Raw genomic sequence first — 47,097 nt, 5'->3', positions numbered from 1 at the left:
TTGGTGGAGCTAGACGGGATCGAACCGTCGACCTCTTGCATGCCATGCAAGCGCTCTCCCAGCTGAGCTATAGCCCCGGATTTTTCGCCTCGCGGCGGAGCGACATCTTGCAACATCGCTTCTGTAAAACTGGCGTCCCCTAGGGGACTCGAACCCCTGTTACCGCCGTGAAAGGGCGGTGTCCTAGGCCACTAGACGAAGGGGACGCAAACCCTTCTATACAACTGATCAACGCTGAGTGTTGATCGCTTCAAGGCCGGTGTGGCCAGACCTTGAAGGTGTAAATTGGTGGAGCTAGACGGGATCGAACCGTCGACCTCTTGCATGCCATGCAAGCGCTCTCCCAGCTGAGCTATAGCCCCTCATCGCTGAGGACGGGGCGAATCTTAATGGCGCATCGGAAAGCTGTCAAACTTATTTTTCAAAAAATTTAAAATTTTTTGCCGACATAACAATCACTTACCGCCCTCCCCCCGTAAATTCGGGGGAAGCGCCGAAGATCAGGATCAAAAGATCGCGGCCTCCGGCAGTTCCTACAGAGTCAAACGCCGTCAGGCAATTGCGCCCAGAAGCTTTTCCCACTCTTTGTTTTCTTTCTTCGACACGCCGCCCAGCAGGTCAATGGCCTGGCGCAGACGGAAACGGGTCAGGTCCGGACCGAGGATTTCCATCGCATCGAGTACCGATACCGAACTGGCCTGCCCGGTGATCGCGGCAAACATCAGCGGCATGGCGTCACGCAGCTTCAGCTCCAGGGATTCAACCACCGCCTGAATCGTTGCGGTGATGCTGTCCTTCTCCCACTGACGCAGGCTTTCCAGCTTCCACAGGATCAATTGCATCAACTGACGAACCTGATCGCCCGAGAGCTTCTTGGATTCGAACAGTTTAGCGTCCGGATTCACGCCACCAGCGAAGAAGAAGCCGGCCAGCGGTGCGACCTGGCTGAAGGTTTCAACCCGGCCCTGCACGTGCGGCGCGATCTTCATCATGTATTCAGGGTTCAGCGCCCACTTCTGCACGCGAGCGGCGAACTCTTCCACCGGCAGGTCGCGCAGCCACTGGCCGTTGAGCCACGACAGTTTCTCGATGTCGAAAATCGGCCCGCCAAGCGAGACGCGGCTCAAGTCGAAGTTGTCGACCATTTCCTGCAGGGAGAACTTCTCGCGCTCGTCCGGCATCGACCAGCCCATGCGGCCTAGGTAGTTGAGCATCGCTTCCGGCATGAAGCCCATGCGCTCGTAGAACGTCACCGAGGTCGGGTTCTTGCGCTTGGACAGCTTGCTCTTGTCCGGGTTACGCAGCAGCGGCATGTAGCACAGCTGCGGCTGCTCCCAGCCGAAGTACTCGTACAGCAGGATCAGTTTCGGTGCCGAAGGCAGCCATTCTTCACCGCGCAGCACGTGGGTGATGCCCATCAGGTGGTCGTCGACCACGTTGGCCAGGAAGTACGTCGGCAGGCCGTCTGTCTTCATCAGCACTTGCATGTCCATGCGATCCCACGGGATCTCGACATCGCCACGCAGCATGTCCGGCACCACGCACACGCCTTCGGTCGGCACTTTCATGCGGATCACGTGGGGTTCGCCAGCGGCCAGGCGGCGCGCGACTTCTTCCTTGGACAGCAACAGCGCACGGCCGTCGTAACGCGGGGTCTCACCGCGGGCCATTTGCTCGGCGCGCATCTGGTCCAGTTCTTCGGCGGTGCAGAAGCACGGGAAGGCATGGCCGAGCTCCACAAGCTGCTGGCAGTACTTCTGGTAGATATCGCCGCGCTCACTCTGACGGTAAGGACCGTGCGGGCCGCCGACATCCGGGCCTTCGCTCCAGTCGATACCCAACCAGCGCAGGGCGTCGAAAATCTGCTGTTCGGACTCGCGGGTCGAACGCAGTTGGTCGGTGTCTTCGATCCGCAGGATGAACTCACCGCCATGCTGCTTGGCAAAGCAGTAGTTGAACAAAGCGATATAGGCGGTACCTACGTGGGGGTCCCCGGTAGGCGATGGCGCGATGCGAGTGCGGACGGTGGTCATGGCATGTCTCAAAAAGAATGAAAAGCAAAGATCAAACAAGGGGCGAATGGTAACAGGCGATAGCCGCCCGGCTCCAGTGAGTGCGGGATTTAAGCGCTGCAGGAGCTGCCAAGGCTGCGATCTTTTGACTTTGCCTGTAAAAACAAGATCAAAAGGTCGCAGCCTTCGGCAGCGTCTACAGAGGGAGCGTCAAACCGCGATCAACCGCTCCCGCAGCTTGCCGATTTCGTCGCGCAGCTGCGCCGCGGCTTCGAATTCCAGGTCGCGGGCGAGCTGGTACATCTTCTCTTCCAGCTGACGAATGCGCTTGGTGATCTCGCTCGGCGAACGCAATTCGGCTTCGTATTTGGCGCTTTCCTCGGCGGCCTTGGCCATGCCTTTGCGCTTCTTGCTGCGCGAACCCGGCACAGTCGCGCCTTCCATAATGTCGGCAACGTCCTTGAACACCCCTTTGGGCGTAATGCCATTGGCCAGGTTGAAGGCGATCTGCTTGTCGCGACGACGCTCGGTTTCGCCAATCGCCCGCTCCATGGAACCAGTAATCCGATCCGCATACAGAATCGCCCGGCCATTAAGGTTGCGTGCCGCCCGGCCAATGGTCTGGATCAGCGAGCGTTCGGAGCGCAGGAAGCCCTCCTTGTCCGCATCAAGAATCGCCACCAGCGAGACTTCCGGCATGTCCAGGCCTTCACGCAGCAGGTTGATCCCCACCAGCACATCGAAGGTGCCGAGGCGCAAGTCACGGATGATCTCGACCCGCTCCACGGTGTCGATGTCCGAGTGCAGATAACGCACGCGCACGCCGTGATCGGCCAGGTAATCGGTCAAATCCTCGGACATGCGCTTGGTCAGCGTGGTCACCAGCACCCGCTCTTCCAGCGCCACACGCTTGGTGATTTCCGAAAGCAAGTCGTCGACCTGAGTCAGCGCCGGACGGATTTCGATCTGCGGGTCCACCAGGCCAGTCGGGCGCACCACTTGCTCGACCACGCGCCCTGCGTGCTCCGCCTCGTAATTGCCCGGCGTGGCCGAGACAAATATTGTCTGCGGGCTGATGCCTTCGAACTCGTCGAAACGCATCGGCCGGTTATCCAGCGCCGATGGCAGGCGGAAGCCGTATTCCACCAGCGTTTCCTTACGGGACCGGTCGCCCTTATACATGGCACCGACCTGCGGCACGCTGACGTGGGATTCGTCGATCACCAGCAAGGCGTCGGCTGGCAGGTAGTCAAACAAGGTGGGCGGCGCCTCGCCGGATGCACGGCCCGACAGGTAGCGCGAGTAGTTTTCGATGCCGTTGCAGTAACCCAGCTCCAAAATCATCTCCAGGTCGAAACGGGTGCGCTGCTCCAGGCGCTGGGCTTCCACCAGTTTGTTGTTGGAGCGCAGGTATTCCAGGCGCTCCTGCAACTCGACCTTGATCCCCTCGACGGCGTCGAGCAGGGTTTCCCGAGGCGTCACGTAGTGGCTCTTCGGATAGAAGGTGAAGCGCGGCAGCTTGCGGATGACCTCACCGGTCAGCGGATCGAAGGCGGACAGGCTTTCCACCTCGTCATCGAACAGCTCGATGCGGATCGCCTCAAAATCGGATTCCGCCGGGTGGATATCAATCACATCGCCGCGCACCCGGAACGTCGCCCGGGCGAAGTCCACATCGTTGCGGGTGTATTGCAGGTCGGCCAGGCGACGCAACAGCGCACGCTGGTCGAGCTTGTCGCCGCGATCCACGTGCAACACCATCTTCAAATAGGTTTCCGGGCTGCCCAGACCGTAGATGCACGACACCGTGGTGACGATGATTGCGTCTTTGCGTTCCAGCAGCGCTTTGGTCGCGGACAGGCGCATCTGCTCGATATGGTCGTTGATCGAGGCGTCCTTCTCAATGAAGGTGTCGGACGACGGCACATAGGCTTCGGGCTGGTAGTAGTCGTAATAGGAGACGAAGTATTCAACGGCGTTGTTCGGGAAGAACGCCTTGAACTCGCCATATAACTGCGCAGCCAGAGTCTTGTTCGGCGCCAGCACCAGCGTCGGGCGCTGCACTTGGGCGATCACGTTGGCGATGCTGAAGGTCTTGCCCGAGCCGGTCACACCGAGCAACGTCTGGTGCGCCAGCCCGGCCTCGATGCCCTCGACCATCAGACGGATGGCTTCCGGCTGATCGCCGGCGGGCTCGAAGCGGGTGACTAGCTGGAATTCAGACATACATACCTCTGGTTCACTCTTGCCCGGTTACACCGGACAGGAACGAGAAAGACCGCAAACGACCGATGTCGCCCGAGGAAAAAACTGGATTGTGCTCAATGTGGAGCCGATTGCCATCCCTTTCAAGGCAAACGTCCTACATCGGGTAAAACCTTTGACGATGTCACTCGACCAACGATCGAAAAATAATTGGAAAAACTTACCGTAAAAGCCGAATCGCCTGTCGCCATCAATCGCTGATGGCCTCTATACTAGCTCCCCGTTTGTGCACCGCTCTAGTGCATTCGGCTGGAGCGCGACACGTCCCTCCACACTCCATTCAGAGCCGCCGTAATAATGAGCCTGTTCTCCGCTGTCGAAATGGCACCACGCGATCCAATCCTGGGCCTCAACGAAGCATTCAATGCCGATACCCGTACCAACAAGGTCAACCTGGGGGTCGGTGTTTACTGCGACGAGCAAGGACGAATTCCTCTCCTGCGCGCCGTTGTCGAAGCCGAGACGATTCGCGCCGCTCAACACGTTTCCCGTGGCTACTTGCCGATCGACGGCATCGCCGCCTACGACCAGGCCGTGCAGAAACTGCTGTTCGGCAATGATTCGCCGCTGATCGCCGCTGGCCGGGTCATCACCACTCAGGCCGTCGGCGGTACCGGCGCACTGAAAATCGGTGCCGACTTCCTCAAGCAACTGCTGCCGAACGCCGTCGTCGCGATCAGCGACCCAAGCTGGGAAAACCACCGCGCACTGTTCGAAACCGCCGGTTTCCCGGTGCAGAACTATCGCTACTACGACGCCGCCACCCACGACGTTAACCGCGCTGGCCTGCTGGAAGACCTGAACGCCCTGCCGTCCGGTTCCATCGTTGTGCTGCACGCCTGCTGCCACAACCCGACCGGCGTTGACCTGAGCCCGGCGGACTGGAAGAACGTGCTGGACGTGGTGAAAGCCAAAGGTCACGTGCCGTTCCTCGACATGGCCTACCAGGGCTTTGGCGACGGTATCGATGAAGACGCTGCCGCTGTGCGCCTGTTCGCCGAATCGAACCTGACCTTCTTCGTTTCCAGTTCGTTCTCCAAATCCTTCTCGCTGTACGGCGAGCGCGTTGGCGCGTTGTCGATCGTCAGCGAATCGAAAGAAGAAAGCGCTCGCGTGCTGTCGCAAGTCAAACGCGTGATCCGCACCAACTACTCCAACCCGCCGACCCACGGTGCAAGCATCGTCGCCGCTGTGCTGAACAGCCCGGTATTGCGTGCCCAGTGGGAAGAAGAACTGGCAGAAATGCGTCTGCGGATTCGCGGCATGCGCACCCAGATGGTCGACCTGCTGGCGAAAAACGCTCCGCAGCGCGATTTCAGCTTCGTCGGTCGCCAGCGCGGCATGTTCTCCTACTCCGGCCTGACGGTTGAGCAAGTGACCCGTCTGCGCACCGAGTTCGGCATCTACGCCCTGGACACCGGCCGCATCTGCGTTGCCGCGCTGAACCAGAGCAACATCGACGCCGTGACCAAGGCCATCGTTCAGGTGATCTGAGTCGTCGCGTGACATGAAAACGGGAAGCCAAAATGGCTTCCCGTTTTTTATTGGCCTCAGATAAATCTCAAAGCAGCCGCTGCGCCCTTTAAACTCCCACAAGCTTTATGTACACCCGAGAATTCTTGCGAGAACCCCACATGAAAAACGACGACCTACGCGCCGACCGCGACGAGCTGGACCACTTCGTGCCCCGCACCTCGGCCAAACGCGGTAAAAACCTGGTGCTGCAAGTGGCCGCGGGTGTGTTCCTTGGCGGCCTGGCGTTGTGGCTGGTGCAACTGGCCGCCACGATGCTGTATGCCAAGCTGATGCTCGGCACCATCACTTTTGGCGGTTAGGCCAATTCGCTCGCACGCTGGCTGGCCGCGTCGTCATAGGCGACATAAAGCGACTCGGCCACCTGGCTTTTGATCGCCTTGGTGCTTTCCAGACCCAGGACAAAACCTTCGGCCTTGCCGCCTGCGCGGTTCAGCTCGTCAGCGGTGCTGGCCTGAGTGATTGCGTCGAACAGTTTCTCGGCGTGTGGGCCGACACCTTTGGGCAGGCTGATCTGAGCGATGCTCATGCGAACACCCCACTGTTTCGGGGTGTGAAGGCTGGGTGATTCATGGCGCGTACCTTTTCGGCTGAGGGCCGGCAGCGCGTGTCACCACTTCCGGGCGGCCATGGTAGACCTCTACCGCGCTTCTGGTAACCGCCAATGGCCGATAAACCTCCCTCTGATCCGATGAAAACATCAAATTTCCAACAGAGGCTTGACTTCTCTTTTTGAATCAGTAACATACACGCCATTCCGCGATAGCTCAGTTGGTAGAGCAAGTGACTGTTAATCACTGGGTCCCTGGTTCGAGTCCAGGTCGTGGAGCCAGACAGCAAAATCGAAAAGCCCCTGAATCGAAAGATTCAGGGGCTTTTTTGTGCTTGACGAAAAGACACGATCCTATGAATTCCCTACCCCGACAGAGTAGGAAGCTTCCTGATTTTCTGTAGCCGTGTTTCAGGCTTTCGCCTGAGCCCCCGTAAACCCTGGACTAGAGCATCAATAGCCACTTTCATAGTGGCCGGATGCTGACTGTAAAGCAGCGAACTTGTGCGTTATGAATAGCGCCTCTCGCCTGCCAACATCCCCGGATCGTTCACGTGTCAGAGTTACTCAAACTCAAGGAGAACGTCCTTGTCCCTCACCCTGGCGGCTCACTGAGCTTTGGCACCCTTCCCGAGATGCCCAGGTTCAATTTACGGGGTGGCGAAATATTCCTGCGGGTCGGAATTCACAAAGGCATCAACAAAGGATTTGGCGTTCGACATGTCTGGGAAGCCCACAAGACCGACCTGGCAATATTTGGCTGCCACACCATTGATGACGTGGCAGCCCACATCGCCAAAATGATCGTACCCGGCGCCCCCATCTACTGTGAGTTCAAGGAAATGAGAGGTGATCACAGAGTCGCCGTGCTTAAAAATCCTACCGGCTCGCTCATTCTGGAGCCTCGAAATGAGCGTCGCGGCTTCGGATACTACGTCGTAACCTGGTATCCCAAGAGACGTGCAGAAGGCACCCTGGTCGGCACAATCGCCAAACCAGATCCCAAGCAATAAAAAAGGCGTCCTGATGGACGCCTTTTGAATTTTCGAGGAGTAGTCGCAGCGATTCTTTAGCTCCTGGCCACAAATGACCTTGGGTTCAGAATCCGACCGGCATGCCAGTCGTCACTACTTCAGAGGGAGCCAGCTTCTCTGCTGCCAACAAGATGGGGGGCCAATGCTGGAGGCCAAGCCCAAGGATGCGCAATTGCAGACCTCGAATTCGATTCTCAACCATGCGTGGAGCGAGTGTCAACCTGACCGACAACTGAATCGGTCGCCCGCCGCCCCCGATCGCCAGTCAGACATGCTCACTGCTTTTCGCATGCACCGCACGCAGCTCGGCATGCCCATGATCCGTCTCCACCACCGGAATTTCATTCCCGTCGCAGTCGCGCAGTTTACCTTCGCTGAAGTAGTCCCCTTCCCGCAGCGCCGCCAGGTCTTGATAACGCAGGACTCGTTCAGTACCGGCGGCAAATACCGATTGCTGGTCCGAGTTGCCGGCCGTGAGGTGATTGAAGGTCAGGTTTAGCACGATGGCCATGATCGCCGAGGAGCTGATGCCCGAGTGGAAGATCGTCGAGAACCAGCTGGGGAAGTGGTCGTAGAAGTTCGGGGCGGCGATGGGGATCATGCCGAAACCGATGGAAGTGGCGACGATGATCAGGTTGACGTTGTTGCGGTAGTCGACCTTGGACAGCGTCCGAATGCCGCTGGCGGCGACAGTGCCAAACAGCACGATCCCGGCGCCGCCGAGTACAGAGGTCGGCACGGCGGCGATGACCCGGCCCATGAACGGCAGCAATCCAAGCACCACCAGAAACACACCACCTGTGGCCACCACGAAGCGGCTCTTGATCCCGGTCACCGCCACCAGCCCGACGTTCTGGGCGAAGGCGCTCTGAGTGAAGGAGCCGAAGATCGGCGCGATCATGCTCGACAGCATGTCAGCGCGCAGGCCGTTACCCAGACGTTTGGAGTCGACCTTGGTGCCAATGATTTCACCGACAGCGAGGATGTCGGCCGAGGTTTCCACCAGGGTCACCATGACCACGATGCACATCGACAGGATCGCGGCAAAGTGGAAGGTCGGCATGCCGAAATGGAACGGTGCCGGGAAGCCGAACATCGGGCCCTGGGTGACGGATGAGAAATCCGCCATGCCGAGGAATACAGCGATGACCGTGCCGATAACCATCGCCAGCAGGATCGACAAACGGGAGATGGTCGCGCTGCCGATCTTGCTCAATAGCAACACCAGCACCAGCGTCACCGCCGCCAGCCCGATGTTCGCCATGCTGCCGAAATCCGGCGCATGGCTGTTACCACCCATGGCCCAACGCGCGGCCACCGGCATCAGCGTCAAGCCGATAGTGGTGATCACAATGCCGGTCACCAGCGGTGGAAAGAACTTGGTAATCCTTGAGAACACCGGCGTGATCAGCAAGCCAATCAGCGACGCGGCAATCACCGCCCCGAGAATCGACTGAAAGCCGCCCTCCCCGCCACTGCTGACAATCGCGACCATGGTCGCAACGCCGGAGAACGACACGCCCTGCACCAGCGGCAACTGACAGCCGAAAAACGGCAAACCGAGGGTTTGCAGCAATGTCGCCAGCCCCCCTGCAAACAATGAAGCAGCAATCAACAAACCGATGTCCGCCGGTGAGAGCCCGGCCGCCTGGCCGATGATCAAAGGCACCGCGACGATACCGCCGTACATGGTCAGAACGTGTTGCAGGCCATAAGCCATATTCGCGCCGATCCCGAGGTTTTCGTCCTCAGGCCGTTGGTGTGAAACATGGGGCGTTTTCATGGTTGGGAGGTTCCCTGGTTTTTGTTGTGCGCACACTGTATTCAATACTCAGGACAAATGTCTATAGAGTTGTATACAACTGCCAAGTCAGATTATGGACACTTGTCCACGCCACCCTCTGGCCATAGCGCCTCCAGCCCCAAACGTCTTGAAATACATCCCTGCGCCCCTATCCCTCCTCACCGCTAATCTTTTGCTTTCCAAGCGACCGCCGGCACGGACGCCTCCTCGCTTATACATATAAAGTATGCATAATGAAGTCATTCGAGATTCAGTATCACAGGGCAAAGAACGCGGCCAACAAACTAAAACATCAAGGCATCAGCCTCGCAGAGACAGAACCAGTGTTTTATGACGAACGAGCCCTGACTTTTCAGGACGACCATCATGATGAGCAGCGGTGGATCATCATGGGGCTGGATGCCAAAGGTCGCTTGCTGGTCGTTGCGTACACCTGGCGCGACCCGAATTTCGTGCGAATCATTTCCGCACGCATCGCCACCAAAGGTGAGCGTCGCCACTATTTGGAAACTTGAACGATGAAAGACGAATACGACTTCAGCAACGCCAAGCGCGGAGCAATTGCCACAAGCAAAGGCAAGACCCGAATCACCATCATGCTCGACGATGTCGTCATAGAGGCTGCACGCGCTCTGGCAGAAAACGAGGGGTATGGCTACCAGACAGTGATCAACAATACTTTGCGCCAGGTGTTGCTCAGCGATAAAGGCAAAGCGGCGAAGCCCGATGAGAACACCGCGGGTGCAAACATCGGGCATTTCAAAAAAGGCATAACCGCCTCGGAGCTGAAAAGCCTGGAGAAAAAACTGTCAGAGGCCCTCAGCGAAATCCATCACGTGATGGAGCTAGAAGTTCGTTCCTAGGCACAAACCTCGCACTTGAGTCGACCCAATGAAAAGGGGCGGATTGATCAAATCCGCCCCTTCGCGTGGTGCTCAGTTTGCCTGCGGCACCGGCTCGATCAACCGCTCCAACACCGGCTTCAACGCCTCCTTCTCCGGCACCCGAATGTCGAATTCACGTTCCAGCAACCCGATCAACTCATCCACATCCGTCACCTGCCGCCGCTCGCTCTCGCTGCCCATGCGGTGAATGGCGAAACTGCCGTTGTTCAGCGTGCGTCGCCATCCCTCCCCCGTCCGCGCCACCATCAATTGTTTGACGAAGGACGATTCGGGATGAGTCGAGACATACCAGTTGCCGAGGGTGTAATCGATGTCTTCCTGACGCTGCAAATCGAAGATGTACATCGCCCGCCATTCACCGCCGACGTTGGCACGCAAGGTGTAGCCGTCCGCATGCTGTTCGATGCGATAGGGTTCATGAGGGGTGAGTTGCTCAACATCAGTGTCGAGCATCAACGGCGCGGTGGGCACCATGCCGCCGAAGCCGACGTCGGTGATGTAGCGCACGCCGTCGAGGATCACCAGGCTCAAGCGGTGAGTGCGTGCGGTCCATGCGCCTTCGGGCTGGTTCATGACTACGCGACCGGTGATGCCGCGCGCCTCGAACCCCAGCGTCTGCAGCAAGGCCAGGAACAGGTTGTTGAGTTCGTAGCAGTAACCGCCACGGCCGTCGTGCAGGACTTTCTGCTCGATGGACGGCAGGTCGATGAGTACCGGTTGCCCTAACAGCGTGGTGAGGTTTTCGAACGGAAAAGCACCGGTGTGGCGCAACTGCAATTGACGCAAGGTTTCCAGGGTCGGCACCGGGGGTGCGTCGAAACCCAGGCGTTGCAGGTACAGCGCAAGATTTGTCAGTCGTGGTTCGCTCATCGCTCAATCCTTATGCATGGAGCCTGCGGATCGCTCCGCCGATGGCCGCCATGTATAAGGGAAAAAGCGCCCGGGCCGATAATTGATTTCGCCAATCGCCGCACACGCTATAACTATCGCCGTTTGCGTGAACCCAATCGAATCCACGTCGGCGCGTGATCGCTGGCATGAGGCTCGTTGCGAACCCAGGCGTCGACGCCGGCATCGTGCAAACAAGGAAACAAGCGACTAAAGGTGCGCGCCCTGCTGCGCAAAGTCTTCCTGCGAGACCTTGAGCAACGGCAGCAGTGCATACCTGTCCACCGGACGACTGAGGTAAAAACCCTGCACTTCATGACACTGATCCGAGATCAGGAAGTCCAGTTGCTCCAGCGTCTCGACACCTTCTGCAGTTACGGTCAGGCCCATCGCCTTGCCCAGGTTGATGATCGCCTGCACCACGGCGCGATCATTGCTGCCGCTGCTCATGGACGAAATAAAGCGTTTGTCGATCTTGATCCCGTCGAACGGATACGTGCGCAAGTAACCCAGCGAAGAATAACCGGTGCCGAAGTCGTCCATGTTCAGGCGCACGCCCAACTCCTTGAGTGCATTCATGGTCGCCAAGGCGCCATCGACGTCGATGAGCATCACGTTTTCAGTGATCTCCAGCTCCAGCCGACTGGCAGGCAAGCGGGTCTGGATCAACGCTTCGCGCACGTCCTCGATCACATCGCTACGGGCGAATTGAACCGGCGACAGGTTGACCGACACCATCATCGCACCGGGCCAGGTCAGGGCCGTCTCGCACGCCTCGCGTAGCACCCAGCGGCCCAAGGGCACGATCAGATCGGTCTGCTCGGCCAGCGGGATAAACGCGTCGGGGCTCAACAAGCCTTGCACTGGATGCTGCCAGCGCAGCAGCGCTTCGACCGAGACGATGCGCTTGCCATCGACGTGATAACGCGGCTGGTAATGCATCACGAATTCGTTGTTCTTGATCGCTCGACGCAGGTCGGTTTCCAGTTGCCGGCGATGCTGGATCTGATCGTTCATGTGTGCGGCAAAATAGCACCAGGTCTTCTTGCCATCGGATTTGGCCTGATACAACGCGATATCGGCACACCGAATCAGCTCCTGCGGAATGTGCCCCTGGCGCCGACTCAAGGCGATACCGATGCTCGCGCCAATGTGCAGCGAGTGATGGTCGTAGTGAATCGGCTGATGCAGGCTATCGAGCAAGTGCTCGCAAAACCGGTCGATTTCCGCGTGGCTGTCCATGCCATGGAGCACCAGCACGAACTCGTCGCCGCCCAATCGGGCGACCAGGTCAATGTCTCGTGTGCACTCGCGCAAACGGGTGGCGACTTCCAGCAATACCGCATCGCCGGCCGGGTGGCCGAGGGAGTCGTTGATCGGCTTGAAGTTATCCAGGTCGATCATCAACAACGTCAGCGCCGTCGACTGCTCTTTCAGTGCCAGCGCCTCATCGAGAAAACGCGCCAGTTTGTTGCGGTTCGGCAGGCCAGTCAGGGCGTCGTGCAATGACAGATGCTGGATCTGCGCATGGGCGGCAACTTCGTCGGTGATGTCGCTGGCCGTTCCGCGATAGCCCAGCACCGCGCCCTTGCGCTGGATCGGCCGCGCCGACACCCGGCAGACCCGCTGTTGCCCCGATTGATCGCGGTAGGAACAGCGCAAATGGCTGACGGCTTGCTCTTCATCGAGTTTGTTCAGCCACAGCGACAACGGTGTCGTATCGCAATGGAGCAATTGCCCGATGTTCTGTCCCAGCCACTGCTGATCGGAGAACCCGGTGACGGTGCTGAAGCGTCCCGACAGATAAGTGATGCAATGCTGATCGTCGATTTCCCAGATCCAGTCGGACGCGGCCTCGGCTACCGCACGAAAACGCTCTTCACTGGCCTCCAACGCCTGGTTCGACAAATCGAGGCTGGTGTAACTGGCATCCACATGCCCGGACGTGCGCAGGACATAGCGAAAGAAGTAAGCGGTCAACAACGCCAGAACCAACAGCGCCCCGCCCAGTGGCGGCAGCAGCGACCAGAGCAATTGATGACCCGGCCGCTCGAGCCGGGAGACCAGACTGTAACCGGTGCCAGCAAGGGCAATAGCGGGCTGACCGGGAGCGATGACGTTGTCGGGCGTCAGGCTCAAGTCGTGCAAACCGTAATCGACGCTCAAGGTGCCGAGCTTTTCAGGGTTCAGTTGGTCGACGTATATAAGCACCGAAGTGCTTTTGGGATCGACCGCCGGGCGTTCGTCATTGGGCACAATCGCGGCGGCCGACAGCAGCGCGGGTTTGCCCTCGAACAAGGTGTAGTGGCTGACGGGTTTGATGAGGTTCTCCTGACCCTGAACCTCGTCAATGAGCGTCGCCATCGATGTCGACAGATAGGCCGCCGCCTCGTCCTGCACCTGAAGCCCACGCACCACGGCGTATTTTGTTCGCTGAACATCGACCACGAAAACACCCTCGTAGTGGTCCATGGTGAACAGGGTTTTACCCATGTTTTGCTCGACGTAGGCCCACTGCACATCGACCTCGCCGTTCAGGTGATCGTAGGCCGACGTCCAGTCGGCATAACTGGCGATGTAGTTTTTCGTGGCGGTAATGCGGTTTTCCAGCGCGCGCTGGGTATAAAACGTGGTTTTGGCCAGGTCCTCGGCATCGAGCCGCCCGGCAATACTGAACAGGGCGATCAGCGCGATCAGCACCCCAACCACAAACAGCAGACCAACCACCAACATCAGGTTGCGGGTAATCGGGGTATGGCGTGCAGGTGCAGCGGTGGTAACGGCAGACAAATCCATGCACTTGATCCTGTCAATCGATTGCCCGATCGGAATGAGACCGGTGGGCCCGGTCGGTCAGGTGTGACAGCCAGGCTCTCTGCACTGACCATAGCAGGCATGCCTGATCATCGCTCCTGGACTGTAGCAGTGTGCATCGTTTTACCCCCCAGCCTGGTGGAAAGCGTCATCGATCCGAGCGCATCAGCGCCTCGACGCCCCCTTCCATCGACAACACCGCCGAGCGATTTCGCCCTGAGTGCTTGGCCTGGTACAGCGCCGCATCCGCGCGTTTGATCAACATTTCGGTGCTGTCGTGCGCCGTCGGCACAAACGAATAACAGCCAAGACTGACCGTCAGATAGCCCGTGGGCGAACCGCTGTGGGTGATGTTTTTGTCCATGACGCTGCGGCGGATTTGCTCGGCGATCGTCAGCGCGCCATGAATGTCGGTGTCCGGCAGCAACACCGCGAACTCTTCACCGCCGTAGCGCACCGCCAGATCGGCTTTGCGGTGGCAGCAACTCTTCAGGGCCCGCGCCACTTCGGCCAGGCAATGGTCCCCGGCCACATGACCGTAAGTGTCGTTGTAGCGCTTGAAGTAATCGATATCGAGCATAATCAGGCCCAGCGAGCTCGACCGCCGGGCACCGCGCCCGAACTCTTTCTCCAGCGCCCGTTCGAACAAGCGGCGGTTGGCCAACCCGGTCAGGCTGTCGTGGGTGGCGATCAGCTCCAGGGTTTTCTGCGCCTCGCGCAAATCCGCCTCGATGCGCTCGCCCGCGCGAACCTGATGAATAAACACCCAACCGAACAACCCCACGCCGAGGACAACCAGAGCGACGATCACACCGGATTGAATCGCCGTGTCGTACCAGTCCTTGAGGACGGCGTCTTTGGAGGATGCCGCCGCGACCACCACCGGATAGGCATCGAGCTGACGGTAGCCATACAGCCGAGGGATGCCATCGACCACCGAGTCGATCATGGCGTTGCCGGACGTGGCGTTGGGCAAGAGTTTCTGAAAAATCTCGCCCTTAGCCAATGACGTACCGATCTGCGATTCCACAAACGGCCGCCGCGCCAGCAGTGTTCCATCGGTCAATGCCAAAAACATCGCGCCGTTGTCGTCGAGGCTGAAGCTTTTGAAGAACTGATCGAAGTACGACATCTTGATCCCGGCCAGCAACACACCCTGGAAATGACCGCTCTGATCGTTTATCCGCCTGGAAACCGGAATGATCCACTCGCCATTTTCCCGACTACGAATTGCCGGGCCGATGTGCGCCAGGGTTGAGATGTTTTGCTGGTGAAACCTGAAATACTCGCGATCCGCCACACCAGCCCCGCGGGGTAGATCCTCGAACGACGTCACGGCCCATTGCCCCTGCCTGTCGAACAGAAATATCCCGTGCAACTGATGCAGCGCCTGCACCCGCCGGGCGAAGGTTTTCTGCAGGCGTGGCGTCTGGGCAGCGTCGAAACCTTCAGCCTGAATCCAGTCCACCAGACTGGTCAGTACCAGATCGGCCTTCATGAACGTGTCTTCGGCCTGCTGCGCCATGGCCCGGGTCAGGTTCGACGACGACACCTCGGCCAACGCGAGGTCGTGCCGACGCGACTGCTCCAGTTGCAGGTAAAGCAGCCCACAGAGACAAAGGCATACCGCCGCAATGAACAGCACCGCGGCCTTGAGCAAAGGCAGTCGCTTCAAGGCACCGCCGGACGCGTGCTGCGGATCGTGAATGGGGATAGGCAAAAGTGAGTCCTGGAAGGGTAAGACATGGGCAACGGCCCAAAGCCCCTATTTTTTTGAGCGTAGTCTACGGGGTTGTGCGGGATAAACAGAGGATTGAGGGATAAATGGTTGTGTTTTAATTCCATGACGCAAGGCAAAACCACATGACCTTGAAGGAGCTACGATTAACTGACATCACGACAGGAAATCGAAATGAGTAAGGTAGACGAGCTCGCCGCGAAGCTTAAACAATCCCGGCAAACCAGTGCCGACGCGACCATCGCCGATCAAGCCATCGACAGCTGGCCCGCCCAGGTCTACGAGCTGTATCACCAGATCGAAGCCTGGCTGCAACCACTGATCGAGGTGGGCCTGAAGCTGCGACGCAATTCCACCCATGTGTTCGAGAGTGCGCCGGACGGTGCGACTTACGATTACGCCATCGACCAACTGCTGATCGAAGGCAACCACCACGGCATCACCTTCGACCCCGTCGCGCGCTTCACCGTCGACGGTGCCGGGCGGATCGAAATCCACTCGACAGGCAAGGAACTCGCCTTGTTACGAACCGTGAACGAACACGGCGAGACGCAGTGGTGGCTCCAGGCGAGCGAACAATCCGGACAACAACCGGATGCGATCGCGCTGACGGAACACAATTTGCTGCTGGCCGTGCAGGAAGGCTTGGGGCTTTAAGGCCTACAAATTGCTCTGCTCCGCCGCTACCGAGGGAGGCGCCGCTCGCCTCCCGTCCAGCGCCGGCGGCTCCGAAGTCCGATTCAACGCCCGCAATACCGGGGAATCGTATCCATATACATCGGGCTTGAATGTCACGCGCCCATCAAGACTCAGGTCCACCGTCCAGTAGGCCAACAGCACCGGCACTTTCACCGGGAGCCTGATGTTCTCTGTCTTGCCGTTGGCTAACTGTTTTTGAATCCCTTCGCTGTTCCAGTGAACCGGATCGTTGAACAACAGCTCCACCAATTGCAGCGGGTTTTCTACCCGAATACAGCCAGAGCTGGTCGCGCGATTGGATTTCGCGAACAACTCTCGATGCGGCGTGTCGTGCAGATAAATCGAATACTCATTGGGAAAACGAATCACCACCTGCCCCAGCGAGTTATCCGACCCCGCATCCTGCCGTAAGGTAAGGCCGCGCGGGTTGTCCCAATCGACAGTGGACGGATCAAGCACATTGCCATCTCGATCGATCACCCGAATCCGGCTTGCCTCAAGGTAACCAGGATTGTCGCGAATCTTCGGTAGCATGTCCTTGAGCAGAATCGTCGGTGGCACGGTCCAGGTGGGGTTGAACGTGACGTAGGTGATCGCGGATTGAAAAATCGGCGTGCTGCGAAACGGCTTACCGACCTGCACCCGTGAGCGCCAGATCGGTTTGCCATCGCGATAGAACGCGACTTTATACCCGGCGATATCGACCACGACGAAGGTGCCCTGAAGCTTGTACAGCAGCCATCGCGCCCGCTCCATGTTCACCCGCACCTGATCGATTCGCGCCTCGACCGGTACATTCAGCTCCGCGAGTGTCGCCGGCCCCGCTACACCGTCCGCCCCAAGGTATTGCTCGGTCTGAAACTTCTTCACCGCCGCAGTGACGGCGTCGTCGTAGTCGGTGCGAGCAGTCCCTTGCGCGGCGAGATAACCGCCCGCCGCCAAACGCGTACGCAATAGAGCGACCGAGGCGTCGTCCATGCCGGGCCTGAGCGTCTGCCCTTCCGGGATCTTTGGCCAGCCACCCCGATCACGAACCTTGCGCAATTGCGCCAGGCCATGGCGCAACGTGCCGTAAACCGCTTCTTGGGGCGGCGCCTGGGCGAAGGCGCGCGCAATGTCATGGCTATCGAGGGCGGCAAAAAACTTATTGACGTCCTCCCGAGGATCGACGCCAGCGGGGTCGAAGTTCCAGTGGATGTCCAACCGCGAAGGGTCGACCTTGCCGCGCCGCAACTGCAGCAGCGCCGTGATGAACGTTCGGGTGGCGGAGATATCAAAGGCTGCCCGTTGCCCGGGGGTTGGGGTGGTTGTCTGCATCAACGTGCGGGCCTCGGCCAACTCGGCGATCCGGAAATCCGCGGGGTTCAGGCCATCGGCCTGAGTATCGCCCAGGCTTTTCAACAACAGGGCGACATCGTCATCGTCCGTCCAGGCAGCGCGATAGCCACGATGGCTATAAAAATCCAGCACGACTCGGTTCACATCGACCCGTTGATGACGCGGCGAGGTGAGCAGCGGCGGAAACGCCGAACTCAATGGCGCCAACTCCGCCTGAATCGCTTGGCCAACATAATCACCGGGGGCAGCTTCAGCCACACTGCTAACGGGAGATACCGGCTCAATCGGCGAAGTTTGCGCGATCGCCGTGCCGCTTATCAGAAAGCCCATAAAAAATATGCGGCTTATGACGAATAACCTTGTTAACTGCGCCATGGATAATCCTTAATCTCCCGTTTTCAACCGGCTAGCGTCGTGCGCGCTGCTAGACTCGAAATATTCAGATGAGACTTGCATATGGCCCCACACCGCTTTGGCTGCTTAATGACGGCCCTGCTGCTGACTGCTTTTTTTACATTACCGGCAGCCTACGCCGATTCACTTGAAGCTGCCTTGGTCAAAGCGGCCCCCGATGCCAACGCCAAAGTCATTGCCCTGGCCGTTCGCGCCTCCCAATGCAGCCGGGCCCAAGGCACGTCCCCGGCGCAGAGACTCGCAGTGATCGATTATTCCCTGCCCTCGACCGTACAACGTCTTTGGGTTTTCGACCTTAAACAACGCAAATTGTTGTTCCATGAACTGGTCGCCCACGGTCGCAACAGTGGCGAGAACATGGCCAGCCAATTCTCCAATCAGAATGCCAGCTACGCCACCAGTCTGGGTTTGTACCGCACCCAATCCAGCTATGTCGGGCAGAACGGTTATTCCTTGCGCATGGAAGGTCTGGAACCGGGTTTTAACGACAACGCCTTCGAACGGGCGATCGTCATTCATGGCGCGCCTTACGTCAGCCCTGCCCTGGCGCGGGCCAATGGCCGGATCGGCAGAAGTCTCGGCTGCCCGGCGGTGAGGCCTGCGATTGCACATCGGCTGATCGACTCGATGAAGGATGGGCAGTTGTTATTTTCTTACTACCCGGATCAGCGTTGGTTGAAGTCTTCTTCGTATATCAATTGCGGTAACGCCACCGTGGCGGATTCGTCCAGGTCCAATAGCAGCCCTTGAACACCGCGTGAAACTGTCAAAACTGTAATCTTGGCCTCAGCCTGCTGAAAGGCACCGCCCGTTAGCCTCCTCCCCATTGAGTTCTCTTCCTTCCGCTCAGGATGGACCTGAGGGCTTCATCAGGCTGACGGACGGGATAAAACGGCATGCATTCCAACACCTCAAGACGCACCTTTGTGAAGGGCCTGGCCGCTGGCGGGGTGCTCGCTGGCCTCGGGCTGTGGCGCACGCCAGTCTGGGCGGTCACCAGCCCCGGCCAACCGAATGTGCTGGCCGGTACCGACTTCGACCTGTTCATTGGCGAATCCCCGGTCAACATCACCGGCAACCCTCGAACCGCGATGACCATCAACGGCGGCATTCCCGGCCCCCTGCTGCGCTGGCGTGAAGGCGACACCGTCACGCTGCGGGTGAAAAACAAACTCAAGGACAGCACGTCGATTCACTGGCACGGCATTTTGCTGCCGGCCAACATGGATGGCGTGCCGGGCCTGAGTTTTCACGGGATCGAACCGGACGGCATGTACGTCTACCAGTTCAAGGTCCGGCAGAACGGCACTTACTGGTACCACAGCCATTCGGGCTTTCAGGAACAGTCCGGGGTTTACGGGCCGTTGGTGATCGACGCCAAGGAGCCGGAGCCGTTCCAGTACGACCGCGACTACGTGGTGATGCTCACCGACTGGACCGACGAAGACGCCGTCGGCCTGATGAAAAAACTCAAGAAACAATCGGACTACTACAACTACAACAAACGCACCGTGGGCGATTTCATCCACGACGTCAGCGAGAAAGGCTGGGGCTCCACGGTGGCCGATCGCAAGATGTGGGCCGAGATGAAGATGAACCCCACCGATCTGGCCGACGTCAGCGGCGCCACTTACACCTACTTGATGAACGGCCAGGCGCCGAACATGAACTGGACCGGCCTGTTCCGTCCCGGCGAAAAGCTGCGCCTGCGTTTTATCAACGGCTCGTCCATGACCTACTTCGACGTGCGCATCCCGGGTTTGAAAATGACCGTGGTCGCGGCGGATGGCCAACACGTCAAACCGGTGAGCGTCGACGAGTTCCGCATCGCGGTGGCAGAGACGTTCGATGTAATTGTCGAGCCGACCCAGGACGCCTACACCCTGTTCGCCCAGTCGATGGATCGAACGGGTTATGCGCGAGGCACCCTGGCGGTGAAGGCCGGGTTGTCGGCGCCGATTCCAGCGCTGGATCCGCGACCGCTGGTGACCATGGATGACATGGGCATGGGCGGTGACATGGCGGGGATGGACCACGGTGACATGCAGGGCATGGACGGCGGAGACATGCAAGGCATGGACGGCGGCAACATGCAGGGCACGAACAGCATGGCCGGAATGGATCACAGCAGCATGGACATGGGTGGCATGGGTGGCATGGCCGGGATGGCCGGGATGCAATCCCATCCCGACACGGAAAAAGACAACCCGCTGGTGGACATGCAAGCCATGAGCACCACGCCAAAACTCGACGACCCGGGCATCGGCCTGCGCAACAACGGCCGCCGTGTGCTGACCTACTCCGACCTGCGCAGCACCTTCGAAGACCCGGACGGCCGCGAGCCCGGCCGCACCATCGAACTGCACCTGACCGGCCACATGGAGAAGTTCGCCTGGTCGTTCAACGGCGTGAAGTTCTCTGATGCCGAACCCGTGCGACTCAAGTACGGCGAGCGGGTTCGAGTGGTGCTGGTCAACGACACGATGATGACTCACCCCATTCATTTACACGGTATGTGGAGCGACCTCGAAGACGAGAACGGCCAGTTCATGGTGCGCAAACACACCATTGATGTGCCGCCGGGATCGAAGCGCAGCTATCGGGTCACCGCCGATGCGCTCGGCCGCTGGGCCTACCACTGCCATCTCCTGTACCACATGGAAATGGGCATGTTCCGTGAAGTTCGCGTGGAAGAATAAGGCGCTACCCATGACCAGACTCACTCCGATCACTTTGACCCTCGTTACCATGGGCCTGACGCTCTCTTCGGCCATGGCCGCCACCGACAACATGCAGGGCATGGACCATAGCCAGATGCCGGGCATGGATCACAGCCAGATGCAGAGCGAGGATTACGGGCAAATGCTGCCCGCCGCGCCGACCCAAAGCCGCACGCCGATCCCGGCATTGACCGACGCCGACCGTGCCGCCGTTTTCGTCAGCCCCGCCGGCCATGACATGCACGACAGTGCGCTCAACTATTACTTCCTCGCCGACAAACTCGAATGGCAGGACGCCGACGACGGCAGCGCATTGGCGTGGGATCTGTCTGGCTGGATCGGCGGCGACATCGATCGCCTGTGGCTGCGCTCCGAAGGCGAACGCATCAATGGCAAAACCGAAGACGCCGAAGTCCAGGCACTGTGGGGTCATGCCATCTCCCCGTGGTGGGACGTGGTGACCGGCTTGCGCCAGGATTTCAAACCCGGCGCCCCGCAAACCTGGGCCGCGTTCGGCGTGCAAGGCATGGCCCTGTACAACTTCGAAACCGAGGCCACCGCGTTCATCGGCGAAGGTGGCCAGACCGCTGCGCGACTGGAAGGCGACTACGACATCCTGCTCACCAACCGGCTGATTCTGCAGCCGACCGCCGAGCTTAACGTCTACGGCAAAAACGACCCACAACGGGGCATCGGCTCCGGACTTTCCAGCACCGAAGCCGGGCTGCGCCTGCGCTATGAAATCCGCCGGGAATTCGCGCCCTACATCGGCGTGACCTGGAACCGCACCTACGGCAAAACCGCCGATTACGCCAGGGACGAAGGCGAGGACCGCAGCGAAGCGCGCCTGGTCGTCGGCGTTCGCCTGTGGTTCTAACGCTTCAACTCAAAAACCTAAAAAACAACCGCTTAAAGCGGTAAGAGGCCTTGCATGCGCACCATCAAAACCACCGCTGTCGCCATCGCACTTTCCACCGGGCTGCTGATGAGCGCACTGGCTCAAGCCCACCCGAAACTGCTCTCCTCAACCCCGGCCGAAGGCGCGGACGGCGCAGCACCGAGCAACATCGAGCTGCACTTCTCCGAAAACCTCATGACCCAATTTTCCGGCGCCAAACTGGTCATGACCGAAATGCCCGGCATGGCCCATTCCCCCATGCCGATGAAAGCCAAAGTCTCCGGCGGCAGCGACCCGAAAACGATGGTCATCACCCCGCTCTCGCCCCTCACCACCGGCAGCTACAAAGTCGAATGGCGCGCCGTGTCTTCGGACACTCACCCGATCACCGGCAACGTTACGTTCAAAGTGAAGTGATTGATGAGCGACTCGGTCGGCATTGCCCTGCGGTTTGCGTTGTATGTGGATTTGATGCTGTTGTTCGGGGTGGCACTTTTTGGGCTGTACAGCCTTAAAGGGCAGGAACGGATGTCCGGGGCGGTGCTGCCATTCCGGTCGATGCTGGCGGGGACGGCAGTGCTGGGCGCGGTGTTGTCCGTCGCCAGCATGGTGATGATGGCGAGCGCCATGAGCGGTGAAACGGACTTCGCCGAGCTGCGTCCGCACATCGAGATGATGCTGTTTGAGACGGATGTCGGCTTGGCTTGGGGGGTTCGCATTGTTGCGCTGGTCATCGCTGGCTTAGCGGTGATGCTCCGTGCATCTGGTTTCAGTTTATGGGTCGCGGCTTTTGCCGGTGCTGTTGCCCTCGCCAGCCTGGCCTGGAGCGGACATGGGGCGATGGATGAAGGCAATCGTCGCTTTTGGCATTTCACGGTGGACATTCTGCACCTGCTGGCGGCGGGGGCTTGGCTTGGCGCGTTGCTGGCGTTTGCGTTGATGGCGAAGATCAACGCCCTGCAAACCGAAGCGCGCCTCAGGTTGCTGGCCCGCGCGGTTAATCGGTTTGAGGCGATTGGCGCGGCCATCGTCGTGGTGATTACGGTGACGGGGGTGGTGAATTATCTGTTCATCGTTGGGCCGAAGCTGGACGAGGTGTTTCTCAGCACTTACGGGATTCTGCTGTTCATCAAAGTGGTGCTGTTTGCCGGCATGCTGGTGCTCGCCGCGTTGAACCGGTTTCACCTCGGGCCGTTTCTGGAGCGCTCGTTGCGGGACGGGCAATACACGGTCGCCGCCAATGCGTTGCGGCGCAGCGTGGTGGTGGAATTGGCGGCGGCGGTGTTGATTGTGGGGTTGGTGGCTTGGCTCGGAACGCTGAGTCCGGAAATGGGTGCCCAGTAGGGAAATGAGAGCATCCGATGACCGGCCAGAGCAGTCAGTGGACAGGGTGAGGGTCCTTTACTAGCGTCTAACCACACTAGATTTCAAGCCAGAGGGTTCAACACCCAAGCGCCAAGGTGAAAAAAGCGGCGCAATTATCGAAAGGAGTTCGAAAATGGCTGAAGTAATGAAAGTGGTGGATGTCGACTTAAAGATACTTAAATCAAACCCACCGCAGCTACACATATCGGCAATTGGCCTGGTGAATTCTGGTGGATGGACAAACCCGAGACTGGAGCCGCGGGTTTACATTCAGTTCCCACCAGACGGCATTCAGGACTTCGATTTTGTTGCTGATCCGCCCCAAGGGGCTGCTATACAGGTCATCCTTCCCATCGACGCATCAAAACTTTGGAAAGACCCGCCACTCGATAAACTCAAGGGAGTAAGAGTGCACTCGGCTAGCAACTCGATTGAAGCGCATCTTAAGAGTTCGAAGTCCGTGGCTTGTGCATAAACAACTCATGTAGAGGGATACGTGTCGGGCCTTGCCTGACACGTATCATGCGCTGGAGTGAATGGGGTATTGGGACAGTAGATGACAGCCGAGAAGCGCTTTCACTACACTGCTTCCGCTTGAACCCCACTCTGTCACAAAAGCCCGATAACAATGAAAACCATAAAAAGCACAATGATGCTCTGTGGCCTGCTGGCTCTATCCTGCGGCGCTCAGGCAGAGCAAAGCCTTTCGCACCTGGACACCGTCCTGCAACAAAGCCAACTGCGCGTTTGCACCACAGGCGACTACAAACCCTATACCTTCAAAGGTGAAGACGGCGAATACTCGGGCATCGACATCGCCATGGCCCGCTCGCTGGCCGACAGCCTGGGTGTGAAGGTCGAGTGGGTCCAGACCACCTGGAAAACCCTGATGCCCGACATGCTCGCGGGCAAATGCGACATCGGCGTCGGCGGCATCTCCGTCACCCTGGAACGCCAGAAAAAAGCCTTCTTCAGCACCACCCTGGACGTCGACGGCAAAATCCCTCTGGTGCGCTGCGAAGATCAGGCGAAATACCAGACCCTCGAACAAATCAACCAGCCTTCGGTTCGCCTGGTCGAACCCGCCGGCGGCACCAACGAAGCTTTCGTCCACGCCTTCCTGCCCAAGGCGCAACTGCAGCTTCACGACAACGTGACCATCTTCCAGCAACTACTGGATAAGAAGGCCGACGTGATGATTACCGACGCCTCAGAAGCGCTGTATCAGCAGAAACTCAAACCGGGGTTGTGCGCGGTCAACCCGACGCAATACATGCAGTATGGGGAGAAGGCATATCTGCTGCCGCGGGATGACATCAGCTGGAAGATGTATGTCGATCAGTGGCTGCACCTGGCCAAGGTGACAGGGAATTACCAGAAAATTCTGGGTCAGTGGATCGCGGTGCCAGAGGCTAAATAGCCCGTTAGTCCATACATAGCAGCTGGCGCAGCCTGCGTTCGACCGTAGCAGCTGTCGAGCCTGCGAGGCTGCGTTCGGCTACGTTCGGCTGCGCAACAGTCGTAAAGTCAGAACATGCGGTTCATCAGGCAAATCACGCAACGGCGAAAACGCCCCAGCCGTTGCGTCATGCATTAGTCGTGCAGCAAGCCCGAGCTGTACTCATTAAAGCTGTTGCCGATCGCGCTCCCACCAAAGCTCACCTTGTTGGGGTTATGGCCATCGAATTGTTGGCAGCCTTCTGAAAAGCAGGAACTGGTGCTCACACCCGAACAGGCGCTCAAGAGCAAAGCACCGGTGATCAGCATGGCTTTGAAGAGGTTCGAGATCATTTTTCTGTTTCCTGTGGGCTGGAGGCGTGGCTACACCGAGCTTAGGTGGTCATCCTATGCCACACGGATACCAAACTTGATGAAACATTGCTGAGCGACAGCGTTGGTTCAGCATCCTTGTTTTCTTTGAAGCGACCCACCTGCTCAATGGCGGCTTTGTGCGGGAGACCTTCGGGTCTGCCGGGTTCCTGGTTTCCCGGTCTTGCAGACCCGTGCACAGCTGCCACCGCATCGATTTGGGCGCTGCTTTCTCATTCCGTTTTCGCGGGCGGAGATCCGGCAGATCAGATAGTGCATATAAACATACACTCGATATTTCAATTTTTTCCAAAGGCAGAAAATTTCCCGGGGTGGGAGCTTTGTGCTCGCCTATACTAAAAAGATTAAACAGTGTCAGCGAGTGCGCTTAACAAGATATTGAAATTATTGAAATTCAGGCGTCTTTTGGAGTTACTGTTTAAAAAACATATTTCTGTGATGATCTGGTGTCGCAACGAGGATTTGATATGAACGTCTTGTTGAAAGAACTTCTGGCCTATCATCACGAAGTGGCTATAAAAATTACTCAGATCAAAGAGTTGCTGAGGAAAATCAGACATGAACCCGATGGAACTGATGACTGCAAGCTGTTGTTCACGATGCTGGAAGCCTTGCATGGTGATGCAGAGCGACACCACCATGAAAATGAAGAACTTATTCGGCTGGCCTTGCTAGCGACTGAGGCGCCGATCCACCAACGGGTCAAGGATATCGAGCGAGATCATCAGGCATTTGAGCGCATTGCTGGACAGTTGAAGATGTTGGGGGATACCACTAAGGAAACGAGAGTAATTGCTGACGCTATCGATGACTTCATCAAAAAATATTACGATCACATGGACGCCGAGGAGAATATTTTCTTTCCAGCGGCAGATAAGTGGCTGTCAGACGACCAGTGGCAGGAAATCAAGCATCAATGGCATTAATTGGAGCTCGCCGTACACCTTAAACAATTAGCTATTACTTAGTACTGACCTCACTAAGTAATTACGCGAACACCACGTATTAACTTACAGGGGTGTCCGTATATCGATGGCTCTTTGTTGCAAGTCACTCAACCCCTCCCGCTCCTGTTCTCACTCGCTCTCAACTACCTCCGCTAGACTCACCTGAGCCCCGCAAGCCCAATCCTGATAAACTCCCCACCTCCCAGCCTCACCCATTCCAGAAACGCCAATGCCACCAATCACCACCACACTCGCCCTGCTCTCCCGCCGCTTCTGCGTCGCCCCATTTTGCGTCGATCAGGCTGGTTGTTGGTAACTCAGCATCTCTCTTTTACGCAAACACGCTTATTTGAAATCGCCCATTTATTCTCGAGGTAATGGTGACCCACTCTTCTGATCAACGTGCTGACGAAAAAAGCCTGCCTCGATTGTTGCTCGATCTACTTTGGCAAATCGCCGTACTGTTGATCCCGATTTTTCTCGTGGCGGTATTACCGCTGCTGTGGGCGCTCGGTGTCGTACTGGGTTGTGCTGCCTTGATGTGGCTGACGGCACGGGCCGGTTGGCAACGAACCGGTCGAGGGGCTGCCCGGGTCATGACCTCTGCCGCAATAGGCCTGGGTTTTAATCTGGGCAGGGCTTTACCGGCGTACTGGGACATAGCGGGGGCAGCGGCTGTGATGTTCTTCGGGCTGGCTTGCGTCAGTCACTTGGAAAGACGTTTTGGCCTGGTCGATAAAACACAGGCCAAGTCGTCACCGCTATCGCCTGGTCAGTCTTCAGGCGGCGCCAGTGCCTGGGGTGGGGACGAACCGCAGCAAACTCCCGAGGGCGAGCCCATCAGGGTGTTCAACTACAGCGAAATCGCCATGGGCGGGCCCGTCCTGTGCGATTACCTATTTCCCGATGGGGTGCTGCTCCAGGGCCTTGGGTCGTCGGCTCGCTTCTCGAATGACGGACGTTATTTCGCCGCGCCTTTACCCTCGCGCCAAGCCTGGGGGTTGGTGATTCTGGATCGACAGTTGCGTCAGCTTTACCAGTGTTCGTGTGATGAATTTTGGGAACTGGATGCCTTTAACGACGGCATCCTGAGTGGGCGTTACAGTCCTCTGGTCGACAACGGCGCACGGGAGATCAGCCTGGAACAACTGCTGACGACGGCTGAAAAGATCAGCCTGGTGCCCGTTGTTGACCTTTGGGTTGAGCCTGGAGCCTGGCAAAAAAAACTTGCGCTCGAAACGTTCCGGCATACGTCCCCCGATGGTCAGCAATGTTTGGACGCCTGCCTGGCGCTGCCGGCCAGTCTGCGTGAATTGCCACAGCCTTGCGCCCCGCTGATGAGCCCGGAATACCGCGTGAGCATAAACGGTGAGCCCACTTCGTTGCTGATCAGGGCCGATACCTCAATCATCTGGAATCACGATAGTCGCTCGTTCGCTTGCCATGCACGGATGGATGATGAGCAACCGCAAGCCCTCGAATACTGGCTCTGGCACGTAGACCGCGGCTGGCAAGCATTGCCTTGTCCGTGGCTATCTGCCGACAGCGAACCTTCCATGGGTTGGAGCGCCCCCCTGGAGCTGGATGACCACTACCTGCGGCTATCGTCCTACTTCGACTACCCGCAGCCTGATCGCGGTCGCTATGGTTATGGCTTGTACAGCATACACAGCGACTGTGAGTCTCAGGTGGGCCATGATCCGAACGGCCGAGTGCAGGTTGCGCAGCGGCACCTGACTCGCGTGCGGTTGGCCGTGCCTCTGGTGGGTGATGGACAGCGAGGCGCGACGATGGTCGAGTCGGCACCATTGATTGGTGATACGCGGGCTCAATTTAGCTGGCGGCAAGACAACAGCCTGGGGCTCGGGGGTTATACCTGCAGGATTGGGGACTGGGAGTTACCGGGCGTTTGGCTGCTCGATCATCGAGTTTCAGACACTGGACGTTACATCGCATTAATACCGTTCGCCCTGCCGCCCGCCACAGCAGGTCACGTGGTGGTGGTCGACGCACAGGAACGACAATTGATGAACAGCCCTCCTCTGTTGGTCGCACGATTGTTGGACTTTCGTGGGCCGAGACTGAGCCTGGCAGTGATTCGAGGTCGCCTGGATCAGGATCGGCAAAGCAGTCCATTGCAGCGCTTTGATCAATCGCCACCCGAGGCGGACGATGCCGCTGCATTTTGCCAGTATCGACAGGACTCGCGGCTTTACTACGAGTGGTGTGAGCTCAATGTCAGCCAACAAGGCCTGAGCGCCCTCCCCGATTGGCGCCTGGTTAAACAGCCACAGTCTGCAATCGCCGATGGAAACTTTGTCCAGCCAGCACCGATGGATAAAGATGCCGCTTGGCTGTTCGGTTGTGAAACCGAATACGCCGACAGTTGGCTACGCGTCCAGAGCCCACGCCTGGGCGGGCATTTGCTGACGGCGTCCGGTTGCGCCATCAGCCATCTCGCGCCCTCGATGATCTGGTCCGAGGATGCACGTTATCTCGCGCTGACTCGACTCCATACCAACGTCGACGATGACCACGGAGGTCGCTTGGCATGGCAGATCTTGCTGTTGGATGTCCAGGAGCGAACCTTGAGGCATTCACCTCAGTGGCTCCACAATCGACCACAGTTTGAAGGTTTTAATGCCAATGTCTTGAAGGTGCGTCTATTTCTGCGCGACTGGGAAGCCGAGGATGAAAGAGACCGAGGCTCAATCAGCGCAATGAAGTTGAGCGACCTGCTGGCACTCCCCGCCGAATCCCTGTGCCCGCACGCAGGACTCTGGCTGACGAAGGATCAACTGTGTCACTCCGAAGCGTGGCAAGCATTGGATACATCGGCCTTACGCCATTGGCGTTAGTCACGTTTATCACTGGCGCTGGCATGGCGCGCGGAAAGAGACGAAGCCGACTGAGGCACGTTCGGTTGAGTCACGTTAGATGTCGGGCCTGAGCTTAATCTTGCCTGACAATATCGGATGTCCGTGGCGAGCTGTGGACCATGGGTGAAAACGCCGGCCATATCAAACAAGGTTTGGCGCGATTGAAGAAATTAGACATTGGTTAACCGATTGAACACCAAAGGCTCGAGGTGAATCCGGTTCACCTCACAGACAGCTATCAGCCAATGGCAGGCACCACCGATTAAGCTCTGAAATGAAAACGGGGTTTTAGTCCGTTTTCCGTGCGAACTAAAGCTACGTCAGTCGTTGTCAAATTAGGCTGTGTCCTCCATCCGCCCCGTCCGACCTTGTCATCACTACTTCCATCACCTAACTTAGCCTTCCAGAAGGCTTTGCAATCATGAGATTCCACAGTCAACAAATGTTTACCAATGGAGGTGATGACTATGCCGCTCTCCGGCGAAGCACTCTACACTCAACTCGGGCAGTTAATCGTCGATATGCCTGACCTTAGGAATCATGAATGGAACACGCCTGCGGGACAGCGCTGGCTAGGCCGTGCAACCGCCTTGTTGGAAGAGAGCGGCAATGCCGTCGACGCACTAACTTTCAAAGTGACCGCTCAGGGCTTATCTAGCGATCCCTATCAACCAGGGCACGCCGCTGCCGTTCAGCGGCTGACCGCCGTTCTCCATCATGCTCTGGCCGTCGCAGAACTGCGCGCGCCGGCTACCGCTCAAAATGGATTCATACCAGTTGGCGAGCCGTTTACAGCTCTGACCGCTATAGCTGGGGTCATGGCTGAAGCAACTGACTCAATACTTCTGGTCGACCCCTATGCCGACAGAAACCTACTCACTGAGTATGCAGTTCAGGCAGCCGAGCAAATTTCGATCCGAGTGCTAACTGACAGCTACTCACTCAAACCAGGTTTGGCACCAGCTAAGCAGGCATGGATAAACCAATATGGAGACAGTCGTCCGCTGGATATCCGACTGACCCCTGCACGAAGCCTGCACGATCGGCTCATCATTGTTGATGAACGTGCGGTATGGAGCCTAGGACAATCGTTCAATGCTCTCGGCACCCGTTCGCCAACAGCGCTCGTGCGCGTTAATGAAGAGACCGCTTTGCTAAAAGTTCAGGCTTACGAGCAGCTCTGGGCATCAGCTACCCTATTGGCTTAGAACACATTCTTAGACACTTGGATTCTACTGGCCGTATGCAGCAGGAACTTGGTATTGATCAGGTTCCGATTCGAAGGCATCGGCCGGTTGAATCCACAGCCAAAAGCAGACACTGGCGTGCTCGATCACGACTTCGCCATCTGAATTATATGCAGTTTTTTTGCAATTATTACGACCACTCAAGTTCCTGTTCACTCAGTGGCGAGTGACCGGTGGTGAGTTGATTCACATGCAACCAAGTTCTCCACGCTATTTTGCAGATAGGCGCGCTTAGAAACCCGAAACGTACGCGGTCTATCCGAAGCTTTGGAGCTATATTGTTGTCGCTGGAGATAAGCACTCAAATAACTCCCCTCCCCCACAGAGTCCTCAGCGATACATTGCCCATCCAAAATAATTTACATCTCAAATAAAGCAGATTAAACCCTGATAAATTTCGAATCGCGCTAATAAATTTTATTTTTACACCAATATAAACTATAAACACAAGATCGCCACCCCTTAATCAATCTTAAGCGATGCTAAGCTGACCAGCTACAGCAGTAAAAAAACAAATACAACGAATGGAAAGGTTACTTCTGATGAAACACCTTATCATTGTAACGACCTCACTCTATATGTCCGCTTGCGCAACCAATGTGGAAATTCTTAGTGCTGATCAACGCAGGATGACGAGCGAGGACAGTAAGTATGTGAAAGAACAGCTCTCAGATATATATGCACAAATCTCTAAGGTTAATTCCTTAGGCGCATTGGTAGCAGTTCCTGCCGATCGATCATCCAAGCCTCAGGTTGTGACAGGCGACTCACCTGTTTCGGCTTTAATCGCAAATCCTGAATTCCGCCCTCCGAGAGAGGGGACGTGCTACTTCATTTACTCCGAAATAAGCGCAACAGAGCCGCTCCGGACACCATGTGGCTTGTATAACGACCAAGCCAGACAGATTACTCAACTCACCGAAAAGGTCGTAGACCAAAGCAAGCAGATTGCTGACGTCACCGGTGAAATTCGGCGTTTGGATAAAGGACAGTTTGCGCTCGGCTCAGTTTTGCAACCGTTGTTATCTGCGTCCAAACTGAACTCTGAACAGATTGATCTGCTGCATAAACAATCTGATGTAATAGCCGGAGGTTTCGAACAAAGCGTCGTCATGCAGCGAAATACAAACGATACACTTCAAAAAACTCTAGTAGAGCTTAACTACAACAATCAAGAACTTAATAAAAGATTAGATACGCTAACCGAAAAATTTGGTGCGCTCAAGTGAAGCGTCAGCGATTACTTTTATCGATGACGTGCCTGCTAGGTACAATCCTTGTGCAAGCAGACGAACGCACAACACTTGAGACAATAAAAGACTCCTACGAAAACGAGCAGAAACACTTTGAGCGTGAAGCAGAAATCCGGCGCAATGCCCTTTCACAACTACGTCAGCAAATCGATTATGAGTCGAAATTGAATACTTTACAAAGCAAAGTCACCGACAACCTGAAATTGTTACAGGAAGGTGTAAAGCAGACATTCGCCCAAAAAACTTTTAAGTCGGCAATGACAGCCTTGGAGATGGTATCCAATTTTATCGACGAAAATACGGCAGAGATGGGCATTAGCAGCTTAACGATTGACGAGCCTACAATCCGGCGCAAGATAAGGGAGACAGAAAAAAAAATAGATACTGCGTTGGCAAACGCAGCTATCGCTAAGCAAGTTGCTGGAGAGGCTAAGGCGGCGTTAGATCAACTTCCAGCAACTGCCTCCACTCCAAAAGCGTTCGAGTGGGTTGCGATTTCTTTGGGCAAGGTTGCTGCAGCCCAGCAACAACGACAAGACGCACGCGACAAAAAAGCAGCCGCAGATGCCGCAAAATCGAACAAAGGAGGCAACAGAGACGGTACAGAAAAAACTACTGGGGGAAGTACAGGGACTCATAGAACTGGAGAGGTCACTGTCGGGGAGGTGGACGATCCTGACGTTAAAATCGAAATAAAATCAAAGGATTAGCGATCTCTTTACCAAAGACGGCTATGGGTCGAAAGTAGCCGGTGACAGCGTCACCAACTGACCATACGCCAATTGTACTGGGGTATGTGGCGGCTTTGGCGCTAGAGTCCCGTGTTTGCTGGCTGTAACGCCCGTTCCTGCCTGTTTGCATAAATGCATAGTGGGCATTGAATGGCATAGTTTGGCGTACGATTTACCCCATTTTTGCCCCATTCCGCCCGTCGATACCGCTGACTGTCCTTGAGTTCATGGTCGTATCTGGCAAGACTAGAGATAGTCAATATAAATGTCCTTAGTCAGTTGCTTTAGACTAGGAAAGGACAAAGCACCGGTCCACATCCAAACACCGGTATCGTCTCTGTCGCATATCAGATTGAGACAAACCAGTTCAAGGCAGGTCGATCCCTAAACGCTCCTTAAGCACCTGTTTCCCATAAGCCTTTCCAAGCTCCAATAGGACAGCAAGGCCTGCGACACCGGCCTTCTCCGCTCCGGCCTTGGTACGACGCCAGACCTCACCATCTCTGATCGTATCGAGGAATTCATGTCCCCTCATCGTCAGTCGTTTCGGTCTCCAGTCAAAATCGCTCATCGAACATAGATCTTGCGCAACGATGAGTCCCGCCTCATGTAACAACATGACGTGATAGGCAATCTCATCGTCGCCGTGATTCTCGATTGTCAAATCGATCCAGGAGTTAGGCGTTTGGTCACTGGCTTCAACTGCCAGCAGAATCTCGCGCACTAGGTCTTTTTCGAGTTTCATAGGCTGCACTATCCTTTGTATGATCTGGAGCATTACCACCTACAGGCTTGTCAACCGAGCTAAGTCCTGGCTGCACCACCGAATGTAAGCATGGTAAGTAAGCTGCCATCCTCTGTGCTGAAGCTCTGGACCAAATCCGACAATTTTCGATGTAATGAACAATATCACTGAAGCCACAGATGGCCAGCTAGATTGTGGATGGGAATTACCGCTGTTACTTAGAAACCGCTCGAACGCCAATCGAGCGCGTCTTCGAAAGCTTCCTCCCATACAAGTCTGATACAGTCGGCCTCGATAAATTCGCAGACAGGAAGTCAAGCATGGCCAAACCAGCCGCACGCATCACTGACCCGACCAGTTGCCCCATGCCTGGGCACGGTTCCAAAGCCATCGCCTCCGGTTCTCCCGACGTGTTCTTCGACGGACTTGCAGCCGCGACCAAAGGCGACACCTGCACCTGCGGCAGCACTTTAGCTTCGGCCGTGTCAGGTACGGTGTTCATCAATGGCAAGAATGCCGCACTGGTCGGCACTGTCGGCACCCATGGCGACGTCGTGATTGGCGGCTCGGGTACGGTGATCATTGGCGACTCCCATACGCCAGCACCGTTCATTCCGCCTACCCCGATGACCATCCACGGGAACTGGATTGGCTTTAAGATTCCCGCGACAGAGAGCTATGAAGGATTTGCCTGCACGGCTCACTTTGACGATGGGTCTTCAATGTCCGGGGTATTCGACTCAAATAATTTAGTCAAATTCTCCAATCCCACCGGAAAAGCTTGCCATACATTGGCATTCGCCCAGCACGAGAACACCTGCACAACCGCAGGAATCGACGGATTACTGAACGACATCTTGGGATAAGGATTTTCTCGTGACGGAACCGAACCTGGTAACCGGAAGCTATATCGTCAAAAGTGAACATACCCTCGATCAATCCCCCCTTGAGATGGCGGTTGCGGGTATGGAGGGAGCTGCAAGTCGTTTTTCCATCGATGCCATCAAAGACGAACGGGTCCGTGCAAGCTATGAGAAAAATATTCGACGAATGTCACAGCAGATATTTGCTGAGGTAAGAGCTGGCAACATCAGTGTTGAAGACGGCACAAAGTTCAGCAATGAAATGCGTAACAAAATCATGTTCGAACACCGCAAGCTTACATCTGCACAGGGCCTGGCCATCGTACAAAAAAAGAAAAAAGCTGGCAGAACGCACACTGACGTTTTGAACGAAAAATCTCAAACCCAGTTCAATAAGAACTACGAGCAACTTTCAAAGGCACAACAAAAAGAAGTCCTGTACAGAGCACTAGAGCGCTCAGGCAGTGCCAATGCCAAGTTCACCTCCGGCACCAAAATCATGTCTGTCATGGGCAAGGTCGGCATCATCATGACGGCAGTGCTGGCCACCTACCAAATACTGAACGCTGACGACAAAACCAAAGAAACGGCTCGTCAAGCCACCATCTTGGGCGGCGGTGCAGCGGGAGGTTTTCTTGCGGGTTTGGGCATTTCGGCTATTTGCGGTCCAGGAGCGCCTGCCTGTGCCATCGCCGTGGTGCTCATTGGAAGCATGGCCGGCGGCATAGCAGGCGGGATCGCAGCCGATACGTTCGACTCAGAGCTAGAGGAGCTGGCCCATTGGGACATATTCTGACCCCGGCAGAAAGAGCGCGTATCCAGATAGCGTTGGCAGAGGCATTTGTAGATAGCACTGTCGATTATGCCTCTATAGCGGAACGAATCCGGGGCTATGACCTGAAAGTCGTGGAGAACATCCTGTATACAGAAGTAGCGCCTGTCTGTTTCGGCAACCTTGAAACGCCAGTCCCTCCAGTTTGGACAGGATTCAACAACGACTGGCTTTTGAGCGAGATTGAGAAAGAGCTTAGGGCACGAGAGAACAGTTGGTCGCGACGTACGTTTGCCAAATTGAAAGTCGCTTGGCTACGATATAGCTACGGTTACATCTGGAAGGAGATTATGAAATTTTATGATCTTCATACGTGAAGCGCCCCTATTAGAAAGCAACAACCGTAAACAAAATGAGGGTTGTATGGCTTCTTGAGCCCTTGATCAAGAAGATTGGGAAAGGGACTCGAACCCCTGCTTGCGTCCCAGTAGACAGTTTAAGGCCAGTAAAACCAGGGGAAGATACGTCATGCATTGATCAGTGACTAATTCATCAGTGAGTTACTGAATACGGCTACGGTTAAACTTAAACAAAATGGAATGATTCAGACCTATGAAAGAATTCGCCTTCATCCATAACCCCACTATAAGTTTTTCTCTGGACGACAGACATTTCCTTGAAGCATTAACCAGATGGAACTACTTTCCCAACCAAAAAGAATCAGCAACTGAGCTACCGCCAAGCATTAGTACCCGGCGCTTCACCCCAGAAGTAGCGCATAAACTCTTGGAAGACGTAAAACTAAGCAAAGACCGAAAAAGACTTGGCTTTGATTTAGTTGAGTATCGCGCAACACGCTATAACAACGTATCACGTGTTTTAGGATTAATGCACCCTCTCGCGTTCGCGCAAATTTTCAGTGTCATGGCGTCTAATCGTGAGAACTTGATCGAAGCGATGAAAGATGACAACAGTGCTATCCGTGTTCAGGCACATAATGATGGACGAATGCTCATCATGAACTATGAGGACCCCGAAACTAAATCGCTGACAGCAGCGAATCAAAGTTTTGGTAAAAAATTTCGCGCCCATACTGACGTAGCCAATTGCTTTGGATCTATTTACACACACTCATTGGAGTGGGCAGTTCAAGGTTTCGAAATAGCTAAAGCGAACCTGACATCAAATAAATCGGCCCGTCACTGGAGCGCAGATTTGGATCAGGCATTGCGAGGCGCCAAACGAAACGAGACTTCTGGCCTCCCAATTGGTCCCGCCTCATCGAGCATTGCTGTTGAGGTTATCCTCGCCGCGGTGGACCGCAAGCTAAGGGAACAGTTCTCGTTTGTACGCTACATAGATGACTACACCGCTCTTTGCGATACACATGCCGAAGCGGAGGAGTTCATAAGACTATTGAGCAAAGAGCTAAGCCAATATAGACTAACATTAAACCTTACTAAAACGTCCATCATAGAGTTACCTGAACCACTACAAGAAAGATGGGTATCAGTGCTAATGAGTGCGCTTCCTCCGTTGCTGCAGGACGACGGCCAACTCGCCTTCATGAGCACTCGTGAAGCCTTCCACTTTTTAGATTTTGCGGTACGCTTGAACAATGAAACCCCGGATGGAAGCGTCATAAAATTTGCTGTATCCACTATTGCCAGGAGACTTAAGGACAGAGCTGCTGCCGATGTTTTTCAGTACGTTTTAAATTTATCTTGGCATTATCCAATCCTGCTTCCATATCTAGAAAAAATTGACGCCAGGTCCGACTATTACAACACGAACGATCTAACAAATAAGTTAAACGAGATCATTCAGACCAACGCCTTACATCGAAGATCTGACGGAATTTGCTGGGGACTTTATTATCTGGAGCGACTCAATTCACTCCCCTCAGAAAAATCGGTACTGGGAATCATCGAATCAAAAGACTGTATCGCCTTAGCAATGCTCTGCAACTTTGAAAACTCAATCGACAACGTAGCTGAATACGCAAAAACCATTATCGACGACCAATTATATACAAAAGACCAAAACTGGCTTTTACTCTACCAACTTTTTCGCGCCGAAAAAATTTCAGACCCGTATGTAAATGAAGGCACATTTCCACTATTGAAAAAATATAATGTCGACTTCTTCTGTAATCCTGGTGAAGACAGCCCCGCCGAAAACTATTGTTTTGCAGCTTATAATCCTTTTGTCAAAAATGACGAGACACCAACGTTCGATCAATGGATGGCTAACTCATAACCAAAACTATTCGACATCACTTTCTTCCGCACTATCTTGGTCCCATCGGGCGATCATCGCGATCAACGATTGGTTCGACGTTCTGCTGGGACCGCGGCCGGGTTGGATGTTGACGCGTCCACCTCGGCTGCTCTTTTTCACTTCGGTGTTGAGACTTCTTTGGCATAGGCCTGACAGGCCGCCAGCGCGATCAATCCTTGGTCACCGGCATCGGTGATGCCGATAATTCGTTGAGCATGCGCCGGGTCAAGTTGGGCTCTTGTGGCGCCATGAACCACGCTGCCGGTTGTGGTGGTGGCTGACACTGCACCGCTGCTGGATGAACCGGGGGCGTCGAGTAGGACTGACAAGCGCAGATCAGCAGTGGCAAGACGGTCGCGCAGGCGACCTTGATCACGTTGGGCATCGCTCAGGGCTCGGTAATGGGTTTGTTCGCTGGCTGAAAGCCGCTGCTCCAGCGCCAGACGTTTGGCCTGCTCAGCTTGTTGCTGCGCTGCAGCTGCCAGTGTTTGTTGATTGAGGCGTTCTGCCTGCAGGTGGGCTTGTTCCTCCATCTGCCGGCCATAGCGCCAGTCCTGCACTTGCCAGGCAATTGCAGCGGAACCGCCAGCCAGGGTGGCCAGCAGCACCCCCTTGGCCAGCAACCGGTATGGCGCCGGGATCAGTTCACCGAGGCGCATAGCACCGCCCTCGCCCGCTCCCATAGCTGCAGACGATCTGCCAAGCCGTTCAGCCCGCCGTTGATTTTGCGGGTGATCGCCTCGAATTCGTTTCGATCTGCCAGGGCATTCAGTTCACGCACCCACCAGAACCACGCCGCCGACTCGGCGGCCCATTGCGGCAGCTCAAGCAACTCCGGGGTGCGCAGCAATCGCTCATCGCCGAACAGCGCCAGGCTGCAACGCAGGTAATTGTTGCGGCCGGTCACCTGGATCAGGCCGCGACCGCGATAGCGCTGACCATCACCGTCTACCTCCGGCGTATTGCCCAACTTCGCCGCGAAACTGCCGGTGTCGTACTTGCTCAGGTACTGATCGCCGCCCAGTTCGCGGACGTACTGCAGTTGGCCGGACTCATGTCCGACCTGAGCCAGGAACGCGGCCTGCCGCTGCGGCGTGTTGATCTGCCGATGTGCCATGGCGGTGTTTAGGGCGGATACAAAAACGCCCGCTTGGCGGCGGGCGTTGGGCATGATGCGTTGTAGCTGTTGTTCTGTCAGTGACATGGGTATCTCCTGGGGTTGTGGGGATGCGGCACTACTGCTAGAGCTGAACAACCTTCAGATCCTTCACCGCCTTTTTCTTCTTGCCTTTGGCTTTCGCCTTGCCCTTTTTGCCACCGTTGCACTCGACCGTTGCGCTCCAGCCGCTTTGGGTGAACACCTGTTCCACCGAATCGACCAGGTACTCGCCGTCGAGCCTGACCTTGAAACCTTGGGCATTGATCGATCGTTCGGCGAACAGGTCGGTGCGACCGTCCATCTCCAGCCGGACACCGGCCGTGGAGCGGTTGAACGCGGTGAGGCGCGCTTGGGCCGCCGCCTCGGCAGCGGACTTGTTCGGGTAGATGTGGCGGTCGGTATGTACCGGCGGCAAGCCATCCGGTGACTCGTCGTTGTCCAAGGTGACCACGGCGAGCTTGCCGGTCTTCTTGTCCTGATGCTTGGCCGAGACCGCCTTGTGCGTGTTGCGGTCGCCGAGCCGGAACTGAAAGCGGCCGACGTCACGGCGCTGGATCGTCACCACGCCGAACACCTTGCCCGAAGCGCTCTGCCCGCCTTGGCGCGGCATCACCAGCAGCTTGCCGTCGGCCACCTTGGCCGTGCAGTCGTACTGCTTGGCCAGGCGGGTGATGAAGTTAAAGTCCGACTCGTTGAGTTGATCGGCGCGTGGCACCTTGGTCTGTACTGGACACACGGGTTGCCAACCGTTGCAGGCGGCGACATCGGCGACGATCCGCGACAGCGGCACGTTTTCCCAACTGCCACTGCGGGTGGTCTTGCCGCTGCCGCGCATATCGCTGGCCTTGCCGGTGATCACCAGCGTTTCCGGCGGGCCGGAGAACTCTATTTCATCGACAACGTAACGTCCGATGCGGGTCAGCGACGTTTCGGCGTAGCCCAAGAAGATCTCGATATTGGCCCCACGAACGGGCAACACGACGGCGCCGTCACGGTCATCGATGCGCAGCTCGAACTCGTCGGACTCCATGCCGGGCTTGTCGGTGGTTTTCAATTGCAGCAGCCGATCATTGATCAGGGCCGTGATGTCAGCGCCGTCGGCCACGACGCGAAAGGCTGGGGTCATTTATTCTGTCCAAAAGAAAGCCCGCACACGGCGGGCAAAAAAAAACTCTTCACGGATTACCGGAGCCAAAAAAAGCCCTAGCATTTGAGGCTAGGGCATTCTTGCCCGGCGTCGGGCTGTTTACTTCTGGTCGACTACATCACGCCGGCTGGAAAAAGCCGGTTCCACTGCCTGAGAACTGCCCAGTAATGTTCCCGGCATATTGCGATGGATGGACCAGTGCGGCCAGCAGGCGCTGCCCTTCAAACAGGTACAGAGTGAGCGAACCTGGACTAATCGACAATTGCAGCGACAACGGGACGCCGATGAGGTTCTCAGCATCAGGCACGGTGCCCTGTAGGTAGAGACTGGAAATGTTGATATTGGTACCCGTACCTGTCGCCTGGCCGACGAACCGCACTTGGGCTCCTTGCTGAGGAGCATTTGGTCCGATATCGGCGGGTGACGCACTAATCTGGATGGTTTCGGTCTGAGGATAGCAACCACAACCGCAACCTTCGAACGAGAAGTAGCCGCAAATGTACTGCTGGCATCCGCATCCACACAACGATTGCGGGTGCATCTTCTGATGGAGGACCTCTTCTAGCGCCGGCTTCGCACTGGCAACCTCTTGCTGACGCTTGATTTGTGCGTCAAAGGCAGCTTGCGATTGCTTTTTGAGCGCATCGACTTGATCAGGTTTTATATCTTGAAAAGACGTCATAATCTAAATCCTTTTATTTTTTTCGAAAAGACCTGGAGACAGCCTCACTCGAACAGCGCACCTTCCAGGAGCACGCCACAAACCCTTCGGCTCGCGGTCATCCCTTAAAGCACAATCTGATAACGCTCGCAACTGCTATTTTGCGACACGCATGCCCTGGAAAACATGTAAGGCTCTATGTCGGTGCAAGGATCGCGGGCCGGTGGTTGCTTGAAGATCAAGAACGACTTTCCCGGCAATCCGTGAAGAACCAAAAAAATGTCATCAGCGCGACGCATGGGCGTGAGCATCACCCCCACAACATCACCACCTCATCGGTGCGGGCCGGCAGATCCGGCAACACAGTTACAATACCGGCCCGGTACGGTTGCGGCTCATCGGCCAGGCCCTGATTGGCATCCAGCACCGCCTCGACGGTGCCACTCAAATGCCCGTAAGCGTGATAACAAAGTGTGTCGAGCAGATCCCCGTCAGACGTTCTGCAGGTCGTCGCCATAGTGCACAAACTCCAAGGTGAACGCCTGTTTGCGCGGGATTCCACCCTGCAACAGTGCGCTCTGTTCTTCGACGTTCTTCAGGCACCAGGTACCCAACACGTCGCCATAACCGGTGGTCAAAGTCAGGGGTTTCAACTGGGCACCGAGGCTGCGCAGGGTGTTCAGCTGCTTGATGCCGCCCTTGAAGCCCAAAAATGGGGACAGAATTATTTTCTCGTCCTATCTCGCTGAATCCCTCCCGCCACCCTTGAACTACCGCAGCAAGACTGGCCTGAGCCCCACAAGCCCAATCCTGATAAACTCCTCCACCTCCCAGCCTCACCCATTCCAGAAACGCCAATGCCTCCAATCACCGCCACACCCGCCCCGCTCTCCCGCCGCTTCTCCGTCGCCCCGATGATGGATTGGACCGACCGCCACTGCCGTTTCTTCCTGCGCCTGCTCTCCAAGCACGCACTGCTCTACACCGAAATGGTCACCACCGGCGCGCTCCTCAACGGCGATCACGAGCGCTTCCTGCGTCACAACGAAGCCGAGCACCCGCTCGCCCTGCAACTCGGTGGCAGTGTTCCGCTGGACCTGGCCGCCTGCGCCCGCATGGCCCAGGAGCACGGTTACGACGAGGTAAACCTGAACGTCGGCTGCCCGAGTGATCGGGTGCAGAACAATATGATCGGGGCGTGCCTGATGGGGCATCCGCAGTTGGTGGCCGATTGTGTGAAGGCGATGCGTGATGCGGTGTCGATTCCAGTGACGGTGAAGCATCGGATCGGGATTAATGGTCGGGACAGTTACGAGGAGCTGTGTGATTTCATTGGCACGGTTCGGGATGCCGGGTGCACGAGTTTTACCGTGCATGCGCGGATTGCGATTCTGGAGGGGTTGTCGCCGAAGGAGAACCGCGACATTCCGCCTCTGCGTTATGACGTAGCGGCGCGGTTGAAGGCGGATTTTCCGGAGCTGGAGATTATTCTCAACGGCGGGATCAAGACGCTGGAGGCCTGTCACGAGCATTTGCAGACGTTCGACGGTGTGATGCTGGGCCGTGAGGCGTATCACAATCCTTATGTGATGGCTGAGGTGGATCAGCAGCTGTTCGGCAGCACGGCGCCGGTGATCAGCCGGGCTGAGGCGCTGGCGCAGTTGCGGCCTTATATTGCCGAGCATCTGCTGGCGGGTGGCGCGATGCATCACATCACTCGGCATGTACTGGGGCTGGGCACCGGGTTTCCTGGGGCGCGCAAGTTTCGGCAGTTGTTGTCGGTGGATATTCACAAGGCTAAAGAGCCGTTGGCGTTGCTGGATCAGGCGGCAGAGTTGTTGGAGGGACGTTAATCCCTCGTCACTCGCTTGTAGGTTTCGCGCGCCGGTGTCCGCGCTCTGTCTCGTTAGAAAATGGCCGCTTTGAAATGGCGGCCGTCACTTGTTCGGCCCGAGCGCTCAAAGGTCTAATTCGCAAGCTGGTCAAATCGGTAAGCATTGAGGACATGACCCAGGCCTGCTCAGCACGCTAACCGTCACCTCCATTGAACCTGCTCCCCATTTCAGCATCGTATTTACCGAGACCACGCCCCGCCTTTCAAACATCCGTTTTCAGGATGTTGCCACTGGGGCCTTCGATACGCACATGCACCCTTGAGTGGCTGTCAGCGCTCGGGTAATGTCATTAGACCCATAGGACAGAGCACGCCCATGACTTCCAAGCTGGAACAACTCAAACAAATGACCACCGTGGTTGCCGACACTGGCGACTTCGAAGCAATCGCTCGCGTTAAACCCGTGGACGCCACCACCAACCCTTCCCTGCTGCTCAAAGCGGCGGCCATTCCCGGTTATGCCGAGTTGCTGAACGCTTGCGTCAGCGACTGCAAGGGCGATGTGGGCCTGGCCAGTGACCGTTTTGGTGTGGCGGTGGGGCAAGAGATTCTGAAGGTGATTCCTGGCCGTATTTCCACTGAAGTGGATGCGCGCCTGTCGTTCGACACTGACGCCGTATTGAAGCGTGCGCACCGTCTGATCGACTTGTACGAAAAGGCCGGCGTTGGCCGTGACCGTGTGCTGATCAAGATCGCTTCGACCTGGGAAGGCATCCGCGCTGCCGAGAAGCTGGAAAAGGAAGGCATTCAGACCAACCTGACCTTGCTGTTCTCTTTCGCTCAGGCGGCGGCATGTGCTGACGCTGGGGTTTTCCTGATTTCGCCGTTCGTGGGCCGTATCTACGACTGGTACAAGAAAGCCACCGGCAACGACTACACCGGCGCAGATGATCCGGGCGTGCAGTCGGTGACGCGCATCTACAACTACTACAAGGCCAATGACTACAAAACCGTAGTGATGGGTGCCAGCTTCCGTAATCTGAATCAGATCGAGCAGTTGGCCGGTTGTGATCGGTTGACCATCAGCCCTGATCTGCTGGAGAAACTGGCGGCGGATACCGGCAAGCTGGAGCGCAAATTGGTGCCGGGGCATGCGGGTGAAGCGCGTCTGAGCTTGAATGAAGCGCAGTTCCGTTGGTTGTCCAACGAGGATGCGATGGCGACCGAGAAGCTGGCTGAGGGCATTCGTCAGTTTGCTCGGGACCAGGAGAAGCTTGAGGCGTTGTTGCAGGCCAAGCTGTGATTTGAGTTAGCTGGATGCAAAAAGGGCGAACCATGGGTTCGCCCTTTTTTTGCGTTGAATTCGGGTAATGGGCTTAGCACTGGAAGATGTGGTGATTGTTAGGGCGCCTTCGCGGGCAAGCCCGCTCCCACAGGGAATTAATCAGTGACGCTCCAGCGCGTTCACCAGGTCATGAAACGCCTCACGGTTGGAGTCGTTCAGGCCCATGAGGATTTTGTGTGCTTCGAGGACTTTGATCCGCACCACTTCTTCGGACTGGTCCTGGTCTGGCAGGTCGGTCAGGCATTCAGGGCATGGGATCGGGCGGTCAACGATGTTGAACACTTGCTCGAAGCCCATGGACTGCAGCAGACGGGTGATGTCTTCGTGGGTGGTGACGACAGTCGGCAACAGGCCGACTTTTTGCCGCGACAGGATCGACAGCTTGGCCAGCAGGCCCAGGGTGGTGCTGTCGATGCTGCGGGTTTCGGTCAGGTCGATCACGATGGCGTTGAAGTTCAACGCAGTGAAGATCCGCTCAATAGTCGCATCCAACGCCGAACACAGGGTCAGGCGAACTTCACCGACGAACTTCAGGACGAAGGTGCCGTCCTGCTCGGCGAACTGGATTCTACCGGTACTCATTAAAGATTCCTGCTCAACACCAACAGGGCGATATCATCCGGCATCTCCCCTAGCGTGGCCAATCCAAAAACCTGGCGCAGACCATCCAGGCTGCCGCCCGCCGCTTTGACCCGTTGAGGCAAAGCAGCTTCTTTATCTTTGAGTGTGGGTTCTGGCAAAAGGTCCAGAATGCCATCAGACATCAGCGTCAGGCTGAATACCGGCGGCAGCTCCAGTACGTGGTCTTCGTAGGTGGCTTCATTGAAGAGGCCCACCGGCAGACCACGCCCTTCCAGGTAACGAACACTGTCTGGCGTGTACAACACGGGCAACGGCAGATGACCGCCGATGCTATAGGTCAACAAACCTGTCTCCTCGTCGATGACTCCACCGACCATTGTGACGTGTTTACCCAGCTTACAACTGATCAGGCCCCGGTTGATATGACCAAGGACTTCTGAAGGCTTGAATTCCGGCAATGTGCCGTTGCGCTTGGATTCGAACAGCAAGCGCGTGGTCATGAACTTCAGCAGCACGGTGACGAAGGCTGAAGAGGCGCCATGACCGGAAACGTCCGCCAGGTAGAACGCTACCCGACGCTCATCGACCCGAAAGTAGTCGACGAAATCGCCCGACAGGTACAGCGACGGGATGATCTGGTGCGCAAACTGGAACTCGTCGATGGTCCAGGGGCTCACCGGCAGCATGTTCATCTGCACCTGGCGACCGGCGTTCTGGTCTTCCTGGAGCAAGTTCAGGCTGGCTTCGAGCTCGCGGTTAGCCTTTTCCAGCTTCTCGCGGTAGCGCTGGTTTTCCAGCAGCAGACGCGCACGATCCAGGGCACGGCGCACGGAGTGCTCGAGTACGGCGAGATCTTCGAGAGGCTTGATCAGGTAGTCCGCTGCGCCCAGGCGCAGGGCCTCGACGGCGTCGTTCATCACACCGGCGCCCGAAACCACGATTACCGGGGTTTGCGGCGACAGTTCGGTGACCTGGCGTATGAGTTCGAGTCCGCCCATCTGCGGCATGCGCAGATCGCAGATGACCAAGTCGGGCTTGTCTTGCTCGAATACCTGAAGACCCTGCTGGCCATTGCTGGCCTGCAGGACACTGAAACCACTGTCTTCCAAGTAGGCCGCGAGGCTCGCACGCACTACTTCGTCATCATCGATTATCAGCAGCGTGGCACTGGTTTTTGGCATGTGGGCAAACGGCGCCAGAATTAGGTTGGCGTAGCAGGCTGGGCATTTGGCCCTGCACACACTACTGGATTCGCTTTCTAGCCTCTCTGCTGCACCGTTTTCGAGCGTTTGCCCTACTCACTGTTCCACCAGAGGTGCCCTTCTAAGGCGCAGACGGTACTCCCATCCGCGAGGCGTTTCAAGCTCACGCCGATGGTCGCTTGACGTCTTTACTTGTCAAATCACCGAGAGTTATAAGAACAGGCAAAACCGTAACCCAAAGGAAGGATCGAGCCCATGAGCCAAACCGATCGGGACTACAGCGAAAAGCGCGATTTCATCCGCATGCGGGTTGATGCCGATGTGTCGCTGATTCATGAAGGCGACGAGGTGCAAGCCGTCTGCATCGACCTTTCCAGCAGTGGCATGCAGCTGGAGGCGCCCCGCTCATTCAAGGTCGGTGACCGGCTCAGCGTGCGGATCGATTCCGATCACGCAGCCCTCAAAGGCCTTGAGGCCGACACCGAGGTGGTGTGGGTGAAAGCACAGGACGATGGCGGCCAGAAACTCGGGCTTACAATCCTGAAGATGAAATAGCCCTGACTTAACCCGCAAGCCAAACGAAAGAAGGCGGCCAAATGGCCGCCTTCTTCGTTTTACCGGTCGAGATTAAAAATCGTCTTCGACCTTACCGTCCTTGACTTTGAATTCGCGGTTTTGCAGGTATGCATTGCGAATAAAGGTGTATTTGTCGCCAGTGATCAGTTTCTCGGCCGACAACAGGCTGGCGCGAGTGTCGACGATGTTCAGGCCGTAAATCGAGTTACGCACCGGTATATCGTTGATGTAAGGGTACGGACCGGTATAGCCGTCGACGTACTTGGAAGGCGCATCACGCAAGGTGCTTGGGCCCAGCAGCGGCAGCATCACGTACGGGCCGCTGCCCACGCCCCAATAACCGAGGGTCTGGCCGAAGTCTTCGTCGTTGCGGTGCAGGCCCATTTTGGTGCCCACGTCAAAGAAGCCCAGCAGGCCGAAGGTGGTGTTGAAGATCAAACGCGCGGTGTCGACGCCAGCCGCAGCGGGCTTGGCCTGCAACACGTCGTTGGCGAGGTTGGTCACATCGCCGACGTTGCGGAACATGTTGTGGATGCCGTCTTCCAGGAACTGCGGTGTGACGAACTGGTAGCCCTGAGCCAACGGCTTCAGTGCGTAGGTGTCGACAAAGTCGTTGAATTTGTAGATCGGGCGGTTGATGCTTTCCCAAGGGTCTTCTTCCGTGGCAGCCTGGGCCGCGAACGGAACCAGCAACACGCTGGCACACATACAAAGCTGAGCGAGTCGATTGCTCCAGCGCATAAGAAACTCCTTGGATTGTACTGACGCGGGCGCTTGGCCCAGGCGCAAAGACCGCTAGTATATGACGGAAAACCCGGTTTAGGCAGCATCGTGCACGATGGTCTACGAACGACGCCCTCCTGACGGCGAGCGATTCACATCCGTGTCACTCGATTGTCATCGTCCATGAATAGCCTTGTCGCTATTTCAGGGACGTTTCCATGCCGCACGCCGAAGTCTTGCCCCTTGCCGCACCAAATCTGACCGCCGTGCTGTTCGGCCTCAGTGGTTGCCTGGTGGATTTCGGCGCGCGCACGCGTCAGCACGGTACCGTTTCTGCCGAGCACGCCGAGGTCACGCCCGGTGCCCTGGAGAGCCTGTCCAGCTTGCAGCGACAACGGATTCCCTGCGCCTGGATTGATGAACTCCCCCCTGCCCTCAGCCATTCCCTGGCCGTCGCACTTCCGGCCTGGATCAAATCATTGCAACACTCTGAAACAATCAATCCATGGCCGGCCCCGAATGCCTGCTGGCAAGCCTTGATGGCGCTGAATGTCGAGTGCCTGGACGGTTGCGTGCTGGTCAGCGGCGAGCCGCGACTGCTGCAATCGGGCCTGAACGCCGGGCTGTGGACCATCGGCCTGGCGTCGTGCGGCTCGCTATGCGGGCTCGCGCCGAACGAATGGCAAGCCTTGAGCCAGAAGGAACGGGAACACTTGCGCGGCAAGGCGACGGTGCAGTTGTTCGGCCTGGGCGTGCATTCGGTGATCGATCATCTGGGCGAACTCGACACCTGCCTGGCCGATATCAGCCTGCGCCGGCTCAAGGGCGAAAAGCCCTGACTGAGATCATGCAGGTTACGCGCGAGTGGATTAATCTAAAGGTCAGCCATAGACCTTTGGCGTGCTGCTGCGGTCTATGCCAGTGCCTATCGATAAAAGGAAGAACGCCATGCCCGCCCGCGAACTGCAAGAACAGCTCAACAAACTGCGCGAGCAATTGGAACAGAATCCTCCACTGACCGAAGCCGAGCGCGAAGACCTGCACGCGCTGATGCAACAGATCGAATTGGAGCTTGAGCTGGAAACCAAAACCCAGGACACCAACCTCGCCGACAATGTGAACCTCGCCGTCGAGCGCTTCGAACTCGAACATCCCACGCTGGCCGGCACCTTGCGCAACATTGTGCAGGCCTTGGGCAACATGGGGATCTGAACCCTTCAGATGCAAAAAAGCCCCGCTATTGATAGCGGGGCTTTTTGATTTCCAGTGCTTCGTCCTGAATAAGGTTTACACCTTCTGGCTTCTTATCAGGAAGGTGCAATGGATACGGGCACAAAACGCAGT

General features: G+C 56.7%; 45 protein-coding genes, 4 tRNA genes and 2 pseudogenes. 28 read left to right on the top strand and 23 right to left on the bottom strand.

Features of this window, described 5'->3' with window-relative positions; genetic code table 11:
- Position 1: 1 nt before the first annotated feature.
- From ACCC96_RS25210 to uvrB, 5 genes are all read right to left on the bottom strand, one after another.
- Positions 2–77 (bottom strand) — tRNA-Ala (locus ACCC96_RS25210).
- A 53-nt stretch (positions 78–130) separates the two neighbouring features.
- A tRNA-Glu gene (locus ACCC96_RS25205) sits at positions 131–206 on the bottom strand.
- A gap of 80 nt (positions 207–286) precedes the next feature.
- Positions 287–362: transfer RNA gene (locus tag ACCC96_RS25200), tRNA-Ala, on the bottom strand.
- Between the two features lie 189 nt (positions 363–551).
- Positions 552–2,033, bottom strand: a complete 1,482-nt coding sequence (gene gltX / locus ACCC96_RS25195) for a glutamate--tRNA ligase (protein ID WP_413697232.1) — start codon at positions 2,031–2,033, stop codon at positions 552–554.
- Positions 2,034–2,222: 189 nt separating this feature from the next.
- On the bottom strand, positions 2,223–4,238 hold the full coding sequence (gene uvrB, locus ACCC96_RS25190) for an excinuclease ABC subunit UvrB (protein ID WP_019582112.1): 2,016 nt from the start codon (positions 4,236–4,238) through the stop codon (positions 2,223–2,225).
- Positions 4,239–4,574: 336 nt separating this feature from the next.
- On the opposite strand from uvrB, the gene ACCC96_RS25185 reads away from it, so the two are divergent.
- Both ACCC96_RS25185 and ACCC96_RS25180 read left to right on the top strand, forming a co-directional pair.
- Entirely contained in the window at positions 4,575–5,771 is a 1,197-nt protein-coding gene (locus tag ACCC96_RS25185; protein WP_019649342.1) for an amino acid aminotransferase, read from the top strand.
- 140 nt (positions 5,772–5,911) lie between these two features.
- The gene (locus ACCC96_RS25180; protein WP_413697231.1) at positions 5,912–6,112 is read left to right on the top strand and encodes a hypothetical protein; all 201 of its coding nucleotides are present in this window, start codon (positions 5,912–5,914) and stop codon (positions 6,110–6,112) included.
- Here ACCC96_RS25180 and ACCC96_RS25175 read toward each other — a convergent pair.
- Entirely contained in the window at positions 6,109–6,339 is a 231-nt protein-coding gene (locus ACCC96_RS25175) for a hypothetical protein (protein ID WP_019649343.1), read from the bottom strand. The genes ACCC96_RS25180 and ACCC96_RS25175 overlap by 4 nt on opposite strands.
- Positions 6,340–6,566: 227 nt before the next feature.
- On the opposite strand from ACCC96_RS25175, the gene ACCC96_RS25170 reads away from it, so the two are divergent.
- Positions 6,567–6,642: transfer RNA gene (locus ACCC96_RS25170), tRNA-Asn, on the top strand.
- A 272-nt stretch (positions 6,643–6,914) separates the two neighbouring features.
- A complete protein-coding gene (locus ACCC96_RS25165; RefSeq protein ID WP_019582109.1) occupies positions 6,915–7,373 on the top strand; it encodes a hypothetical protein in 459 nt (152 codons plus the stop codon).
- A 286-nt stretch (positions 7,374–7,659) separates the two neighbouring features.
- Here ACCC96_RS25165 and ACCC96_RS25160 read toward each other — a convergent pair whose 3' ends face one another.
- Entirely contained in the window at positions 7,660–9,177 is a 1,518-nt protein-coding gene (locus ACCC96_RS25160; protein WP_413697230.1) for a nucleobase:cation symporter-2 family protein, read from the bottom strand.
- Positions 9,178–9,431: 254 nt separating this feature from the next.
- On the opposite strand from ACCC96_RS25160, the gene ACCC96_RS25155 reads away from it, so the two are divergent.
- Together ACCC96_RS25155 and ACCC96_RS25150 are read left to right on the top strand one after the other, a co-directional pair.
- Positions 9,432–9,713, top strand: a complete 282-nt coding sequence (locus ACCC96_RS25155) for a BrnT family toxin (RefSeq protein WP_258673261.1) — start codon at positions 9,432–9,434, stop codon at positions 9,711–9,713.
- A gap of 3 nt (positions 9,714–9,716) precedes the next feature.
- Positions 9,717–10,061 (top strand): BrnA antitoxin family protein, encoded by a 345-nt coding sequence (locus tag ACCC96_RS25150; protein ID WP_413697229.1) that lies wholly within the window; start codon positions 9,717–9,719, stop codon positions 10,059–10,061.
- Between the two features lie 72 nt (positions 10,062–10,133).
- Here the strand turns inward: ACCC96_RS25150 and ACCC96_RS25145 are convergent, their stop codons facing one another.
- From ACCC96_RS25145 to ACCC96_RS25130, 4 genes and pseudogenes are all read right to left on the bottom strand, one after another.
- Positions 10,134–10,973 (bottom strand): arylamine N-acetyltransferase family protein, encoded by an 840-nt coding sequence (locus ACCC96_RS25145; protein ID WP_413697228.1) that lies wholly within the window; start codon positions 10,971–10,973, stop codon positions 10,134–10,136.
- 113 nt (positions 10,974–11,086) lie between these two features.
- Positions 11,087–11,191 (bottom strand): annotated as a pseudogene (locus tag ACCC96_RS25140) (exodeoxyribonuclease III); the annotation flags it as partial.
- Between the two features lie 10 nt (positions 11,192–11,201).
- Positions 11,202–13,787 (bottom strand): EAL domain-containing protein, encoded by a 2,586-nt coding sequence (locus tag ACCC96_RS25135; RefSeq protein ID WP_413697227.1) that lies wholly within the window; start codon positions 13,785–13,787, stop codon positions 11,202–11,204.
- Positions 13,788–13,953: 166 nt separating this feature from the next.
- Complete coding sequence (locus ACCC96_RS25130; RefSeq protein WP_019649351.1) at positions 13,954–15,525, bottom strand: GGDEF domain-containing protein; 1,572 nt, start codon at positions 15,523–15,525, stop codon at positions 13,954–13,956.
- Positions 15,526–15,717: 192 nt separating this feature from the next.
- Between ACCC96_RS25130 and ACCC96_RS25125 the strand changes: the two genes are divergently transcribed.
- Positions 15,718–16,200, top strand: a complete 483-nt coding sequence (locus ACCC96_RS25125) for a hypothetical protein (RefSeq protein WP_018928117.1) — start codon at positions 15,718–15,720, stop codon at positions 16,198–16,200.
- Positions 16,201–16,203: 3 nt separating this feature from the next.
- On the opposite strand, the gene ACCC96_RS25120 is transcribed toward ACCC96_RS25125, so the two are convergent.
- Positions 16,204–17,955, bottom strand: coding sequence for a L,D-transpeptidase family protein (locus ACCC96_RS25120; protein ID WP_413697226.1), 1,752 nt, complete (start codon positions 17,953–17,955; stop codon positions 16,204–16,206).
- A gap of 81 nt (positions 17,956–18,036) precedes the next feature.
- Between ACCC96_RS25120 and ACCC96_RS25115 the strand changes: the two genes are divergently transcribed.
- The 7 genes from ACCC96_RS25115 to ACCC96_RS25085 all read left to right on the top strand — a co-directional run bounded on the left by ACCC96_RS25115 (position 18,037) and on the right by ACCC96_RS25085 (position 24,397).
- Positions 18,037–18,744 (top strand): murein L,D-transpeptidase catalytic domain family protein, encoded by a 708-nt coding sequence (locus ACCC96_RS25115; protein WP_258673251.1) that lies wholly within the window; start codon positions 18,037–18,039, stop codon positions 18,742–18,744.
- A 146-nt stretch (positions 18,745–18,890) separates the two neighbouring features.
- Positions 18,891–20,693: a copper resistance system multicopper oxidase gene (locus ACCC96_RS25110; RefSeq protein ID WP_413697225.1), complete on the top strand. Its 1,803-nt coding sequence runs from the start codon at positions 18,891–18,893 to the stop codon at positions 20,691–20,693.
- Positions 20,694–20,703: 10 nt separating this feature from the next.
- On the top strand, positions 20,704–21,591 hold the full coding sequence (locus ACCC96_RS25105; RefSeq protein WP_413697224.1) for a copper resistance protein B: 888 nt from the start codon (positions 20,704–20,706) through the stop codon (positions 21,589–21,591).
- 54 nt (positions 21,592–21,645) lie between these two features.
- Entirely contained in the window at positions 21,646–22,029 is a 384-nt protein-coding gene (gene copC / locus ACCC96_RS25100) for a copper homeostasis periplasmic binding protein CopC (RefSeq protein WP_413697223.1), read from the top strand.
- A 3-nt stretch (positions 22,030–22,032) separates the two neighbouring features.
- Positions 22,033–22,956, top strand: a complete 924-nt coding sequence (copD, locus tag ACCC96_RS25095) for a copper homeostasis membrane protein CopD (protein WP_413697222.1) — start codon at positions 22,033–22,035, stop codon at positions 22,954–22,956.
- Between the two features lie 154 nt (positions 22,957–23,110).
- Complete coding sequence (locus ACCC96_RS25090; RefSeq protein ID WP_258673242.1) at positions 23,111–23,452, top strand: hypothetical protein; 342 nt, start codon at positions 23,111–23,113, stop codon at positions 23,450–23,452.
- 153 nt (positions 23,453–23,605) lie between these two features.
- The gene (locus ACCC96_RS25085) at positions 23,606–24,397 is read left to right on the top strand and encodes a transporter substrate-binding domain-containing protein (protein ID WP_413697221.1); all 792 of its coding nucleotides are present in this window, start codon (positions 23,606–23,608) and stop codon (positions 24,395–24,397) included.
- 173 nt (positions 24,398–24,570) lie between these two features.
- On the opposite strand, the gene ACCC96_RS25080 is transcribed toward ACCC96_RS25085, so the two are convergent.
- Positions 24,571–24,768, bottom strand: a complete 198-nt coding sequence (locus ACCC96_RS25080) for a hypothetical protein (protein ID WP_305478264.1) — start codon at positions 24,766–24,768, stop codon at positions 24,571–24,573.
- A 506-nt stretch (positions 24,769–25,274) separates the two neighbouring features.
- Between ACCC96_RS25080 and ACCC96_RS25075 the strand changes: the two genes are divergently transcribed.
- The 5 genes from ACCC96_RS25075 (at position 25,275) to ACCC96_RS25055 (ending at position 31,843) form a co-directional block, all read left to right on the top strand.
- Positions 25,275–25,733: a hemerythrin domain-containing protein gene (locus tag ACCC96_RS25075; protein WP_413697220.1), complete on the top strand. Its 459-nt coding sequence runs from the start codon at positions 25,275–25,277 to the stop codon at positions 25,731–25,733.
- A gap of 398 nt (positions 25,734–26,131) precedes the next feature.
- A complete protein-coding gene (locus tag ACCC96_RS25070) occupies positions 26,132–28,612 on the top strand; it encodes a hypothetical protein (RefSeq protein WP_413697219.1) in 2,481 nt (826 codons plus the stop codon).
- A 482-nt stretch (positions 28,613–29,094) separates the two neighbouring features.
- Positions 29,095–29,841, top strand: coding sequence for a hypothetical protein (locus tag ACCC96_RS25065; protein ID WP_413697218.1), 747 nt, complete (start codon positions 29,095–29,097; stop codon positions 29,839–29,841).
- 581 nt (positions 29,842–30,422) lie between these two features.
- On the top strand, positions 30,423–31,109 hold the full coding sequence (locus ACCC96_RS25060) for a hypothetical protein (RefSeq protein WP_413697217.1): 687 nt from the start codon (positions 30,423–30,425) through the stop codon (positions 31,107–31,109).
- Positions 31,110–31,159: 50 nt separating this feature from the next.
- Positions 31,160–31,843 carry a hypothetical protein gene (locus tag ACCC96_RS25055; RefSeq protein WP_413697216.1) on the top strand — a complete coding sequence of 228 codons (684 nt, stop codon included), beginning with the start codon at positions 31,160–31,162 and terminating at the stop codon, positions 31,841–31,843.
- A gap of 388 nt (positions 31,844–32,231) precedes the next feature.
- On the opposite strand, the gene ACCC96_RS25050 is transcribed toward ACCC96_RS25055, so the two are convergent.
- On the bottom strand, positions 32,232–32,609 hold the full coding sequence (locus ACCC96_RS25050) for a DUF2513 domain-containing protein (protein WP_413697215.1): 378 nt from the start codon (positions 32,607–32,609) through the stop codon (positions 32,232–32,234).
- 320 nt (positions 32,610–32,929) lie between these two features.
- On the opposite strand from ACCC96_RS25050, the gene ACCC96_RS25045 reads away from it, so the two are divergent.
- From ACCC96_RS25045 to drt4, 4 genes are all read left to right on the top strand, one after another.
- Positions 32,930–33,475 carry a PAAR domain-containing protein gene (locus tag ACCC96_RS25045; RefSeq protein ID WP_413697214.1) on the top strand — a complete coding sequence of 182 codons (546 nt, stop codon included), beginning with the start codon at positions 32,930–32,932 and terminating at the stop codon, positions 33,473–33,475.
- Positions 33,476–33,485: 10 nt separating this feature from the next.
- Positions 33,486–34,268, top strand: coding sequence for a hypothetical protein (locus tag ACCC96_RS25040; RefSeq protein WP_413697213.1), 783 nt, complete (start codon positions 33,486–33,488; stop codon positions 34,266–34,268).
- Positions 34,253–34,621, top strand: coding sequence for a hypothetical protein (locus tag ACCC96_RS25035; RefSeq protein WP_413697212.1), 369 nt, complete (start codon positions 34,253–34,255; stop codon positions 34,619–34,621). Before ACCC96_RS25040 ends, ACCC96_RS25035 begins: the two co-directional genes overlap by 16 nt.
- A gap of 235 nt (positions 34,622–34,856) precedes the next feature.
- Positions 34,857–36,503, top strand: a complete 1,647-nt coding sequence (drt4, locus tag ACCC96_RS25030) for an antiviral reverse transcriptase Drt4 (protein WP_413697211.1) — start codon at positions 34,857–34,859, stop codon at positions 36,501–36,503.
- A gap of 137 nt (positions 36,504–36,640) precedes the next feature.
- Here the strand turns inward: drt4 and ACCC96_RS25025 are convergent, their stop codons facing one another.
- From ACCC96_RS25025 to ACCC96_RS25000, 6 genes and pseudogenes are all read right to left on the bottom strand, one after another.
- Positions 36,641–37,183 (bottom strand): lysis protein, encoded by a 543-nt coding sequence (locus ACCC96_RS25025; protein ID WP_413697210.1) that lies wholly within the window; start codon positions 37,181–37,183, stop codon positions 36,641–36,643.
- Positions 37,165–37,728: a glycoside hydrolase family 19 protein gene (locus ACCC96_RS25020; protein ID WP_413697209.1), complete on the bottom strand. Its 564-nt coding sequence runs from the start codon at positions 37,726–37,728 to the stop codon at positions 37,165–37,167. Before ACCC96_RS25020 ends, ACCC96_RS25025 begins: the two co-directional genes overlap by 19 nt.
- 37 nt (positions 37,729–37,765) lie before the next feature.
- Positions 37,766–38,809 carry a phage late control D family protein gene (locus ACCC96_RS25015; protein ID WP_413697208.1) on the bottom strand — a complete coding sequence of 348 codons (1,044 nt, stop codon included), beginning with the start codon at positions 38,807–38,809 and terminating at the stop codon, positions 37,766–37,768.
- A 139-nt stretch (positions 38,810–38,948) separates the two neighbouring features.
- A complete protein-coding gene (locus tag ACCC96_RS25010; protein WP_413697207.1) occupies positions 38,949–39,512 on the bottom strand; it encodes a hypothetical protein in 564 nt (187 codons plus the stop codon).
- 289 nt (positions 39,513–39,801) lie between these two features.
- Positions 39,802–40,008, bottom strand: coding sequence for a tail protein X (locus ACCC96_RS25005; protein WP_413697206.1), 207 nt, complete (start codon positions 40,006–40,008; stop codon positions 39,802–39,804).
- Positions 39,983–40,210: pseudogene (locus ACCC96_RS25000) on the bottom strand (phage tail protein); the annotation flags it as partial. The gene ACCC96_RS25005 and the pseudogene ACCC96_RS25000, both read right to left, overlap by 26 nt.
- Positions 40,211–40,348: 138 nt before the next feature.
- Here ACCC96_RS25000 and dusA point away from each other — a divergent pair.
- Both dusA and tal read left to right on the top strand, forming a co-directional pair.
- Entirely contained in the window at positions 40,349–41,344 is a 996-nt protein-coding gene (dusA, locus tag ACCC96_RS24995) for a tRNA dihydrouridine(20/20a) synthase DusA (RefSeq protein WP_413697205.1), read from the top strand.
- A gap of 357 nt (positions 41,345–41,701) precedes the next feature.
- Positions 41,702–42,628, top strand: a complete 927-nt coding sequence (gene tal, locus ACCC96_RS24990) for a transaldolase (protein ID WP_019582092.1) — start codon at positions 41,702–41,704, stop codon at positions 42,626–42,628.
- 141 nt (positions 42,629–42,769) lie between these two features.
- Here tal and rssC read toward each other — a convergent pair whose 3' ends face one another.
- Together rssC and rssB are read right to left on the bottom strand one after the other, a co-directional pair.
- Positions 42,770–43,252, bottom strand: coding sequence for an anti-sigma factor antagonist RssC (gene rssC, locus ACCC96_RS24985; protein WP_007935262.1), 483 nt, complete (start codon positions 43,250–43,252; stop codon positions 42,770–42,772).
- Complete coding sequence (gene rssB / locus ACCC96_RS24980) at positions 43,252–44,433, bottom strand: two-component system response regulator RssB (protein ID WP_007935264.1); 1,182 nt, start codon at positions 44,431–44,433, stop codon at positions 43,252–43,254. Before rssB ends, rssC begins: the two co-directional genes overlap by 1 nt.
- 276 nt (positions 44,434–44,709) lie before the next feature.
- Between rssB and ACCC96_RS24975 the strand changes: the two genes are divergently transcribed.
- The gene (locus tag ACCC96_RS24975) at positions 44,710–45,009 is read left to right on the top strand and encodes a PilZ domain-containing protein (protein ID WP_019649406.1); all 300 of its coding nucleotides are present in this window, start codon (positions 44,710–44,712) and stop codon (positions 45,007–45,009) included.
- Between the two features lie 72 nt (positions 45,010–45,081).
- Here the strand turns inward: ACCC96_RS24975 and ACCC96_RS24970 are convergent, their stop codons facing one another.
- Positions 45,082–45,771 carry a VacJ family lipoprotein gene (locus ACCC96_RS24970; protein ID WP_019649407.1) on the bottom strand — a complete coding sequence of 230 codons (690 nt, stop codon included), beginning with the start codon at positions 45,769–45,771 and terminating at the stop codon, positions 45,082–45,084.
- A 200-nt stretch (positions 45,772–45,971) separates the two neighbouring features.
- On the opposite strand from ACCC96_RS24970, the gene ACCC96_RS24965 reads away from it, so the two are divergent.
- Both ACCC96_RS24965 and ACCC96_RS24960 read left to right on the top strand, forming a co-directional pair.
- Positions 45,972–46,592 (top strand): HAD family phosphatase, encoded by a 621-nt coding sequence (locus ACCC96_RS24965; protein ID WP_413697204.1) that lies wholly within the window; start codon positions 45,972–45,974, stop codon positions 46,590–46,592.
- Between the two features lie 109 nt (positions 46,593–46,701).
- The gene (locus tag ACCC96_RS24960) at positions 46,702–46,965 is read left to right on the top strand and encodes a DUF4404 family protein (RefSeq protein ID WP_413697203.1); all 264 of its coding nucleotides are present in this window, start codon (positions 46,702–46,704) and stop codon (positions 46,963–46,965) included.
- Positions 46,966–47,097 lie beyond the last annotated feature (132 nt).

It is taken from the genome of Pseudomonas sp. Pseusp11 (genome assembly GCF_047304405.1).
Classification (GTDB): domain Bacteria; phylum Pseudomonadota; class Gammaproteobacteria; order Pseudomonadales; family Pseudomonadaceae; genus Aquipseudomonas.
This window is presented reverse-complemented; position numbering and strand designations above follow the sequence as displayed.

Coding starts and splice junctions, on each gene's coding strand:
- gltX (WP_413697232.1), bottom strand. CDS start 2,033: ATGACCACCGTCCGCACTCGCATCGCGCCATCGCCTACCGGGGACCCC.
- uvrB (WP_019582112.1), bottom strand. CDS start 4,238: ATGTCTGAATTCCAGCTAGTCACCCGCTTCGAGCCCGCCGGCGATCAG.
- ACCC96_RS25185 (WP_019649342.1), top strand. CDS start 4,575: ATGAGCCTGTTCTCCGCTGTCGAAATGGCACCACGCGATCCAATCCTG.
- ACCC96_RS25180 (WP_413697231.1), top strand. CDS start 5,912: ATGAAAAACGACGACCTACGCGCCGACCGCGACGAGCTGGACCACTTC.
- ACCC96_RS25175 (WP_019649343.1), bottom strand. CDS start 6,339: ATGAGCATCGCTCAGATCAGCCTGCCCAAAGGTGTCGGCCCACACGCC.
- ACCC96_RS25160 (WP_413697230.1), bottom strand. CDS start 9,177: ATGAAAACGCCCCATGTTTCACACCAACGGCCTGAGGACGAAAACCTC.
- ACCC96_RS25155 (WP_258673261.1), top strand. CDS start 9,432: ATGAAGTCATTCGAGATTCAGTATCACAGGGCAAAGAACGCGGCCAAC.
- ACCC96_RS25150 (WP_413697229.1), top strand. CDS start 9,717: ATGAAAGACGAATACGACTTCAGCAACGCCAAGCGCGGAGCAATTGCC.
- ACCC96_RS25145 (WP_413697228.1), bottom strand. CDS start 10,973: ATGAGCGAACCACGACTGACAAATCTTGCGCTGTACCTGCAACGCCTG.
- ACCC96_RS25135 (WP_413697227.1), bottom strand. CDS start 13,787: ATGGATTTGTCTGCCGTTACCACCGCTGCACCTGCACGCCATACCCCG.
- ACCC96_RS25125 (WP_018928117.1), top strand. CDS start 15,718: ATGAGTAAGGTAGACGAGCTCGCCGCGAAGCTTAAACAATCCCGGCAA.
- ACCC96_RS25120 (WP_413697226.1), bottom strand. CDS start 17,955: ATGGCGCAGTTAACAAGGTTATTCGTCATAAGCCGCATATTTTTTATG.
- ACCC96_RS25115 (WP_258673251.1), top strand. CDS start 18,037: ATGGCCCCACACCGCTTTGGCTGCTTAATGACGGCCCTGCTGCTGACT.
- ACCC96_RS25110 (WP_413697225.1), top strand. CDS start 18,891: ATGCATTCCAACACCTCAAGACGCACCTTTGTGAAGGGCCTGGCCGCT.
- ACCC96_RS25105 (WP_413697224.1), top strand. CDS start 20,704: ATGACCAGACTCACTCCGATCACTTTGACCCTCGTTACCATGGGCCTG.
- copC (WP_413697223.1), top strand. CDS start 21,646: ATGCGCACCATCAAAACCACCGCTGTCGCCATCGCACTTTCCACCGGG.
- copD (WP_413697222.1), top strand. CDS start 22,033: ATGAGCGACTCGGTCGGCATTGCCCTGCGGTTTGCGTTGTATGTGGAT.
- ACCC96_RS25090 (WP_258673242.1), top strand. CDS start 23,111: ATGGCTGAAGTAATGAAAGTGGTGGATGTCGACTTAAAGATACTTAAA.
- ACCC96_RS25085 (WP_413697221.1), top strand. CDS start 23,606: ATGAAAACCATAAAAAGCACAATGATGCTCTGTGGCCTGCTGGCTCTA.
- ACCC96_RS25080 (WP_305478264.1), bottom strand. CDS start 24,768: ATGATCTCGAACCTCTTCAAAGCCATGCTGATCACCGGTGCTTTGCTC.
- ACCC96_RS25075 (WP_413697220.1), top strand. CDS start 25,275: ATGAACGTCTTGTTGAAAGAACTTCTGGCCTATCATCACGAAGTGGCT.
- ACCC96_RS25070 (WP_413697219.1), top strand. CDS start 26,132: ATGGTGACCCACTCTTCTGATCAACGTGCTGACGAAAAAAGCCTGCCT.
- ACCC96_RS25065 (WP_413697218.1), top strand. CDS start 29,095: ATGACTATGCCGCTCTCCGGCGAAGCACTCTACACTCAACTCGGGCAG.
- ACCC96_RS25060 (WP_413697217.1), top strand. CDS start 30,423: ATGAAACACCTTATCATTGTAACGACCTCACTCTATATGTCCGCTTGC.
- ACCC96_RS25050 (WP_413697215.1), bottom strand. CDS start 32,609: ATGAAACTCGAAAAAGACCTAGTGCGCGAGATTCTGCTGGCAGTTGAA.
- ACCC96_RS25045 (WP_413697214.1), top strand. CDS start 32,930: ATGGCCAAACCAGCCGCACGCATCACTGACCCGACCAGTTGCCCCATG.
- drt4 (WP_413697211.1), top strand. CDS start 34,857: ATGAAAGAATTCGCCTTCATCCATAACCCCACTATAAGTTTTTCTCTG.
- ACCC96_RS25025 (WP_413697210.1), bottom strand. CDS start 37,183: ATGCGCCTCGGTGAACTGATCCCGGCGCCATACCGGTTGCTGGCCAAG.
- ACCC96_RS25020 (WP_413697209.1), bottom strand. CDS start 37,728: ATGTCACTGACAGAACAACAGCTACAACGCATCATGCCCAACGCCCGC.
- ACCC96_RS25015 (WP_413697208.1), bottom strand. CDS start 38,809: ATGACCCCAGCCTTTCGCGTCGTGGCCGACGGCGCTGACATCACGGCC.
- ACCC96_RS25010 (WP_413697207.1), bottom strand. CDS start 39,512: ATGACGTCTTTTCAAGATATAAAACCTGATCAAGTCGATGCGCTCAAA.
- ACCC96_RS25005 (WP_413697206.1), bottom strand. CDS start 40,008: ATGGCGACGACCTGCAGAACGTCTGACGGGGATCTGCTCGACACACTT.
- dusA (WP_413697205.1), top strand. CDS start 40,349: ATGCCTCCAATCACCGCCACACCCGCCCCGCTCTCCCGCCGCTTCTCC.
- tal (WP_019582092.1), top strand. CDS start 41,702: ATGACTTCCAAGCTGGAACAACTCAAACAAATGACCACCGTGGTTGCC.
- rssC (WP_007935262.1), bottom strand. CDS start 43,252: ATGAGTACCGGTAGAATCCAGTTCGCCGAGCAGGACGGCACCTTCGTC.
- rssB (WP_007935264.1), bottom strand. CDS start 44,433: ATGCCAAAAACCAGTGCCACGCTGCTGATAATCGATGATGACGAAGTA.
- ACCC96_RS24975 (WP_019649406.1), top strand. CDS start 44,710: ATGAGCCAAACCGATCGGGACTACAGCGAAAAGCGCGATTTCATCCGC.
- ACCC96_RS24970 (WP_019649407.1), bottom strand. CDS start 45,771: ATGCGCTGGAGCAATCGACTCGCTCAGCTTTGTATGTGTGCCAGCGTG.
- ACCC96_RS24965 (WP_413697204.1), top strand. CDS start 45,972: ATGCCGCACGCCGAAGTCTTGCCCCTTGCCGCACCAAATCTGACCGCC.
- ACCC96_RS24960 (WP_413697203.1), top strand. CDS start 46,702: ATGCCCGCCCGCGAACTGCAAGAACAGCTCAACAAACTGCGCGAGCAA.